At 52.9% G+C, this 57,671-nt stretch carries 46 protein-coding genes, 5 tRNA genes and 4 pseudogenes (1 of these 55 cut by a window edge); 14 read left to right on the forward strand and 41 right to left on the reverse strand.

Going from position 1 to position 57,671, the window contains the following annotated elements; genetic code table 11:
* The coding region (gene galM, locus ACJ9N4_RS01595; protein ID WP_411500204.1) for a galactose-1-epimerase at window positions 1–988 on the forward strand (988 nt) is incomplete at its 5' end.
* 208 nt (window positions 989–1,196) lie between these two features.
* Window positions 1,197–1,949 (forward strand): 2,3-diphosphoglycerate-dependent phosphoglycerate mutase, encoded by a 753-nt coding sequence (gene gpmA / locus ACJ9N4_RS01600; protein WP_182274171.1) that lies wholly within the window; start codon window positions 1,197–1,199, stop codon window positions 1,947–1,949.
* 61 nt (window positions 1,950–2,010) lie between these two features.
* Here gpmA and aroG read toward each other — a convergent pair whose 3' ends face one another.
* On the reverse strand, window positions 2,011–3,063 hold the full coding sequence (aroG, locus tag ACJ9N4_RS01605; protein WP_182274170.1) for a 3-deoxy-7-phosphoheptulonate synthase AroG: 1,053 nt from the start codon (window positions 3,061–3,063) through the stop codon (window positions 2,011–2,013).
* A gap of 186 nt (window positions 3,064–3,249) precedes the next feature.
* Here aroG and zitB point away from each other — a divergent pair, with 186 nt between their 5' ends.
* Entirely contained in the window at window positions 3,250–4,179 is a 930-nt protein-coding gene (zitB, locus tag ACJ9N4_RS01610) for a CDF family zinc transporter ZitB (protein WP_182274169.1), read from the forward strand.
* Here zitB and pnuC read toward each other — a convergent pair.
* The 4 genes from pnuC to fucA form a co-directional block, all read right to left on the reverse strand.
* Window positions 4,176–4,895, reverse strand: coding sequence for a nicotinamide riboside transporter PnuC (gene pnuC, locus ACJ9N4_RS01615; protein ID WP_182274168.1), 720 nt, complete (start codon window positions 4,893–4,895; stop codon window positions 4,176–4,178). The genes zitB and pnuC overlap by 4 nt on opposite strands.
* 22 nt (window positions 4,896–4,917) lie before the next feature.
* On the reverse strand, window positions 4,918–5,961 hold the full coding sequence (nadA, locus tag ACJ9N4_RS01620) for a quinolinate synthase NadA (RefSeq protein WP_182274167.1): 1,044 nt from the start codon (window positions 5,959–5,961) through the stop codon (window positions 4,918–4,920).
* A gap of 288 nt (window positions 5,962–6,249) precedes the next feature.
* Window positions 6,250–7,398, reverse strand: a complete 1,149-nt coding sequence (fucO, locus tag ACJ9N4_RS01625) for a lactaldehyde reductase (RefSeq protein ID WP_182919613.1) — start codon at window positions 7,396–7,398, stop codon at window positions 6,250–6,252.
* Between the two features lie 27 nt (window positions 7,399–7,425).
* Window positions 7,426–8,073, reverse strand: a complete 648-nt coding sequence (gene fucA, locus ACJ9N4_RS01630) for an L-fuculose-phosphate aldolase (protein WP_182919612.1) — start codon at window positions 8,071–8,073, stop codon at window positions 7,426–7,428.
* 552 nt (window positions 8,074–8,625) lie between these two features.
* Between fucA and fucP the strand changes: the two genes are divergently transcribed.
* The 6 genes and pseudogenes from fucP to ACJ9N4_RS01660 form a co-directional block, all read left to right on the forward strand.
* The gene (gene fucP, locus ACJ9N4_RS01635; RefSeq protein WP_196391006.1) at window positions 8,626–9,936 is read left to right on the forward strand and encodes an L-fucose:H+ symporter permease; all 1,311 of its coding nucleotides are present in this window, start codon (window positions 8,626–8,628) and stop codon (window positions 9,934–9,936) included.
* Window positions 9,937–9,967: 31 nt separating this feature from the next.
* Window positions 9,968–11,743: an L-fucose isomerase gene (gene fucI, locus ACJ9N4_RS01640; protein WP_182919610.1), complete on the forward strand. Its 1,776-nt coding sequence runs from the start codon at window positions 9,968–9,970 to the stop codon at window positions 11,741–11,743.
* A gap of 103 nt (window positions 11,744–11,846) precedes the next feature.
* A complete protein-coding gene (fucK, locus tag ACJ9N4_RS01645) occupies window positions 11,847–13,265 on the forward strand; it encodes an L-fuculokinase (protein ID WP_182274162.1) in 1,419 nt (472 codons plus the stop codon).
* Between the two features lies 1 nt (window position 13,266).
* On the forward strand, window positions 13,267–13,689 hold the full coding sequence (fucU, locus tag ACJ9N4_RS01650) for an L-fucose mutarotase (RefSeq protein ID WP_182274161.1): 423 nt from the start codon (window positions 13,267–13,269) through the stop codon (window positions 13,687–13,689).
* 58 nt (window positions 13,690–13,747) lie between these two features.
* Entirely contained in the window at window positions 13,748–14,470 is a 723-nt protein-coding gene (gene fucR / locus ACJ9N4_RS01655) for an L-fucose operon activator (protein WP_182274645.1), read from the forward strand.
* Between the two features lie 322 nt (window positions 14,471–14,792).
* Window positions 14,793–15,161, forward strand: a pseudogene (locus ACJ9N4_RS01660) (GNAT family N-acetyltransferase); the annotation flags it as partial.
* Window positions 15,162–16,046: 885 nt separating this feature from the next.
* On the opposite strand, the gene ACJ9N4_RS01665 reads toward ACJ9N4_RS01660, so the two are convergent.
* The 6 genes and pseudogenes from ACJ9N4_RS01665 to ACJ9N4_RS01690 form a co-directional block, all read right to left on the reverse strand.
* Complete coding sequence (locus tag ACJ9N4_RS01665; protein WP_411500205.1) at window positions 16,047–17,099, reverse strand: tetratricopeptide repeat protein; 1,053 nt, start codon at window positions 17,097–17,099, stop codon at window positions 16,047–16,049.
* Window positions 17,100–17,113: 14 nt separating this feature from the next.
* Window positions 17,114–17,710 (reverse strand): hypothetical protein, encoded by a 597-nt coding sequence (locus ACJ9N4_RS01670; RefSeq protein WP_182920091.1) that lies wholly within the window; start codon window positions 17,708–17,710, stop codon window positions 17,114–17,116.
* 21 nt (window positions 17,711–17,731) lie between these two features.
* Window positions 17,732–17,926 (reverse strand): annotated as a pseudogene (locus ACJ9N4_RS01675) (RHS repeat-associated core domain-containing protein); the annotation flags it as partial.
* A 46-nt stretch (window positions 17,927–17,972) separates the two neighbouring features.
* The gene (locus tag ACJ9N4_RS01680) at window positions 17,973–18,230 is read right to left on the reverse strand and encodes a hypothetical protein (protein ID WP_182919608.1); all 258 of its coding nucleotides are present in this window, start codon (window positions 18,228–18,230) and stop codon (window positions 17,973–17,975) included.
* 13 nt (window positions 18,231–18,243) lie between these two features.
* Entirely contained in the window at window positions 18,244–22,365 is a 4,122-nt protein-coding gene (locus tag ACJ9N4_RS01685; protein WP_411500206.1) for an RHS element core protein, read from the reverse strand.
* Between the two features lie 67 nt (window positions 22,366–22,432).
* Window positions 22,433–24,538, reverse strand: a complete 2,106-nt coding sequence (locus ACJ9N4_RS01690; protein WP_182919607.1) for a type VI secretion system Vgr family protein — start codon at window positions 24,536–24,538, stop codon at window positions 22,433–22,435.
* Window positions 24,539–24,825: 287 nt separating this feature from the next.
* On the opposite strand from ACJ9N4_RS01690, the pseudogene ACJ9N4_RS01695 reads away from it, so the two are divergent.
* From ACJ9N4_RS01695 to ACJ9N4_RS01705, 3 genes and pseudogenes are all read left to right on the forward strand, one after another.
* Window positions 24,826–24,945 (forward strand): annotated as a pseudogene (locus tag ACJ9N4_RS01695) (transcriptional regulator); the annotation flags it as partial.
* A gap of 39 nt (window positions 24,946–24,984) precedes the next feature.
* A complete protein-coding gene (locus tag ACJ9N4_RS01700) occupies window positions 24,985–25,356 on the forward strand; it encodes a hypothetical protein (protein ID WP_182919606.1) in 372 nt (123 codons plus the stop codon).
* 376 nt (window positions 25,357–25,732) lie between these two features.
* A pseudogene (locus ACJ9N4_RS01705) lies at window positions 25,733–26,569 on the forward strand (integrase domain-containing protein).
* A 90-nt stretch (window positions 26,570–26,659) separates the two neighbouring features.
* On the opposite strand, the gene ACJ9N4_RS01710 reads toward ACJ9N4_RS01705, so the two are convergent.
* The 18 genes from ACJ9N4_RS01710 to mngA form a co-directional block, all read right to left on the reverse strand.
* A tRNA-Lys gene (locus ACJ9N4_RS01710) sits at window positions 26,660–26,735 on the reverse strand.
* Between the two features lie 31 nt (window positions 26,736–26,766).
* Window positions 26,767–26,842, reverse strand: a tRNA-Lys gene (locus tag ACJ9N4_RS01715).
* 142 nt (window positions 26,843–26,984) lie between these two features.
* A tRNA-Lys gene (locus ACJ9N4_RS01720) sits at window positions 26,985–27,060 on the reverse strand.
* A gap of 3 nt (window positions 27,061–27,063) precedes the next feature.
* A tRNA-Val gene (locus ACJ9N4_RS01725) sits at window positions 27,064–27,139 on the reverse strand.
* 129 nt (window positions 27,140–27,268) lie between these two features.
* A tRNA-Lys gene (locus tag ACJ9N4_RS01730) sits at window positions 27,269–27,344 on the reverse strand.
* A gap of 161 nt (window positions 27,345–27,505) precedes the next feature.
* Window positions 27,506–28,300, reverse strand: a complete 795-nt coding sequence (cpoB, locus tag ACJ9N4_RS01735; protein ID WP_182274160.1) for a cell division protein CpoB — start codon at window positions 28,298–28,300, stop codon at window positions 27,506–27,508.
* 9 nt (window positions 28,301–28,309) lie between these two features.
* Window positions 28,310–28,831, reverse strand: a complete 522-nt coding sequence (gene pal, locus ACJ9N4_RS01740) for a peptidoglycan-associated lipoprotein Pal (protein ID WP_003858578.1) — start codon at window positions 28,829–28,831, stop codon at window positions 28,310–28,312.
* A 35-nt stretch (window positions 28,832–28,866) separates the two neighbouring features.
* Window positions 28,867–30,159, reverse strand: a complete 1,293-nt coding sequence (gene tolB, locus ACJ9N4_RS01745; RefSeq protein ID WP_196391354.1) for a Tol-Pal system beta propeller repeat protein TolB — start codon at window positions 30,157–30,159, stop codon at window positions 28,867–28,869.
* Between the two features lie 134 nt (window positions 30,160–30,293).
* The gene (tolA, locus tag ACJ9N4_RS01750) at window positions 30,294–31,631 is read right to left on the reverse strand and encodes a cell envelope integrity protein TolA (RefSeq protein ID WP_182919605.1); all 1,338 of its coding nucleotides are present in this window, start codon (window positions 31,629–31,631) and stop codon (window positions 30,294–30,296) included.
* A 28-nt stretch (window positions 31,632–31,659) separates the two neighbouring features.
* A complete protein-coding gene (gene tolR / locus ACJ9N4_RS01755) occupies window positions 31,660–32,088 on the reverse strand; it encodes a colicin uptake protein TolR (protein ID WP_181622709.1) in 429 nt (142 codons plus the stop codon).
* 3 nt (window positions 32,089–32,091) lie between these two features.
* Window positions 32,092–32,784, reverse strand: coding sequence for a Tol-Pal system protein TolQ (tolQ, locus tag ACJ9N4_RS01760; RefSeq protein ID WP_182274158.1), 693 nt, complete (start codon window positions 32,782–32,784; stop codon window positions 32,092–32,094).
* Window positions 32,781–33,185, reverse strand: a complete 405-nt coding sequence (ybgC, locus tag ACJ9N4_RS01765; protein WP_003858593.1) for a tol-pal system-associated acyl-CoA thioesterase — start codon at window positions 33,183–33,185, stop codon at window positions 32,781–32,783. The genes tolQ and ybgC overlap by 4 nt, the downstream gene beginning before the upstream one ends.
* Before the next feature lie 148 nt (window positions 33,186–33,333).
* Complete coding sequence (ybgE, locus tag ACJ9N4_RS01770) at window positions 33,334–33,624, reverse strand: cyd operon protein YbgE (protein ID WP_182274157.1); 291 nt, start codon at window positions 33,622–33,624, stop codon at window positions 33,334–33,336.
* Window positions 33,624–33,737, reverse strand: a complete 114-nt coding sequence (gene cydX, locus ACJ9N4_RS01775) for a cytochrome bd-I oxidase subunit CydX (protein ID WP_006177208.1) — start codon at window positions 33,735–33,737, stop codon at window positions 33,624–33,626. Before cydX ends, ybgE begins: the two co-directional genes overlap by 1 nt.
* Before the next feature lie 14 nt (window positions 33,738–33,751).
* A complete protein-coding gene (cydB, locus tag ACJ9N4_RS01780) occupies window positions 33,752–34,891 on the reverse strand; it encodes a cytochrome d ubiquinol oxidase subunit II (RefSeq protein ID WP_182919604.1) in 1,140 nt (379 codons plus the stop codon).
* Between the two features lie 15 nt (window positions 34,892–34,906).
* Window positions 34,907–36,475, reverse strand: coding sequence for a cytochrome ubiquinol oxidase subunit I (gene cydA / locus ACJ9N4_RS01785; protein ID WP_182274643.1), 1,569 nt, complete (start codon window positions 36,473–36,475; stop codon window positions 34,907–34,909).
* A 685-nt stretch (window positions 36,476–37,160) separates the two neighbouring features.
* Window positions 37,161–39,797: a mannosylglycerate hydrolase gene (mngB, locus tag ACJ9N4_RS01790; protein ID WP_182919603.1), complete on the reverse strand. Its 2,637-nt coding sequence runs from the start codon at window positions 39,795–39,797 to the stop codon at window positions 37,161–37,163.
* 23 nt (window positions 39,798–39,820) lie between these two features.
* The gene (gene mngA, locus ACJ9N4_RS01795; protein WP_182919602.1) at window positions 39,821–41,737 is read right to left on the reverse strand and encodes a PTS 2-O-a-mannosyl-D-glycerate transporter subunit IIABC; all 1,917 of its coding nucleotides are present in this window, start codon (window positions 41,735–41,737) and stop codon (window positions 39,821–39,823) included.
* Window positions 41,738–41,909: 172 nt separating this feature from the next.
* Between mngA and ACJ9N4_RS01800 the strand changes: the two genes are divergently transcribed.
* Window positions 41,910–42,626 carry a GntR family transcriptional regulator gene (locus ACJ9N4_RS01800; protein ID WP_182274154.1) on the forward strand — a complete coding sequence of 239 codons (717 nt, stop codon included), beginning with the start codon at window positions 41,910–41,912 and terminating at the stop codon, window positions 42,624–42,626.
* A gap of 83 nt (window positions 42,627–42,709) precedes the next feature.
* Here the strand turns inward: ACJ9N4_RS01800 and sucD are convergent, their stop codons facing one another.
* From sucD to sdhC, 8 genes are all read right to left on the reverse strand, one after another.
* Entirely contained in the window at window positions 42,710–43,579 is an 870-nt protein-coding gene (sucD, locus tag ACJ9N4_RS01805) for a succinate--CoA ligase subunit alpha (RefSeq protein WP_008501094.1), read from the reverse strand.
* A complete protein-coding gene (sucC, locus tag ACJ9N4_RS01810; protein ID WP_182274153.1) occupies window positions 43,579–44,745 on the reverse strand; it encodes an ADP-forming succinate--CoA ligase subunit beta in 1,167 nt (388 codons plus the stop codon). Before sucC ends, sucD begins: the two co-directional genes overlap by 1 nt.
* A gap of 117 nt (window positions 44,746–44,862) precedes the next feature.
* Window positions 44,863–46,083 (reverse strand): 2-oxoglutarate dehydrogenase complex dihydrolipoyllysine-residue succinyltransferase, encoded by a 1,221-nt coding sequence (odhB, locus tag ACJ9N4_RS01815; RefSeq protein WP_182274152.1) that lies wholly within the window; start codon window positions 46,081–46,083, stop codon window positions 44,863–44,865.
* Between the two features lie 14 nt (window positions 46,084–46,097).
* On the reverse strand, window positions 46,098–48,905 hold the full coding sequence (gene sucA / locus ACJ9N4_RS01820) for a 2-oxoglutarate dehydrogenase E1 component (RefSeq protein WP_182274151.1): 2,808 nt from the start codon (window positions 48,903–48,905) through the stop codon (window positions 46,098–46,100).
* A gap of 264 nt (window positions 48,906–49,169) precedes the next feature.
* Window positions 49,170–49,886, reverse strand: coding sequence for a succinate dehydrogenase iron-sulfur subunit (locus tag ACJ9N4_RS01825; protein ID WP_297119135.1), 717 nt, complete (start codon window positions 49,884–49,886; stop codon window positions 49,170–49,172).
* 15 nt (window positions 49,887–49,901) lie between these two features.
* The gene (gene sdhA, locus ACJ9N4_RS01830) at window positions 49,902–51,668 is read right to left on the reverse strand and encodes a succinate dehydrogenase flavoprotein subunit (protein ID WP_182274149.1); all 1,767 of its coding nucleotides are present in this window, start codon (window positions 51,666–51,668) and stop codon (window positions 49,902–49,904) included.
* A complete protein-coding gene (gene sdhD, locus ACJ9N4_RS01835) occupies window positions 51,668–52,015 on the reverse strand; it encodes a succinate dehydrogenase membrane anchor subunit (protein ID WP_012016623.1) in 348 nt (115 codons plus the stop codon). The genes sdhA and sdhD overlap by 1 nt, the downstream gene beginning before the upstream one ends.
* Window positions 52,009–52,413, reverse strand: coding sequence for a succinate dehydrogenase cytochrome b556 subunit (gene sdhC / locus ACJ9N4_RS01840; RefSeq protein WP_182274148.1), 405 nt, complete (start codon window positions 52,411–52,413; stop codon window positions 52,009–52,011). The genes sdhD and sdhC overlap by 7 nt, the downstream gene beginning before the upstream one ends.
* A 759-nt stretch (window positions 52,414–53,172) precedes the next feature.
* On the opposite strand from sdhC, the gene ACJ9N4_RS01845 reads away from it, so the two are divergent.
* Entirely contained in the window at window positions 53,173–54,456 is a 1,284-nt protein-coding gene (locus ACJ9N4_RS01845) for a citrate synthase (protein ID WP_182274147.1), read from the forward strand.
* A gap of 195 nt (window positions 54,457–54,651) precedes the next feature.
* Here ACJ9N4_RS01845 and nei read toward each other — a convergent pair whose 3' ends face one another.
* The 4 genes in view from nei to pxpB are tightly spaced (at most 22 nt apart) and all read right to left on the reverse strand, a layout consistent with a single transcriptional unit that may run on beyond the window.
* On the reverse strand, window positions 54,652–55,443 hold the full coding sequence (gene nei / locus ACJ9N4_RS01850) for an endonuclease VIII (RefSeq protein ID WP_411500207.1): 792 nt from the start codon (window positions 55,441–55,443) through the stop codon (window positions 54,652–54,654).
* A gap of 22 nt (window positions 55,444–55,465) precedes the next feature.
* On the reverse strand, window positions 55,466–56,203 hold the full coding sequence (gene pxpA, locus ACJ9N4_RS01855; RefSeq protein ID WP_196390996.1) for a 5-oxoprolinase subunit PxpA: 738 nt from the start codon (window positions 56,201–56,203) through the stop codon (window positions 55,466–55,468).
* Complete coding sequence (gene pxpC / locus ACJ9N4_RS01860) at window positions 56,190–57,122, reverse strand: 5-oxoprolinase subunit PxpC (protein ID WP_196390995.1); 933 nt, start codon at window positions 57,120–57,122, stop codon at window positions 56,190–56,192. Before pxpC ends, pxpA begins: the two co-directional genes overlap by 14 nt.
* Window positions 57,116–57,671: the 3' portion of a 5-oxoprolinase subunit PxpB gene (gene pxpB, locus ACJ9N4_RS01865; protein ID WP_196390994.1), read on the reverse strand. 101 nt of this gene lie beyond the right edge of the window; 556 of the gene's 657 nt are visible here — the last part of the coding sequence; its start codon lies beyond the right edge, outside the window — the gene reads right to left on this strand; the stop codon is at window positions 57,116–57,118. The genes pxpC and pxpB overlap by 7 nt, the downstream gene beginning before the upstream one ends.

Raw genomic sequence — 57,671 nt, forward strand, 5'->3', positions numbered from 1 at the left:
AACTCTGCGCAACAGCGCAGGGATGGTGGTGACGCTGATGGACTGGGGTGCAACCCTGCTTTCTGCTCGCGTACCGATGCCTGACGGCAGCGTGCGCGAAACCCTGCTCGGCTGTGCGTCGCCAGAGCAGTACGTCAACCAGGCCGCCTTTCTTGGCGCGTCCGTGGGACGCTATGCTAACCGTATCGCGAAAAGCTGTTTTGAACTCGACGGTGTGCGCTACCCGCTTCTCCCTAGCCAGGGAGAAAATCAGCTACACGGTGGCCCGGAAGGGTTTGATAAGCGTCGCTGGCAGATTGTTCAGCAAAATGACGGTGAGGTGCTGTTCTCGCTGGATTCTCCCGATGGCGATCAGGGATTCCCCGGGGATCTCTCCGTTTTTGCACGTTTTACGCTGACTGACGATAACCGCATTGCCATTGAGTACCGTGCGACAGTCGATAAACCGTGCCCGGTCAACCTGACCAACCACGCTTACTTCAACCTGGACGGTAATCTGTGCGATGTCCGTAACCACAGGCTGCAGATACTGGCGGATGAGTACCTGCCGGTGGATGAAATGGGGATCCCACACCAGGGGCTGAAATCAGTAAACGGTAACAGCTTTGATTTCCGCAATGCGAAAACCATCGCGCAGGATTTTTTGAGCGATGACGATCAGCGCAAGGTGAAAGGCTACGACCACGCTTTCCTGCTGCAGGCAAAAGGCGATGTGAATCAGCCTGCGGCCCAGGTCTGGTCTGCGGATGAGAAGCTGCAAATGACGGTCTACACCACCGCCCCTGCCCTGCAGTTCTATTCGGGTAATTATCTTGGCGGCACAGCGGCACGGGAACATGATGAATACAGCGACTGGCAAGGTCTGGCGCTGGAAAGCGAGTTCCTGCCTGACAGCCCGAACCATCCTGAATGGTCGCAACCGGACTGCATACTGCGTCCGGGTCAAGAGTACGTTAGCGTGACGGAATACCATTTTATTCCTCACTAATCTCCAGCCCTCCCTTCGGAGGGCTTTTTTTATGTCCATCTTGCTGAAAATAGCATCGATTGCAGACAAAATAATAACCCTGGATTCACAAGCATCTTACACTCAGAGACTATTTTCGCTATGGTTAGGGTTAAGCGTTGCCGCTGGCACTGTCACGGCAATATAATGAGAATTGTTATCATTCAATAAAGCTTATGAGGAGTAAGATATGGCTGTAACTAAGCTGGTTCTGGTGCGCCACGGCGAAAGCCAGTGGAACAACGAAAACCGCTTCACCGGTTGGTATGACGTTGATCTGTCCGAGAAAGGCGTAAGCGAAGCGAAAGCAGCAGGTAAACTGCTGAAGGAAGAAGGCTTCAGCTTTGATTTTGCTTACACCTCTGTGCTGAAACGTGCCATCCACACGCTGTGGAACGTACTGGACGAGCTGGATCAGGCCTGGTTGCCGGTTGAGAAATCCTGGAAACTGAACGAACGTCACTACGGTGCGCTGCAGGGTCTGAACAAAGCAGAAACCGCTGAGAAATACGGTGACGAGCAGGTTAAACAGTGGCGTCGCGGCTTCGCGATCACCCCACCAGAACTGACCAAAGACGACGAACGCTTCCCGGGCCACGACCCGCGTTACGCGAAACTGACCGACGCTGAGCTGCCAACAACTGAAAGCCTGGCGCTGACCATCGACCGCGTTGTGCCTTACTGGAACGAAACCATTCTGCCACGTCTGAAAAGCGGTGAGCGCGTGATCATCGCCGCGCACGGTAACTCCCTGCGTGCACTGGTGAAATACCTGGACAACATGGGTGAAGACGAGATCCTCGAACTGAACATCCCAACTGGCGTACCGCTGGTATATGAGTTCGATGAAAACTTCAAACCAATCAAACACTACTACCTGGGTAACGCTGATGAAATCGCTGCTAAAGCGGCGGCAGTAGCGAACCAGGGTAAAGCGAAGTAATTTTCGCAAGACATAAAAAAAGCGTGGAGCAATCCACGCTTTTTTATTTGCGCTGTCAGAATCAGCCGCGACGTGCTTTTACCGCGTTCGCCAGCTGGCGCAGGATGGTGTCGGTATCTTCCCAGCCGATGCATGCATCGGTGACGCTCTTACCGTAAACCAACGGCTCGCTGCCTTCCAGATTCTGGTTACCTTCAACCAGATGGCTTTCAATCATCACCCCAATCACCGCTTTTTCACCCCCGGCGATCTGCTGGCAAACATCTTCACCCACTTCCATCTGCTTTTTAAACTGCTTGCTGGAGTTGGCATGGCTGAAGTCGATCATCACCTGCGGTGACAGACCTGCTTTTTCCAGCCCGACTTTCACTTCAGCCACATGTTTTGCACTGTAGTTCGGCTCTTTACCACCGCGCAGAATAATATGACAGTCGCCGTTACCGCTGGTGTTCACGATGGCAGAGTGGCCCCATTTGGTCACGGACAGGAAGCAGTGCGGTGCCCCGGCAGCATTGATGGCGTCAATGGCTACCTTGATGGTGCCGTCGGTACCGTTTTTAAAACCAACCGGGCAAGAGAGGCCAGACGCCAGCTCGCGGTGAACCTGAGATTCCGTGGTACGCGCACCGATTGCGCCCCAGCTCATCAGGTCGGCCAGGTATTGTGGCGTAATCATATCCAGAAACTCTCCGGCCGCGGGCAGACCGCTGTCGTTGATTTCCAGCAGCAGTTTGCGTGCAATGCGCAGACCGTCGTTAATCTGGAAGCTGTTATCCATGTGCGGATCGTTAATCAGCCCTTTCCAGCCCACCGTGGTACGCGGTTTTTCAAAATAAACGCGCATCACAATTTCCAGCTCGCCTTTTAGCTCTTCACGCAGCGAGATCAATCTGGCTGCGTACTCTTTTGCCGCGGCAGGATCGTGAATAGAGCACGGGCCAATCACCACTAACAGACGATCGTCATTGCCGCGCAGGATCTTGTGGATCGCTTTACGGGCGTGAGACACCGTGTTTGCAGCATTTTCCGTGGCGGGGAATTTTTCAAGGAGTGCGACTGGAGGCAATAACTCATTGATCTCTTTAATGCGTAAATCGTCGTTCTGGTAATTCATCTTCTGTCCGGGCTCTGCCATATTTTGAGTAATGAAAGCAATCCCTTCAATCTATCTCGTCAGCCTGGAAGTGTAAACCGCCTTTTACACCCTCTCCGGCCATTACGCGTAACATAGCGAAAAAGAGGTTTGTGTAACACATTAAAAATTCTACACTTAGCCTAAAAAGAAACGAGGAAAATAGATATGGCGCATTCTCACTCGCACGCCTCCGGGGATGAAAATGCTAAACGCCTGATGCTCGCCTTCGGGGTAACCGCGGTCTTTATGGTTGTCGAAGTGATCGGTGGGATTATCTCTGGCTCATTGGCCTTGCTGGCTGACGCCGGGCACATGCTCACCGATGCCGCAGCCCTGTTCTTCGCTCTGCTGGCCGTTAAGTTCGCCCGTCGCCCGCCCAATGCCCGCCATACGTTTGGCTGGCTCCGGCTTACAACCCTTGCTGCCTTTGTTAACGCGATTGCACTGGTTGTGATCACTATTTTTATTGTCTGGGAGGCCTTCCAGCGTTTCAGGCACCCACAGCCAATTGCCGGGATGACAATGATGGTCATTGCCGTAGCAGGGCTGCTTGCCAATATTCTGGCATTCTGGATTTTGCACCGTGGCAGCGGTGAAAAAAACCTGAACGTCAGGGCGGCGGCGCTGCATGTGCTGGGTGATTTACTCGGTTCTGTCGGGGCAATAGTCGCTGCGCTGGTGATCCTCTATACCGGCTGGACACCCGTCGACCCTATTCTTTCGGTACTGGTATCCTGCCTGGTTCTGCGCAGTGCCTGGCGGTTACTGAAGGAGAGCGTCAATGAGTTACTGGAGGGCGCACCCACTTCAGTGAATATTATCGAGCTAAAACGCAATCTGCGCCGTTCAATCCATGAAGTGAGAAACGTCCACCACGTTCACGTCTGGCTGGTGGGTGAGAAACCTGTCATGACCTTGCACGTTCAGGTCATCCCACCTCATGATCATGATGCGCTGCTTGAACGCATCCATCACTTTCTGGAACATCACTATGAGATTGGCCACGCCACTATCCAGATGGAGTACCAGCCCTGTAACGGACCAGACTGTCATCTGAACGAAGCACAGCCCGGCCATTCACATCACCACCACTAGCTGGAAAGCGCGTGAGAACCCCGCTCACGCGCGCTGTTAATCCACATGCGGCTACCGTTCAGGGCAATGAACGTCAGAAGCAAGTACTCCAGTGACATCGCATAGACCCCCTGCAGGGCAAAGATCACCACGCTAATGACGTTGATGATGACCCACAGCAACCAGTTTTCAACGTATTTACGGGTCATCAGGATCATCGCAGCAATCGACAACACCATCATGGAGGAATCCCAGAACGGGAAGGCATCTGGTTGCAGCACCGGCATCGTGACGTTCAACCCTATACCGGACATGACAGACACCGCGACCCGGGTCAGGAAAGCAAATACCGGGTTGATATAGACAGTCATTAAACCAATGGCGACAACGCAGGCGACAAGCCAGGCGATGGCTTTTGGCAGAGGTAACCAGCGGATCTGCAGCTCTGCCTCCTGCTGACTGTTCTGCCGGGACCATGCGTACCAGCCGTAAATATTCGCCGCGAAGAAGAACAGCTGTAAAAGCAGGCTGGCATATAGCTGGATCTGGAAGAAGATGATGGCAAAGAGCGTGACGTTAATTAACCCGAATGCGTAATTGCTGATCTTCTCAAGGCTTGCCAGCCAGATACAGAGTAACCCGGCCAGCGTGCCAACGGCCTCAATCCATGACAGGTCATAGCCACCCGCACCAATCGGTATATGAACCAGAATGTTCTGTGTGCTAAAAAAATCCATCTTTTCCCCGGGGCCTGTTGAATTAAGTACGTAGTGTAGCCGCAAAATCCAGCATGCGGTTAAGCGGAATTAACGCACCTTCACGCAGGGCGGCATCCACATGGATTTCATGTGCTGCACCACCGGTTTCTAACCCTTCGGCAATCGCTTTCAGGCCATTCATCGCCATCCACGGGCAGTGAGCACAACTGCGGCACGTCGCCCCTTCACCCGCCGTAGGCGCTTCAAGCAGCTCTTTTTCCGGCACGGCCTGCTGCATCTTGTAGAAGATACCGCGATCGGTCGCCACGATAAGCTGCTTATGCGGCAATGTTTTCGCGGCGTTGATTAACTGGCTGGTTGATCCAACGGCATCCGCCATATCGACAATTGATTGTGGCGATTCCGGGTGAACAAGGATGGCCGCTTCCGGGTAGAGCGCCTTCATGCGCGTCAGCGCCTGTGTCTTGAATTCGTCATGCACAATACAGGCACCCTGCCAGCAGAGAACGTCTGCGCCGGTTTGCTTCTGGACATAGCTTCCAAGATGCCGGTCTGGTGCCCAGATGATTTTCTCGCCCAGGCTGTCCAGATGCTCAATCAGCTCAACGGCAATACTGGACGTCACCACCCAGTCTGCACGCGCTTTTACCGCTGCAGATGTATTGGCATAGACCACAACAGTACGGTCAGGATGGGCATCGCAGAAGGCGGTAAACGCGTCAATCGGGCAGCCGAGATCAAGTGAACATTCAGCATTAAGCGTCGGCATCAGAATGGTTTTTTCAGGGCTGAGTATTTTTGCCGTTTCGCCCATAAAACGAACGCCCGCCACCAGTAGCGTGGACGCGGGATGTTTTGCACCAAAGCGTGCCATCTCCAGAGAGTCGGAAATGCACCCCCCGGTCTCTTCCGCCAGTTGCTGGATTTCCGGGTCAGTGTAGTAATGTGCCACCATCACGGCATCTCGCTCCTTGAGAAGACGTTTGATCTTCTCACGGTAGAACTGCTTTTCATCCACGGTTAGTGGGACAGGTTTTGGCGGGAAGGGATAGATTGCAGCTTCTGGATCAAACATCACACTCATTATGGCATCTCGTTTTACTGGCTTAACAATATTGCCTTTCTTTTGCATGACATAGCAAAACCGACGGCAATTGTGTTTTGTATACTAAACAAGATAGCGGATATGAGGTGAAAAGTCACCGGAAATAGGTGCGATGAGCATTTGTCGGGTAGCCGCTTTGCCTGACCTGGAAGGTAAAAAAATAAAATTAAACGTACTGATCGACCGTTGGGGAATGCCTTACGACACTCCCCCTCTGATATTAACGCGGACGGTGCAGAGCACCGTGCTGAACGACCTTACCAGAACCTACCAGGCTGTATGATACAGTTCGATAATATCGTTGAAACTCGCTTCCCGTGGGTTACCGCCGGTACATACATCATTAAACGCCGCCTGTGCCAGCCCCAAAATGTCCTCTTTACGTACCCCTACGTCACGCAGGTGGAGGGGAATACCCACGTCACGATTGAGCGCAAAGACGGCATTAACCGCCGCATTACGTGCATCAACAAGGGTCAGGCCTTCCACCTTCACGCCCATCGCTCGCGCAATTTCGCGGAACTTATCGCCAGTATATTCGGCATTGTAGCGCATGACATGCGGCAACAATATGGCATTCGCCACGCCGTGCGGGGTGTTATAGAATGCCCCCAGCGGGTGCGCCATGCCATGAACCAGCCCCAATCCAACGTTGGAAAAACCCATCCCGGCAACATACTGACCTAGCGCCATTGCCTCTCCGGCATCCCGTTCACCCGCCACTGAATCGCGCAGCGCCCCGGCAATAATCTCAATGGCCTTGATGTGCAACGCATCTGTTAAGGCCCACGCACCACGGGTGGTATAGCCTTCAATCGCATGGGTCAGCGCATCCACACCGGTTGCCGCTTTCAGCGACGGCGGCATTCCGTCCATCATGTCGGCATCGATAAAAGCGACCTGCGGAATGTCATGTGGATCGACGCAAACAAATTTACGCCGCTTCTCTTCATCAGTGATCACATAGTTAATGGTCACTTCCGCCGCCGTTCCCGCCGTGGTGGGAATTGCCAGAACGGGAACGCTGGGTTTACGCGTTGGCGACAGTCCTTCCAGACTGCGAACATCCGCAAACTCCGGGTTATTGCTGATAATACCAATCGCCTTACAGGTATCCTGCGGCGACCCGCCACCGATGGCGATAAGATAATCTGCGCCGCTGTGCTGAAAAACCTCCAGCCCCTCTTTCACGATACCGATCGTCGGATTAGGAAGCACCCCAGAGTAGATATCCCAGACCAGGCCCACCTCGTCCATTTTATCCGTAACCTTCGCTACCACGCCGCACTGCACCAGCGTTTTATCAGTGATAATCAGCGCTTTATGGTAGCCCCTGCGTTTTACTTCATCGCAAAGTGCCGCTACCGCACCCCGGCCAAACCAGGCCGTTTCATTCAGAATCATTCTGTTCGCCATTGCCGTTCTCCTGTTCGCGTTGCGATATCACTCTTCAATACGCAGCCCATAGGTTTTGAATTTTTCCAGCACGATGGCGATAGCCTCATCATCAAGCACCGGCACCGGATCGGTAATCGCCAGCGTACTAAGATAAAGCTGAGCCAGTACCTCAACCTCATGCGCCAGCCACAGCGCCTTTTCCAGATTTTCTTCGCAGGCGATTAAACCGTGATGCTGCAACAACGTCGCTTTGCGGTTCCTGAGGACGACGGCCACATATTCTGACAGCTCGCGCGTGCCAAACGTGGCATACGGCGCACAGGGAATAGAATTGCCCCCGGCGGCGGCAATCATGTAATGAATAGCCGGGATAGCACGATTCAGGATAGACACGGCAGTACAGTGCACCGCATGGTTATGCACCACCGCATTGGCATCCGGGCGCGTCTGGTAGGCAGTCATATGGAAACGCCACTCACTGGACGGCAGTTTTCCCTGCTCATGCTGACCATCGGCATCAATATAAACGATGTGTGACTCGGTCAGTTTTTCATAGGGAATACCCGTTGGTGTGATCAGCATCCCCCCCTGATAGCGCACGCTAACGTTGCCAGCTGTTCCCTGATTCAGACCCAGTCGGGTCATCTCCAGGCAGGTATCAATAATCTGCCGAGCCAGTGTATTTCGTTCCATTTGTTACCTCTCTTGATGATTCAATAACACCAACAGAACAACTCATCTTGTTCTGTTGAATTAATCGCTAATCGTGTATTTGCTCACTATTTTCATATTGAATAATCTTAAAGAAATTTTTGTAACTTTATTTTGTGATCATCATCAATTAATTACAGATAATCACTCTTCATCCGCCTGATTCATTTCATGAAAAATGACCGCTCTTAATAATATTTAACGAAACGGGCATTTTATCTGTTCACCTGTGGAAAATGCCCGTTTTCGCAGCAATAAATTAAATCGGGCATCCTCTTTGTTGTTTTTAATATTTATTTACTCAAACGGGCATTGTTTTTCATAAATTAAAGTGACAGCAATCACATAAAAATACCGCTTTGTCGTTAAGTGTGACCGCCATCATATTAAATGACCTTTTTTACTCGAAAATGAATTCATGAGTTCATTCCGACCGCCAGATTTAGGCGAGTAAGAAAAAAGAACTCTTCTTTTTTTACGGTCTGATAAGCAAGAATGGCCACACTCTGACGCTTCTGAACCAACGAGGATGTTATGGGAAACACAACAATACAAACGCAGAGTTTTCGTACGGAAAATACCGGACAAGCCCAGCGTTACATTATTCCTTTTGCGTTACTTTGCTCACTATTTTTTCTTTGGGCAGTCGCTAATAACCTGAATGACATTTTATTACCCCAGTTTCAGCAAGCCTTTACCCTGACTAACTTTCAGGCAGGTCTGATTCAATCCGCATTTTATTTCGGCTACTTCGTCATTCCTGTGCCAGCAGGAATACTGATGAAAAAGATGAGCTATAAAGCAGGTATTATTACCGGGTTATTCTTATATGCTTTTGGTGCTGCATTATTCTGGCCTGCCGCAGAAGTCATGAACTATACCCTGTTCCTGATCGGTCTTTTTATTATCGCTGCAGGATTAGGCTGTCTTGAAACCGCTGCCAATCCGTTTGTAACCGTATTAGGCCCTGAGAGTGGTGGTCATTTCCGTCTTAATCTGGCACAAACATTTAACTCCTTTGGCGCTATTATCGCTGTCGTATTTGGACAAAGTCTTATTTTGTCTAACGTGCCACATCAATCTCAGGATGTGCTCGATAAAATGACGCCAGAACAACTGAGCACCTATAAGCACAGTCTGGTGCTATCCGTACAAACGCCTTACATGATCATCGTGGCAATTGTATTGCTGGTCGCCCTGCTGATTATGTTGACTAAATTCCCGACCCTACAGAGTGACGATCATACCGACAGCACACAGAGCTCATTCGCCTCATCCCTTTCTCGTCTGGTGCGCATCCGCCACTGGCGCTGGGCGGTGCTGGCACAGTTCTGCTACGTCGGCGCACAAACCGCCTGCTGGAGCTATCTGATTCGCTACGCCATTGAAGAGATCCCTGGCATGACGCCTGGGTTCGCCGCCAACTACCTGACCGGCACCATGGTGTGCTTCTTTATCGGTCGCTTTACCGGTACCTGGCTTATCCGCCGCTTCGCACCGCATAAAGTGCTGGCAGCCTATGCTCTGCTCGCCATGCTGCTATGCCTGATTTCTGCCTTCACAGGCGGCCATTTCGGCCTGCTGGCGCTGACGCTGTGCAGCACGTTCATGTCGATTCAGTACCCGACCATCTTCTCTTTAGGGATCAAGAATCTGGGTCAGGACACCAAATACGGCTCGTCCTTCATCGTCATGACGATTATCGGCGGCGGCATTGTGACGCCCGTCATGGGCTTCGTCAGCGATGCCGCAGGCAATATTCCAGCAGCCGAGCTGGTTCCAGCCGTATGCTTTGCCGTCATCTTCATCTTTGCCCGTTTCCGTTCGCAGACGGCAACAAATTGAACATTTTTCCGAATAACGTGAGGATTCTGTAATGAAAAAAATCAGCTTACCGAAAATTGGTATTCGTCCGGTGATTGATGGTCGTCGTATGGGGGTTCGTGAGTCGCTGGAAGAGCAGACCATGAACATGGCGAAGGCTACCGCCGCGCTGCTCACCGAAAAGCTTCGTCACGCCAGCGGCGCGCAAGTTGAATGCGTCATCGCCGATAGCTGTATTGCCGGGATGGCCGAATCAGCCTCCTGTGAAGAAAAATTCAGCAGCCAGAACGTCGGTGTGACCATCACCGTGACACCATGCTGGTGCTACGGTAGCGAAACGATCGATATGGATCCGATGCGCCCGAAAGCCATCTGGGGCTTTAACGGAACCGAACGTCCGGGTGCCGTTTATCTCGCCGCCGCGCTGGCCGCGCACAGCCAGAAAGGCATTCCAGCCTTCTCTATCTATGGTCATGATGTACAGGACGCTGACGACACCTCAATTCCTGCTGACGTTGAAGAAAAACTGCTGCGCTTTGCGCGTGCTGGTTTAGCCGTCGCCAGCATGAAGGGGAAGAGCTATCTCTCCGTTGGCGGCGTTTCAATGGGGATTGCCGGTTCCATCGTCGACCACAACTTCTTCGAATCCTGGCTGGGCATGAAGGTACAAGCGGTCGATATGACCGAGCTGCGCCGCCGTATTGACCAGAAAATCTACGATGAAACCGAGCTGGAAATGGCGCTGGCGTGGGCGGACCAAAACTTCCGCTACGGCGAAGACCAGAACGCTCAGCAGTATAAGCGCAATGAAGCGCAGAGCCGTGAGGTGCTGAAAGAGAGCCTGCTGATGGCGATGTGTATTCGCGACATGATGCAGGGTAATCAAAAGCTGGCGGAAAAAGGGCTGGTTGAAGAGTCCCTGGGCTACAACGCCATTGCGGCAGGCTTCCAGGGTCAGCGCCACTGGACCGATCAATACCCTAATGGCGATACTGCTGAAGCGCTGCTCAACAGCTCCTTTGACTGGAACGGCGTGCGTGAACCCTTTATCGTCGCAACCGAAAACGACAGTCTCAACGGCGTGGCGATGCTGATGGGCCACCAGTTGACCGGCACCGCGCAGGTGTTCGCCGACGTGCGCACCTACTGGTCTCCGGAAGCGGTAGAACGCGTGACCGGGCAACCACTCAGTGGGCTGGCCGAACACGGTATTATCCACCTGATTAACTCCGGCTCTGCGGCACTGGACGGCTCGTGCAAACAGCGCGGCAGCGATGGTAAACCAACGATGAAGCCACACTGGGAAATCAGCCAGCAGGAGGCTGATGCCTGCCTGGCAGCCACCGAATGGTGCCCGGCGATCCACGAATACTTCCGCGGCGGCGGCTTTTCCTCCCGCTTCCTGACCGAAGGCGGCGTGCCATTCACCATGACCCGCGTGAATATCATTAAAGGCCTTGGTCCGGTGCTGCAGATTGCAGAAGGATGGAGCATAGAATTACCGAAAGAGATGCACGACCAGCTCGACGCCCGTACCAACTCAACCTGGCCGACGACCTGGTTTGCACCGCGGTTGACCGGTAAAGGGCCATTTACCGATGTTTATTCCGTGATGGCTAACTGGGGGGCAAACCACGGCGTACTGACCATCGGCCACGTCGGCTCCGACTTCATCACCCTGTCATCAATGCTACGTATTCCGGTCTGCATGCATAACGTGGAAGAATCGAAGGTTTATCGCCCTTCCTCCTGGGCCGCGCACGGAATGGATAGCGAAGGTCAGGATTACCGCGCCTGCCAAAACTACGGTCCACTGTACAAACGTTAATCCCGACGTCTTTGCCCGGGAGCGCAAGCTTACCGGGCCGACAAAATACCGAATAGTAGGCCGGATAAGCGCAGCGTTATCCGGCAACGTTTCAGGAGTTGTTATGAAACAAGATGTTATTCTGGTTCTCGACTGTGGTGCGACCAACATCCGGGCCATTGCCGTTGACCGTCATGGCAAAATTGTCGCCCGCGCCGCCACGGCAAATGCCAGCGAAATCGCCGTAGAGAATAGCGCCTGGCATCAGTGGTCTCTGGATGCCATTATGCAGCGCTTCGCAGACTGCTGCCGAACGCTGACGACGGAACTGGCAAACTGTCGCATTCGCGGCGTAACGGTGACCACTTTCGGCGTCGACGGCGCACTGGTCGATGAGCGCGGCAAGCTGCTCTACCCGATCATCAGCTGGAAATGTCCACGCACTGCCGAAGTGATGAAAAATATCGACCGATTGCTGTCACCTCAGCGGCTTCAGGACATTTCCGGTGTCGGTGCATTTGGCTTCAACACCCTCTATAAGCTAGTGTGGCTAAAAGAAAATCATCCACAGCTGTTGGAACAGGCACATGCCTGGCTGTTTATTTCTTCGCTGATTAACCACCGCCTGACCGGGGAATTCACCACCGACATGACTATGGCGGGAACCAGCCAGATGCTGGATATTCAGCGGCGTGATTTCAGCGGCGAAATTTTGCAGGCTGCCGGTTTGACGCGCCGACTGTTTCCACGTCTGGTCGAAGCTGGCGAGCTAATCGGGGCGTTACAACCAGAGGCTGCCCGTCTGCTTGGCCTCCCCACCGGGATCCCGGTCATTTCAGCCGGACACGATACCCAGTTTGCCCTATTTGGTGCAGGTGCCAGACAGGATGAACCCGTGCTCTCATCCGGGACGTGGGAGATCCTGATGGTACGCAGCGCGCAGGTCGATACACCGCTGCTCAGCCACTACGCTGGTTCAACGTGCGAGCTGGACAGCCAGCCTGACCTGTATAACCCCGGCATGCAGTGGCTGGCATCAGGTGTGCTCGAATGGGTGCGCAAACTACTGTGGACGGAAGAGACGCCCTGGCAAACGCTGATTGAAGCTGCTCGCCTCATTCCCGAAGGGGCCGAGGGCGTGAAAATGCACTGCGATCTCCTCGCCTGCCAGAATGCAGGCTGGCAGGGCGTCACGCTCAACACCACGCGAGGCCACTTTTATCGTGCTGCTCTGGAAGGTCTCACCAGACAGCTGGCGCAGAATCTGCGTACGCTGGAGGCAATCGGCCACTTCAACACGACCGAACTGCTGCTGGTCGGCGGCGGTAGCCGCAACACGCTGTGGAACCAGATAAAAGCCAATATGCTCGATATTCCCATCAAGGTACTCGACGACGCCGAAACCACAGTGGCTGGCGCAGCTATGTTTGGCTGGTACGGCATTGGCGAATTTACCAGCCCGGAACAGGCCAGAGCGCAGGTGAACTATCAGTACCGCTACTTCTATCCACAAACTGAACCCGAACTGATTGAGGGCGTTTGAGATGCTAAAAACGATTTCACCATTGATTTCCCCAGAACTGCTGAAAGTGTTGGCCGGGATGGGCCACGGCGATGAGATTATTTTTTCTGATGCCCACTTCCCCGCTCACAGCATGGGACCGCAGGTTATTCGCGCTGATGGGCTGAAGGTCAGTGACCTGCTGCAGGCAATCATTCCGCTGTTTGAACTCGACTGCTACGCGCCGCCGCTGGTGATGATGGCCGCAGTAGAGGGTGATTCCCTCGACCCCACCGTCGAAGCTCGCTATCGCGATGCGCTTTCTCTGCAATCCCCTTGCCCGGAGATCATCCGCATTGACCGCTACGCGTTTTACGAACGCGCGCGAAAAACCTTTGCGATCGTTATCACAGGTGAGTGTGCTAAGTACGGGAATATTCTTTTAAAAAAAGGAGTGACGCCATAATCTCATGCTGGTGCGCTCGCCTGACGCGGGCGCGTATCGAATGATGGGGCGAGAAAAGATGAAAGCGGCACGCCAGCAAGCGATAGTAAACCTGCTGATCCAGCATAAAAGCCTGACGACGGAAGCCTTAGCCGCCCAGCTTCACGTCAGCAAAGAGACCATTCGCCGCGATCTCAGCGAACTACAGATTCAGGGGAAAGTTCTGCGCAACCACGGCCGGGCTAAATACATTCATCGGGAAAACCAGGACTGTGGTGACCCTTTCCATATGCGTCTAAAGAGCCACTTTGCACATAAAGCCGATATCGCCAGAGAAGCGCTGGCCTGGATCGATGCCGGGATGGTCATAGCCTTAGACGCCAGTTCGACCTGCTGGTATCTGGCACGGCAGTTGCCGGACATCGATCTTCAGGTTTTTACCAACAGCCACCCAATCTGCCTGGAGTTGGGTAAACGTGAACAGATTCAGCTCATCAGTTCCGGCGGTAAGCTCGAACGTAAATACGGTTGCTACGTCAATCCCTCGCTGATTTCACAGCTCAAGTCGCTGGAGATCGACCTGTTTATTTTTTCCTGCGAAGGGATAGACAGCCACGGAGGGTTGTGGGATTCCAATATGGTCAATGCCAGCTTCAAATCGCTGCTGCTTAAGTACGCATCTCAGTCTTTATTGCTGGTTGATAAAAGTAAGTTTAATCGTTCGGGGGAGGCTCGTTTTGGACATCTGGATGAAGTGACACATATTGTGTCTGATACAAAGCTGTTTAACATAGGGAGTTAAGGGCTCAGACCTGCCGCAGGTTCGAATCATCTATATCGCAGATAGCAAAAAAGCGCCTTTAGGGCGCTTTTTTACATTGGTGGGTCGTGCAGGATTCTGGTTTAAATCCTAATCCTTTGAAAAGAAAGAAAAACACACAACCAACTCGCTTACTGTGGGCCTAAGTATAGGCCCATTTTTGAAAGCTACAAACAATAGTCTGATTCATATGGTTTAACCGCGTAATTTTTAGACGTTGAGAGTATTGCTGACATACATAGGGACATAATGCCAATTTGCCTGCATCAGCATAGCTCAACACAAATTGTCGCCCTACCATCTTCGCACTTTTGTTTGCTGCGACAGTGATGCTAAGGTACTGGCGTATTACTCGCTGGCGTCCAGCACTGTAACCACTAATACCGCACCGGGTCGCTTTCGCCGCAACATGCCTGATCCCATCCCGGTTGTGGTGCTGGGACGTCTGGCGGTGGATCAATCATTGCGAGGGCAGGGTATTGGACGGGCGCTAGTGCGCGATGCCGGGCTGCGGGTGATGCAGGTGGCTGACACTATCGGTATTCGCGGAATGCTGGTTCATGCGCTGCCTGATGAGGCGCGGGCGTTTTACCTGAAAGTGGGTTTTGAGCTGTCGCCGATGGATTCGATGATGCTGATGGTGACGCCGGGAGATCTTAATAAGTGTGGCTAAATCTTCTTTTAACAGTTTCCTGAATGATTATTCATAAGGAAGATGCCATAAGATAGATGTCACAGATAAAAATAAACAGCGAAGCAAGTATCATATTTCCTATTGAGTTTTTTGTTCCCTGGAGTATGATAAAGCAAAATAAATGGAGGTTGTTATGTGCGAAAGTATATTAAGAAACTCCTCTCTTGATAATAATGAGACTATCCTGAGAAATAGCCATCATCTGTCTGTAGAACTACCGTCCCCCCCCAATCCGACACCGAGTTATTCAGGTCGCTAACTCCCGGAGAGATAAAACTGGCGCAGACTGTCTTTCAGAATATTATCGACTATGACAGAGTAAAGATATACTGTCATAGCAGTCAATCCCGAACACAACCCAGAATTATCACTACCACTAAAAATGGGATCGTGCTTTTAAGCGTGAATGAATACCGACCTGATTTTTCTGGTGATTATACAAGTCATCATGATTCTGTAAAATATCCTCATTTGTTTATCTTCGCGATGTCTTTTGTCTGGCAGTATTTCAGATATGATTCTTCTTTTTGTGACCCATATGCATCATCAATCTGGTGTAATTATAAATTAGATGAACCATCATTCATCTTTTACACTATGGAACAACAAGCCTCAATTATTGCCGATTACTGGCTGTTAAACAAATATGGTATGACGGAATATGAGGAGTTGAGTACTTATCGTGAGTATGACAGATTTCAAATAAACCCAAAGATGGGTTTATTGATGGAATATGAGTCCGTACTAAATGCACATATTCGACACTCAAAATTATAACATAGCAGTAAGTATTATAAAGTGTATATAATATTTCTGCCCATTATATCGCAGTATTTCAACGCCAGATAATGCGTCATTAAATTTTTAAAAATCATTTTTTTGTAAGTAAAGCAGCACATATTTATGTGCAAGTTCATTCGCTTTAGCTAATTCGTTAACGCTCATTTTTTTAGAAATTTCAGCTTGCTGTTGTTCCGCTGATAATTTGCCATTGGCAAATGCAACTGCATACCAGGCGTATGATTCAACATAATCCCTCAGCGGTTCTGTGCTATGTGAATATACAATGCCTAAGTTGTTTTGGGCTTCAACACATTCTTGTTGAGCCGAGGATATTAATAATTTCATTGCTTTTATCTCATTATGTTTAAGTCCGCCTTCTCCTCTGAAATATAATATCGAAAGTTCATTCCTGGCTTCGCAGGAACCAGCCTTTTCTGCTTTCTCATACCAAAATACAGCTTGTCTTTTATTTTGTGGGACACCAACTGCATAATTATATATATAGCCTAAATTATTCATAGCTAAAGCATCATTATCTTTTGCTGCTTTTTCAAACCACATTTTTGCAAGTGGATAATTTTGTGCCACCCCCTGCCCATGTAAATAAAGCATGCCAATGTTGACCTGAGCATGCGTATACCCCTGGTTTGCCGATTTTAGATACCATTCTTCTGCATTAACAAATGACTGAGGAACTCCTCTGCCTAATGAATATAAACGGCCCAGATTATATTGAGCTACAGCCAGTCCTTGCACTGCTGCTTTGCGATACCATTCTCCAGCTTTTTCATAACTTTGAGAGATTCCTTTTCCATTATAATACATTAAACCAAGGTTATATTGTGCAATGTTAAAACCTTGCTCTGCTGCTTTGCGGTACCAAATAATTGCCTGTGTATAATCCTGTGCAACCCCCTTGCCATGTTCATATGCTTGTCCCAAATTAGACTGAGCGTGCGAATCCCCGTTTTTTGCAGCGTTAACGAGTTCTGATATTTCATTTGGATAATTTTGTGAATTCGAGTGTTTATCAAGAAATTGCCAAAAATAAACACTGATGAGAGTTATGAAAAATACAGTGGCAATGATTAAAATCGCCATTGGCGTATGTTTTTTATTTTTTATATTTGCCATTTTTTATTTTTATCCTATTCCTGTTTTGTGTTGTCTTTGTTTTTTACAGAATCAAAGGCATTGCCGGAAAATGTATCTGTTACATAATCGCCAACTGGCCCTTTGGGAACGTAAGGGAGTGTCCCCGCAGCTCCTCCAATAACCTCCTCAATGCCTGTATTTGCGGCAGCATCTATACCAGCTTGCGTATCATTCCCCTTACTCAAAAAAGAAAATCCCATCTTCATCAGTGTTTTTTCTATAAAACTTTTTCCAGCTCCGAAAGCTCCTGTCGAGCCACATAGCAATAGCTCAGATTTATCTGGAGTCTTACCATTCATATAATCAGTTGTGGCAACTGCCGCACACGAACTGGCACTACCAGCCATAATTTCTACTAATGAAAGTGTATTTTTACCATATGCTGCTAAGCTTGATACTGGTCCAGTTAACGTTGCTCCGGCTACAACAGGGGTATCTATAGCCCAAAGTTTTACGTAATCAGCACCTGGGTTCCATCCTCCGGCTCCTATAGCATGATCATGAAGGGCAGCCGGGAGATCCTGCTCTGGTACGCTGGCAGCAAGACTCTGAGTTTCTGTGCCCCAATCTACCGACCCTGAGCTTCCCAATAAATCATTTGCAGTGAAACAATCAAGTCCTAATGGATCTATATTTGCAACTGGATTAAGTGGATACGAATATGAGTTTAACCCACCTCTTAATCCAATGGGGTCCTGCGTGATATACCGCCTCTACTTCGGGTTATAGTAACGGTTCCGGTTATAGTATAACCCCGACTCATCATCGTACTGCTGCCCGGGCAGTCGGATAAGTTGCTCCAGATTATCCGGGGCTGCTTCCTGCGGCGAGCATCCCCATTCACCGGACATATTACCGTTCCGTCGGCCTTGCGATAAATTTAATATCAGGGTCTTCATCTGGATAATGAATAAGCCCATAATCTTTTGTATCAACCATAATCCCAGATGAGAAATATCCTCCTCCTATTAGCTCCTCTTTTATGAGCCAGCCTTCATATCCATCTAGAGCAATACTATTCTCATAATCACAGACAACAATCCCATCAACTCCATCAACATTTACGATGTCACCAATTTTTATATTTTTACCGCCATTTACGTATTTCAATGTTCACCTCACATTACTCTAAAAATGGCTCCATTGGCACTATATCTGATGAAATCTCCCACGGTTTAAGTACATAACCTTGTTTCACCCAAAAGCATTTACATGGTTTAGGCGTATTAGACGGGGCTTGATTGGCCTCAAATATATTGTGGTGAGAACCGTATACGCCATGCTCCATTTTATCATCAGGTATTTCATCCAAAGGTCGATATGATAGGGTTTTAACAGGAATAATCCTACCTGAAATTGTTTTACATGGAGGGCACAGTTTTGCCGTATCACATTTAGTCAAACTCTCCGTTTTTGCTTTGGATTGTGGAGCATCACTCGGTGTTGCCAAAACTGCACCACCTGCCACTCCGCTACCTACAACCAACCAGTTAATAGCCACTTCCCCAATAATTGGGAGGAGCATCACAAAGAGCCCCAAAGGATCTGCATCTGTAGTCGGATTCAGCGGGTATGTATACGGATTTAGACCACCTTTCAGCCCTATCGGGTCCTGCGTTATATATCTGCCCTGCAACGGATCAAGATATCTGTGACGATTATAGTACAATCCCGTCTCCTTATCCCACTGTTGCCCCGGCAACCGGATAAGCTGTTGCAGATTATGCGGATTATCCTCCCGCAGTATATTCCCCCATTCATCAGACTCCACGCTCCACGCAACATATCCATTGACATCAATCAGCGCCAGAGGCAGTCCCCGGTGGTCGCAGTGGTACAGATGAATTTTCCTCACTGGCGCGAGTTCCGGCTCCACCTGATTTTTCATCTGCTCCACACTCAGTCCGCATTGCGCCAGCCATGCCTGACTTTGTTCGCTGATGGCCCCGCGTTTCAGTTCGTCTTCCAGATTATCCAGCATCGCCACCAGTTCCGGCGCAAACACCATTCCTGCATCCTGCTGGAGTTTCTCCGCCAGCGTGCGGCGGGCGGTTCTGGTCAGTTCCGTCGTGGCCGTTTCAATGCGGATGAGCGGTGTAAAGCTTCCCGGCTGGTACACCGTCTGGATACGGGTGGCGTTCGTCTGCGTGGTGGTCAGTCTGTCGCCATCCCAGCCATACCACGTCACTTCCGGCTCGGGATCCAGCCACAGATAACTATCCCCGCTTGAGTCACGCTCCGTCCGGCTTTTCCATACCCGTTTACCAATACGGCGGCCCAGCGGATCATAGGTATAGCGACTCTCCGTCAGGGTGTCTCCCTGCTGCATCAGGCGGTAATGTGTAAGCCGGTGCTGGTCATCATAGCTGTAGTGGTGGGTATGGCTGCCGCCATTTCTGACTCGTCGCTCGTCTTTTTCCGTCAGTCTTCCATGTTCATCGTAATGGTAAAAGTAATTCGCATCCTGGGCGATGCGGTTGTCGCGCCAGACCTCCGGCAGCATCGGGTATTTATCCCGCTCCGCTGTCCGGTTACCCGCCGGGTCGGTGAGCGTCCACTGCGTCAGGTCATGATGCGGAGATTTGATATGCGTGCTGACCAGTCGCCCGGCGTCGCTGTACTGATAATCGCGTTGTTCATGCTGGCCACTGATACGGATAAGCTGCCCGACATCGTTCCAGGTGTGGTCGCGGTTAAGCTGTGGTTTGTTAAAATGATAACTCTCCGGCTGCCCGGCGGCAGTGTATGCCGTGGTTCTTTCGTACTGACCAAAGCTGAGCAGCGTTTCACGGTGCAGGCGGTCGCGGGTGAAATCAACCAGCGGTTCGTCGCCGAGCTTCATCCCGGCAATATAGCCGGAACCGTAAGTGAGCCATTCCACCGGCGACAGGTGGTCGGGGGTGGTGATGGTCGCCAGCCCCTTATCACTGTAATCCTGCTTCGTGTCGTGCTGCCACAGCACTTCACCGGTTTCCGGGTGATGCACCGTCTGGCGTTCGCTGATAAGGCGGCCCCGGTTGTCATGACCGTAATGCACGGCGACGCGCCGTCCGTCGCTGAGGTGGCTGATGTCTGTCAGCCAGCCACGTTCGTTGTAGAACCACTGTTCTGCCGGTTCGTCGTTCACGGTTCTGTATGTCAGCCGGTCAGATTCATCGTAATGCCACGCCGTGACAAGGCTTTCATCCTCGCTGCGCACAAGCTGTCCGGTCGCGCTGTAACGGTAACGCTTCACCCTGCCGTCAAAACCGGTTTCCTGCGTCAGCCTGTCCAGCACATCGTAAGTGAATGCCGTATGGCTGCCGTTTTCACTGGTCAGTTGCGTCACCCGGCCTGCGGAGTCGTATTCCATCCGGCGTGTCAGCCCACCCTGTGTGGTGCTGATGGCGTTGCCCCGATTATCGTGGGTGGTTTCGCTGCGGCTGCCGTCAGGAGAAATGACTGCCGTCAGGTCTCCCGCCACATTGTATTCGTAACGGGTTTCCTGCTCTGCGGTATTCCGCTGGCTGACCAGTCTGCCGCGATTATCATAAACCCGGTACAGGCTTAACCCTTCCTCCTGATGCGTCGCCGTGAGCTGCCCGAAACGGTCATATTCATAACGGGTTTCATAACCGGAGCAGTCGGTGAAGGTCAGCAACTGCCCGTAGCGGCTCCACACCATCTGTTTTTTGCTGCCAGTGGCGTCTTCGGTGGCGCAGGGATGTTCACTGCGCGGGTCAGCATAAAAGTAACGGGTTGTACTGCCGTTGCGCGTCGTTTCGGCAGTCAGCCTGCCCAGGTCATCGTATTCCTGCCGGGTTTTCAGCCCGTCCGGGTACAGCGTGCTGGTCAGCTGGCGCTGGCTGTTGTGGTAAAGTTCGGTGCGCCTGCCGTCCGGTGTGATAATTTCTTTCAGCAGGCCGGAGTCGGGACTCAGGCGATATTCCGTTTTACGGCCCGCCGCATCTGTCTGCGCAATAAGCCTGCCTGCGGGGTCATATTCGCTGTGCGTGGCGCTGCCGTCTGCGCGCTCCTGCTTCACCACCCGCTTCAGTCCACCGTCACCTTCAGTGTGCAGCACTTCACGGCGGTTCAGACTGTCGGTGATGGTGATACTGTTTTTTTCGTATGCATAGGCGTAGCTTAAGCCTGCCGGGTTACGCTGCGCCACGACTCGTCCGGTAGCATCGTAGCGATAGCGTATTTCCGGCCTGCCCGCATGATGGTGCGCCACCATTCGGCCCGGGTATTTTTCGTCATAAGTAAAGGCGCGCACGGCTGTGTTGCTGTGGTCATATACCGTCACCAGTTCACCGCGCGGTGAATAGGCATAACGCGCCAGCGGCTGTGCAGGCAGGTCATCCGGGTATTCCGGGTCGCGGGTGAGCCACACTTCCGCCAGGCGAACACCGTCGTCTGCGCCATACTCCGTGGCGGGCAGCACATCAGGAACTGGCGGCTGTTTTGCGGCAGCGGCCTGTTTGCGGTACTGCTCCGCCCGTTGCGCCTGCGTGGTCAGCACCAGCCGGAACCAGCGGCCTGCGCCATCCGTCACGCCGGTGATATTTCCTGCGAACTCACCGGCGGCGGCGCGGTGGAAAACCATTACCCGCCCGAAATTATCCACCAGCGCGGTCAGCACCCGGTACGGCGGCAGTGGGGCGGGCAGTACCTCATCCGGTGCAGGAACGCGTTCAGACCAGCCGAGTATCCACCACGGCCCCTGTAATCTATTGGTGGCGAGGTAAATATGCGGGCTGGTATGCAGCGCTTCCGGCAGCCGTTGCCAGAGAAGATGCAGCGGATTGCTTTCATGCAGTGCCGGTACGCCGCCCCGCGCCAGCCAGAACGATTCACTACGGCTGAAGACCGTTTCACCTGGAAACAGCGGGTCAAAATGAATGCTGCGTCCGCCGTTGTCATTGAGGATGAGTTCGTCATCGCGTATCTGTAAGCGGATATCAAAAGGGGCTTTCCAGCCGGGGCCGAATATGCCCACCGGTGCGGGCGTTTTCGTGCGGTAACTGCTGTAAGAGCGGGAAAGCACAAACGGCAGCGGGCCGGGCAGGGCGAAATCGGTTTCGCCGGGCTGCACCTTCGCGCCCAGCAGCGGGTTGACCGGGTTGCCGGAGGTCATGCCGCCGGGGCATATCGAACAGGCGACGCCGGTGGGCGCGCCAATCATCACCCCCGCCGAACCCTGGATTATCAGGCCACCCTTCAGGGTGCCGTCACCCTGACGCGCCGCCGGTTTTCCGCTCATGTTCCCGTCCTTTTTATCTCTTATTGTTTTTCTCTGAAATATCGTCTTATTACTGGTGTTAAATCACTCAGTACTGCCGCATATCCGGCGGCTGGCTGCTGTCTTCCTCCGGCGCTTTCGGCGGGTCTTCCGCTGCGCCGCAGTTCCAGTTAATCATCAGCGCGTCACCGCTGAGGGTCTGGACGCCCTGGAGGTTAATGGCGGTGCCGTTAAGGAATATTTTGCCGTCCTGCGTCAGCACCAGCCGCGCCTGCCCGCAGCGCAGTTCCAGATGTTCCCCGGCGGAATAGACCGCCACCTTCCCGGCGCTCTCGGTTTTGCTTTTGCCCACCGTGAAGGTGGCGTTTTCCCCGACGCTGACGTTATAGCCTTTGCCGACCAGCAGCGATTTATAGATACCGACCTGCGAGGACTGCGTCAGCGCCACCGAGGTGTTCATCACGCCGCCCACGGTAGTCTGGTACGCCACGCCGACCGTCAGCGCCCGCGCCACGCCCACCGTTTCCGCCTGGTTCTGGCCGACAGTAATGCTCTGATTCTGGCCCACAGTTTCTTTCTGGTTCTGTACCACCGTCTGCACCTGATTCTGCTTCACGGTGATGACCTGGTTGCCGCCGATGGTTTCGCGGTGGTTTGCCGTCACATCAGTGGTACGGTTATTCAGTACATCGGTATCCATATCTTTTTGCGCATGGATATAAACCTGCTCCTGCCCGGTGGCATCTTCAAAGCGCAGCTCATTAAAGCCGTCGCCCTTATACGTTTTCGACCGGATGGTCATCTGCGTCTTCGTTCCCGGCAGGCTGCCCGGTGAACGGTTATCCTGGTGATAGGTGCGCCCCATGATGAGGGGCTGGTCAGGGTCGCCATTGAGGAAGTCCACTATAACCTCCTGACCCACGCGCGGAATGGCGAGATTGCCGAATCCGGCACCTGCCCATGCCTGCGATACCCGCACCCAGCAGGAGCTGTCCTCGTTCCCCGGACAGTAACGGTCCCAGTGAAAGCGCACCCGCACCCGGCCATGTTCGTCGCAGAAAATCTCTTCTCCCGGCGGTCCGGTAACGATGGCGCTCTGCGGGCCGTCCACCTTCGGTTTCAGCAGGGGCTGCGGTCGCCAGGTCCGGTCTGCGGGGATAACCTCAAACTGATTATCCAGCGTGGTGCCCTGTCCCCGGCTGCCTTTCAGCGCCTGTGGTTGTTTGCCCGTCAGAACGGAACTGATAACCTGCCATTGCCGGTTAAGCTCCCTGACCGGATGCCCGGTAAGCGTAAAAATGACGCCCGGCCATAATGTCGGTGAATTGCTGACGCAGGAGGCTGTCTCCGCATTGTTGCGCCAGCCCTCCATCTGATAACGGGCGAAATCCTGCCCGTGCTGTTCATCCTTGAACCGTCCCGGATAATCGAAGACCTCATACTGCGTGCGCTGGCCGTTCAGGTGTTCGCCGTCACACCCGTAATACGCCGGCCATCCCGGCACCTTAAAGGTGTAGTCCTGGGTTTCCACCGAAGAGGGGCGTATCTGCGCCTGGTAACTGAATGTACTGACAGTCAGGGGCAAAAGAGTGGTCGTGGGGTTGGGGTTAAAGGGGATTTCACCCGTGCGGGACAGCCCGGCCATATCATCGCACAACGTTAGTGTCTGCGTGTCGGCAACGTGCCGGTCAAAAAAGAAAATCCCTTCCTCCGACCACAGGCGGGTGAGAAATGCCAGGTCGGTCTCGCCGTACTGCACGCAAAATTCCCGCGCCGGGTGATCTTCATAAAACAGCGATTCCCAGCCTGTGATACCGTTTTCCTCCAGCAGCGTGGTGGAAATGGTCTGAATATCCTGCTGCTGGAAGATACGGAAATTTTGTCGCAGCCCGGCGCGCCACAGGGGAGGGTTGATGGTCAGGCTGTAGCACATCTGCCAGCCGTTGTACTCTTTCATCCCGAAGCGGGTGACAATGCCGCTGATACGGCGCTGTGGTGTATCGCCCTGCCAGACAGTCAGGGTGGCATTCTTTTCCAGTACGTTTTCCGCTGCCTGTCCGAAAGCGTCACTGGCGACTTCAATGTCCAGAGTAAACGGGGATAAATAACGCTGTTTCAGCAGAAAGCTCACCACGGCGAAGGTTTTTGACCCCAGACCATCCACGTCCAGTGTGAAACGTAAACCTGTCGACATAAGTGCCTCCCTGAATCAATAAAACGGGGCATTTCCGCAGGCATCGCAACAGGCGTTATCTGGTCTTCTGACTTATCTGCGAATAACCGGGAAAATGATTAGCATTACTGATAAATAATGTCCCATTTAAAAACGACCCCCTGTCCTGTTTTATGATTTCTGTCAATGAATTATGAATTTCGTTTTTATTTATTTTAAAAATGTATTTTATTTTTACTTAAGTGATGTGAATACATAATCATCCTGGCGCTCCTGAATGTCGCCCTGTCGCACACTTCCTCACTGTGGGGCTGGTGTCTTCCACGCTGGCACACGCGCTCTGGCCCAAAGGGGAGAAGATGATCGCGAACGCGCCGGGCATGACGCCGAAAGAGGACTGGTCCTCGCACTACCGTGATGTAAAGTAAAACCAGCTCTCCCGCTCTTTCGGCGGCTTTGCAGGCGAAGTGCGTCAGCATCTCACGAATAAATCTTTTAAATCCGAAAACAGTTTTTCCTTTTTTTGCACCAGCAGCATTCGCGTAACTTTCTCCCTGCAACAAGCTGCCTTTATGGCAGTCCCTTACGCTTCAGACCTGAAAGAAGCGCCTGATCCATCAGGATGGTCGTCCTCCCTTACGGCGGCTGCCTTTGAAAACCACCGGGTCACGACTCCATCGTGGCTAAGGTCTCACTTCATTCATCGTTACTGCATCACACTGCCGGTTTTTCACCGGAGAAATCTGCACCAGCTCACACACCTGCTGATATTCAGCACCCTTAACATTTACGGGCTGCAGCCTGCATTGCCGTCAGGCTTTGCTGCCGCGTGGCCGTAAAATTGCACCAGCTCTCGTGTTCCACGAGCACAAGGCCCAACTCAGGCGTCACTTTGTCGCGTAAAGCGACAAAGTGACGCCGTTCCACCACGCTTGACGCAAGCCACGGAAAATCTGGTCTGCGCCCTCAATCCCCCACACTGACACGTCGCTTTCAGGCCGCTGTCGGTTCAGAAACGGAGAAAAAGATCGATACCGAGGGGGGCATGATGCCCCGGAGAATTTCCTGCTACGGCAGGCAGCCTGTGCCGCGTACAGCCTGAAGCTCCCTACACCTCAACAACCTGCCTCCCCGGCGTGAAGGTATCGTTCTGGCACAGCCAAAAAGCATACGACGGGGCCATCTTGTGCTTTTTAACAGCAGCAATGGGGAGCTATGGGCAAATTAGGCGGTGAAATGAAGGCGTTGTCGAAAAAGGCGGGCGGTAGTTTTAAAACGGTGGATGACCGCATTCATATTATGCAGCGATTCAGTCGCCATTTACGTACGCTGAATATCCAGATCCAGCGGGTGGAACAGATCAGGGTTCGCCATATTGAATGCTATATTCAGACGCGATTGGCGCAGGAGATCGGTAAACGGACGCTGCAAAACGAAATGGCTGCGCTGCGTGGCGTGCTGCAACAGGCCGGGCGTAAGCAGGTGGCAGAACATGAGCGGCTGACCAATAAATCATTAGGGGTGGCTGGCGCATCCCGCAACGGCACTAACCGGGCCATCATGCCTGAGTATTATCAGCGGGGGCTGGCAGCAACGCTGGAGCTGGCAAGGCTGATGGGGTTACGTTCGCAGGAGACGGTACAATGCTGTCAGTCACTGAACGCGTGGAAAAAGGCGCTGGAGCGCGGCGAAACCAGGCTGACGGTGGTTTTTGGCACCAAAGGCTACCGTCCACGCAAAACGTGTTATTCAGGATGCTATAGCTGTCAAAAAAGCGCTGGATAATGCCCTGTCTGTTGCAGAAGAACGAAATGGCAGTCTGATCGACCAGCCTGACCTCCAGAAAGCCATGAATTACTGGCGCGGGGAGATCGCCAGGGTCGGACTGAGGGGCGATTACACCCCACACTCACTGCGCTATGCGTGGACGCAGGATGCGATCCGCTACTATCTGGCGCAGGGATTCAGCGATAAGGAGGCGCTGGCAATGACGGCGACGGACGCGGGCGGTATGTAGCGCAGGTGTACGGGCGACAGGAAGAAAGTGACTAATACATACAGACGAAAAAAACCGTATACCTTTGACAGTAATACGGTTTCTTTACTTCCCCGGATGTCCTGAAACACCCCAGGAAGGTATGTTGGTGGGTCGTGCAGGATTCGAACCTGCGACCAATTGATTAAAAGTCAACTGCTCTACCAACTGAGCTAACGACCCCTTGCGGGATGTACTTCAAATTTATTCAGGCTGGTGGGTCGTGCAGGATTCGAACCTGCGACCAATTGATTAAAAGTCAACTGCTCTACCAACTGAGCTAACGACCCATCTGGGTGTTGCCTGAATATTCACTCGGAACCAATATAAATTGGTGGGTCGTGCAGGATGACTCGGCTTTGCCTCGCCCTTCGGGCCGTTGCTGAAGCAACGTTATCCTTCACGTTTAACATCTGAGTAAGACATTAAAATTGGTGGGTCGTGCAGGATTCGAACCTGCGACCAATTGATTAAAAGTCAACTGCTCTACCAACTGAGCTAACGACCCGAGTGGTGGGTGATGACGGGCTCGAACCGCCGACCCCCTCCGTGTAAAGGAGATGCTCTACCAACTGAGCTAATCACCCACTCTGTACTGCCGGTAATGCGTTAAGTGGTGGGTCGTTCAGGATGACTCGGCTTTCGCCTCGCCCTACGGGCCGTTGCTAAAGCAACGTTATCCTTCACGTTAAGCTATTACTATCCACCTAACTTATTGGTGGGTCGTGCAGGATTCGAACCTGCGACCAATTGATTAAAAGTCAACTGCTCTACCAACTGAGCTAACGACCCACTTTTACGCTGTTTTCACGTTGTTTGATATCCCGTGGCAACGGCGGCATATATTACTGATTTAAGAATTCTGCGCAACAAAAATTTCGATGAAGATCACTTAACTGCTTACGAATCATGCTGCACGACCAGAAATAACGCGATTTCTGGTCATGCGATAATCATCCCATCGAACTCAGACGTTTTTGCGCCTGTTTAGCACCTTCGGTGCCAGGGAATTTTGTGACGACTTGCTGATAAACCGCTTTGGCTTTCGCAGTGTCACCTTTGTCCTGCATGATCACGCCGACCTTAAACATCGCATCAGGCGCTTTTGGCGATTTTGGGTAATTTTTCACCACAGAGGCAAAATAAAACGCCGCATCGTCCTTCTTACCCTTGTTGTAATTCAACTGACCCAACCAATAGTTCGCATTGGGCAGATAAGTGGAATCAGGGTATTTCTTAACGAAGTTCTGGAACGCAACGAGAGCGTCTTCCTGACGAGATTTATCCTGCACCAGGGCAATAGCTGCGTTGTAATCCGTATTGGCGTCACCGCTCTGTACAGGCGCACCTGTCGAAGCCGAAGCATTGTCTGCCGGAGCAGGTGTTGCTGTCGCCGCACCGCTCTGATCGCCCGCTGCTGGCTGCGCTGCTGCACCGCCGCTGCTCAGGCTATCTATCTGCTGCAAAATTTGCTTCTGACGATCCATAACCTGGTTAAGCTGATATTGGCTTTCCTGAATCTGGCCACGGAGAGAGTCAATATCGTTTTGGTTATCGGAAAGTTGCTGCTGGAGTTGAGTTAAAAGCTGGCTGTGAGCGTTAGAAATACGCTCGAGTTGAGTGACCCGGTCTTCTACCGAGCCTGAGCCGACACTACTGATTGGTGCCTGAGCAAAAGCGGCCCAGGGGGCCGCTATTCCAACCAGTAACGACAGACTCAACAGATGATGTCTGAAGTTACTGCTCATGCAATTCTCTTAGTAAACCAGTACGGCACGACGGTTTTTGGAGTAAGCCGCTTCGTCGTGACCCAGTACTGCAGGTTTTTCTTTACCGTAAGAAACGATGGAGATCTGGTCAGCAGAAACGCCTTTACCCTGCAGGTACATCTTAACGGCGTTAGCACGACGCTCACCCAGGGAGATGTTGTACTCTGGAGTACCACGTTCGTCCGCATGACCTTCTACGGTGACTTTGTAAGATGGGTTGCTACGCAGGAAGTTAGCGTGAGCATCCAGCATCGCAGCGAAGTCAGAACGGATGTCGTATTTATCCAGATCGAAGTAAACGATGTTGTTCTGCTGCAGCTGCTGCATCTGAAGACGCGCTTGCTCTTCAGAAGACATGTTGCCATTGCCGTTAGCGTCCATACCGGTGCCGGCACCCATCATGCCTTCGCCGCTCTGGTCATTGCTTGCGTTCTTGTTAGAAGAACACGCTGCGATTGCCATTACAGGCAGAGCGATCATCAGCCCCTTCAGCACTTTGTTCAGTTGCATTTCTATGATTCCTTTAGTAATCAATTAATTATTATTTACAGATACGGCGACCAGGCAGGTGATTTTACCTGTCCATCAGTTGCCGGAATACGCGCTTTGAAACGCCCATCTGTAGAAACCAGATTCAGCACAGATCCCATCCCCTGAGAAGAGCTGTAGATTACCATCGTGCCGTTAGGTGCCAGACTTGGCGTTTCATCCAGGAACGTTGACGACAGAACCTGCACGCCACCCGCTACCAGATCTTGTTTGGCAATGTGCTGCTGCCCACCGTTGGAGCTAACCATTACCATAAATTTACCGTCGCTGCTCACGTCTGCGTTCTGGTTCTGCGTACCTTCCCAGCTAATACGTTGCGGAGCACCGCCGTTGATATTCACTTTATAGATTTGTGGACGGCCGGCCTGGTCAGAAGTAAATGCCAGGTTCTGGCTGTCCGGGAACCAGCTTGGTTCAGTGTTGTTGCTACGACCATCAGTCACCTGGCGAATTTGACCAGAACCGACATCCATCACGTACAGGTTCAGGCTACCGGTTTTAGACAGGGCAAATGCCAGCTTAGAACCGTCCGGAGAGAACGATGGAGCACCGTTGTGACGTGGGAACGAAGCGACCTGACGAACAGCACCGTTAGCCAGCGTCTGGATAACCAGCGCAGAACGACCGCTTTCGAAGGTAACATAGGCCAGTTTGGAACCATCCGGTGACCAGGCTGGAGACATCAGCGGCTGAGAAGAACGTTTCACCAGGAACTGGTTGTAACCGTCGTAGTCAGACACACGCAGCTCATACGGGAACTGACCGCCGTTGGTCTGCACCACATAAGCGATACGGGTACGGAATGCGCCTTTAATGCTGGTCAGTTTTTCGAATACCGCGTCGCTGGCAGCGTGAGCCGCGTAGCGCAGGTACTGTTTAGTGACCTTGTAAGAGTTCTGTGCCAGAACGGTGCCCGGTGCGCCGCCGGTATCAACCAGCTGCCATGCAACGTTGAAAGAACCGTCTGGGTTAGGGGTAACCTGACCCACCACCACGGCATCAATACCCAGCGCAGACCATGCGGCAGGCTGTACTTCCTGCGCGCTGCCCGGCTGCTGTGGCAGACGAGAACGATCTAATGGGTTGAATTTACCGCTGTTACGCAGGTCAGCTGCAACGATGCCACCCGCATCTTCAGGTGCAGCACCTGGGCCAGCCCACTGGAACGGAACAACACCGATTGGACGCGCCGAGTCCACCCCCTGGGTGATCTCGATACGTACCTCTGCGTGCAGCACAGCTGCCCACAGCATTAAGAAACTAAATGCTACACGTAATGCCTGCTTCATCATATCTCCCTTATCCAGGTAACCTTACCCACGATAATTTAGCAGAATGTTAACAAACTCAAATAGACAAAACTACCAGAACCCTGTGACTAAACCTGGTCTAAATTTCCCCGTTTGCACGGGGAAAATGTAACTTAAGGTTTGAAGTCCAGCGGTGCATTTTTGAATGTTTCATACACAGCCTGAGATGGTGGTTTCGGGAATTTCGTCATTCTGCTGGTTGCAGATAACATCTGCTGACAGAATGCGTCATCCCCACCTTCCGGCTTCACGCTAAGTATGCTGCCGTCAGAACTTATATTTACACGCAAAGTACAGGTCTTGCCTTTATAGGTTTCCCAGTCATACAGATGACCACGAATAGCTGCCTGCACCTGTGAAATATACGAAGCAATCTCGGCCTGTGATGCACCACCCTGCCCTTGTTTACTTCCTTTAGCAGGAGATGCCCCACCAGCGCTACCACTGGTAGTACCTTTCGGCGCATTCTTACCAGCACTCAAGTCGCCAAGTAGATCGTCAACGCCTGCAGCCGCGGCAGCTTTCTCAGCGGCTGCAGCCTTTTTCGCGGCGGCTTTATCAGCGGCAGCTTTCTTATCGGCAGCGGCTTTCTCTGCTGCAGCTTTCTTATCCGCAGCAGCTTTCTCAGCGGCAGCTTTTTTGTCTGCTGCGGCTTTTTCAGCGGCAGCCGCTTTTTCAGCAGCAGCTTTCTCTGCAGCAGCGGCTTTCTTCGCAGCATCAGCAGCTGCTTTCTTCTCAGCTTCCTGAGCAGCTTTCTTCGCGGCTTCTGCTTCAGCTTTCTTCTCAGCATCCGCAGCCGCTTTCTTCGCTGCTTCCGCTTCGGCTTTTTTCTGAGCATCGGCAGCCGCTTTCTTCGCTACTTCTGCTTCAGCTTTCTTCTGAGCGTCGGCAGCGGCTTTCTTCGCTGCTTCCGCTTCCGCTTTCTTCTGAGCATCGGCAGCCGCTTTTTTCGCCGATTCTGCCGCTAATTTAGCCTGGGCATCAGCCTGCGCTTTCGCGTCCGCTGCAGCTTTTGCAGCCGCTTCTTCCGCCTGCTTTTGCTGTTCCTGTGCTTTCTTCGCGGCCTCTTCAGCCTGCTTCTGCTGTTCCGCCTGCTCTTTTGCGGCTTCCTGCGCCTGCAAACGTTCTTTCTCAAGCTGCTTCAGACGCTCTTGCTCGGCGGCCTGCTTTTCACGCAGTTCATCCGCTTGCTGTTGCGCCTGTTTCTCACGCTGCTCTTCAGCTCGTTTTGCACTCGCTTTCTGCTGCTGCTGACGATTATAGTTCTGCACTACCGCACCGGGATCCACCATCACGGCGTCGATGGAAGAACCTCCACCGCCGCCCGCTGATGCATCGATATGCTCGTCGAACGAACTCCAGATCAGTGCTGCAAAAAGAATAACGTGCAGCACTGCGGAGACGATTATCGCTCGCTTAAGCTTGTCGTTCTGTTCGGTTGCCTTTGACACTATCGGTTCCCAAAAACTACGCAGATGATCAAATAGGCTGAGTCATTAAGCCAACTGACTTAACACCCGCACTATGTAGCAAGTTCAGCGCTTTAATAATTTCATCGTATGGTACGTCTTTCGCGCCACCGATTAAGAAGACCGTTTTCGGATTTGACTCCAGGCGTCGTTGCGCTTCAGCAATAACCTGCTCAGGTGGTAGCTGATCCATACGATCTTTCTCTACCACCACGCTGTATTGCCCTACGCCGGAAACCTCAATGATGACTGGAGGGTCGTCATTGGTGCTTACCGCCTGTGATTCTGTCGCATCCGGCAGATCAACTTCCACGCTCTGGGTAATGATGGGCGCTGTCGCCATAAAGATCAGCAGCAGTACCAGCAGTACGTCCAGCAGCGGAACGATATTGATTTCGGACTTGAGCTCGCGACGCCCCCGTCCACGCGTTCTGGCCATGGTTTACCCCTTGTTGCTCTCGGTGCTGGTAAACGCCTGACGGTGCAGAATCGCGGTGAACTCTTCCATAAAGTTGTCGTAGTTCAGTTCCAGTTTGTTCACACGCTGGTTCAGACGGTTGTAAGCCATTACTGCCGGAATTGCAGCAAACAGACCGATTGCCGTTGCAATCAGTGCTTCTGCAATACCCGGTGCCACCATCTGCAACGTCGCCTGCTTCACCGCACCCAGCGCGATAAAGGCGTGCATGATCCCCCATACCGTACCAAACAGACCGATGTATGGGCTGATGGAACCTACGGTACCCAGGAAAGGAATATGCGTTTCAAGATTTTCCAGCTCGCGGTTCATGGAAATGCGCATCGCACGCGATGCACCTTCAACGACCGCTTCCGGCGCATGGCTGTTAGCACGATGCAGACGGGCAAACTCTTTGAAACCGCTGTAGAAAATTTGCTCGGAGCCTGCGAGGTTCTCACGGCGTCCCTGGCTTTCCTGGTACAAACGAGAAAGTTCGATACCTGACCAGAACTTATCTTCAAACGCTTCCGCCTCACGGCCTGCTGCATTGAGGATACGTGTTCTCTGGATGATGATAGCCCAGGATGCGATTGAAAAACCAATCAAAATCAACATGATAAGTTTAACCAGAAGGCTAGCCTTCAGGAACAAATCAAGGATATTCATGTCAGTCACTGCTTAAACTCCGCGACAATAGACTTAGGAAGCGCACGAGGCTTCATTATGGTTGGATCAACACAAACAATCAGTACTTCAGCTGAGTTCAGTACGGTGTTCTCTGCATTGACTATCCGCTGCGTGAAAACCAGTGAGGTTCCGCGCATTGATGTAATTTCAGTTTGGACTTCGAGCATATCGTCGAGTCTGGCAGGCGCAAAATACTCAAGCGTCATCTTGCGTACCACAAAGGCAACTCGCTCAGCCAACAGTACCTGTTGGCTAAAGTGATGATGGCGCAGCATCTCTGTGCGTGCCCGTTCATAAAAAGCAACGTAGCTGGCGTGGTAAACCACACCACCGGCGTCAGTATCTTCGTAATAGACACGAACCGGCCATCGAAACAGCGTTGTATTCACTTTACATCCCGGTAATGCAACAAAAGTTAACTCTTTTAAACTTCGCTACTATACGCGCGGGAAAGATGGTTTGGAATGGGAGAAAGTAAACGGAGAGTAAATTTTTATGGGCTCGGGTAAGCCCATATCATTAACGGACATTTCTTATTCAGAAGAAGAAGAAAATCAAACCGGCGAGAAGAACCAGATCGGCGAGCAGCGGGCAAAAAAGACCCTGCCAGTGAAGTGCTTTCGGACGAAAGCCCACGCCGTGAATGACGCCAGCACACACCGCCCACATAATGAGGAAGCCGTGCCAGATCTCAAGCTCGCTGGTCTTTGCCGCGAAGCGCGACGGGTCCCAGAAGATACAGCCTGCCAGCAGTAATGCCATCACTAAAGAAAGCGCCCTTAACGGGCGCTTATCCATTACCGCGTAAAGCATCGCGATAATTTTCATTAGTGTTTTTCTTCACCCGCTTTGGACGCTTCAACGTGCTCAAGCGCCAGTGCAGTGATGACACCAAAGGCACAGGCAAGAAGCGTCCCTAAAATCCATGCGAAATACCACATATTCAGCTCCTTACTTAGTACATAGAGTGGGTGTTGCTTTCGATATGTTCTTTGGTGATACGACCGAACATTTTCCAGTAACACCAGGTGGTGTAGAGCAGGATAATCGGTACGAATACACAAGCCACATATGTCATCAGGTTCAGCGTCAGCTGGCTGGAGGTTGCATCCCACATGGTCAGGCTAGCATTCATCATGGTGCTGGATGGCATCACGAATGGGAACATAGCAATACCCGCAGTCAGGATGATGCACGCCAGCGTCAGTGAAGAGAACACGAACGCCAGTGCGCCTTTTTCCAGACGAGACGTCAGCACCGTCAGCAGTGGCAGCAATACACCCAGTGCCGGGATAGCCCACAGCGCAGGAGTATTGTTGAAGTTCACCAGCCATGCACCAGCCTGACGAGCCACTTCTTTGGTCAGCGGGTTAGACGGTGCAGCGTGGTTGATAGCAGACGTCACTACGTAACCATCAATACCGTACATCACCCAAACGCCAGCCAGTGCGAAGCAGACCAGCGTTACCAGAGCAGCAACCTGAGCTGTCGTGCGAGAACGCAGGTGCAGTTCACCCACAGTACGCATCTGCAGATAGGTCGCGCCCTGGGTAATGATCATCGCCACACTCACTACGCCTGCCAGCAGACCAAACGGGTTCAGCAGCTGGAAGAAGTTACCGGTGTAGTAAAGACGCATGTAATCGTCGATGTGGAACGGTACGCCCTGCAGCAGGTTACCGAACGCCACGCCAATCACCAGAGGTGGAACGAAGCTACCAATGAAGATGCCCCAGTCCCACATGTTGCGCCAGCGGGTGTCTTCAATCTTGGAACGGTAGTCGAAACCAACCGGACGGAAGAATAAAGACGCCAGCACCAGAATCATCGCCACGTAGAAACCGGAGAACGCAGCCGCGTAGACCATCGGCCAGGCAGCAAACAGTGCGCCGCCTGCGGTGATCAGCCACACCTGGTTACCGTCCCAGTGTGGGGCGATGGAGTTGATCATGATTCGACGCTCGGTGTCATTACGACCGAGGAAACGGGTGAGCATGCCCACCCCCATGTCGAAACCATCCGTGACCGCAAAACCGATCAGCAGGATACCGACCAGCAGCCACCAGATAAAACGCAATACTTCATAATCGATCATTTGATGACTCCTGTCTTAGCGTGCCGGCTGAGTAGTCGCACCGGACTGCTCGTAGTGATAGCGACCGGTTTTCAGGCTGCTTGGGCCAAGGCGCGCGAACTTGAACATCAGGAACAGTTCAGCCACCAGGAACAGGGTGTACAGACCACAAATCAGCAGCATGGAGAAGATCAGATCGCCCGCTGTCAGGGTAGAGTTCGCGACCGCTGTTGGCAGCACCTCACCTATCGCCCACGGCTGACGGCCATATTCCGCCACGAACCAACCGGATTCGATAGCAATCCACGGCAGTGGAATACCGTACAACGCGGTACGCAGCAGCCATTTTTTCTGACCAACGCGGTTACGAATAACAGACCAGAAGGACGCTGCAATGATCAGCAACATCAGGATGCCGCAGCCCACCATGATACGGAAGGCGAAGTACAGCGGCGCAACGCGTGGAATGGAGTCTTTGGTTGCCATCTGAATCTGTGCTTCCGTCGCGTCGGAGACGTTCGGGGTATAGCGTTTCAGCAGCAGACCGTAACCCAGGTCTTTCTTCACGTTATTAAACTGATCGCGAACCGCCTGGTCGGTAGAACCGGCACGCAGTTGTTCCAGCAACGCATAAGCTTTCATACCGTTACGGATACGGCCTTCATGCTGCACCATCAGTTCTTTCAGGCCAGTCACCTGTTTGTCGACGGAGCGAGTAGCAATGATACCGAGCGCGTAAGGGATCTGGATGGAGAAGTGGTTTTGCTGCGCATCCTGATCCGGAATACCGAACAGAGTAAAGGCAGCCGGAGCCGGTTGCGTTTCCCACTCAGCTTCGATAGCCGCCAGCTTGGTTTTCTGCACGTCACCCATTTCGTAACCGGATTCATCACCCAGAACGATAACGGACAGAATCGCTGCCATGCCGAAGCTTGCCGCGATGGCGAAGGAACGTTTAGCGAAAGCGAAGTCACGACCACGCAGCATATAGTAGGAGCTGATGCCCAGAATGAACATCGCACCACACACATAACCAGATGCTACAGTGTGAACGAATTTAACCTGTGCGACCGGGTTCAGTACCAGCTCGGCAAAGCTGACCATCTCCATACGCATGGTTTCGAAGTTGAAATCAGACGCGATCGGGTTCTGCATCCAGCCGTTCGCCACCAGGATCCACAGTGCGGACAGGTTAGAACCTAATGCCACCAGCCAGGTTACCGCCATATGCTGGACTTTACCCAGACGGTCCCAACCGAAGAAGAACAGACCTACAAAGGTGGATTCGAGGAAGAAGGCCATCAGACCTTCAATGGCCAGCGGCGCACCGAAGATATCCCCTACATAGTGGGAATAGTAAGACCAGTTAGTCCCGAACTGGAACTCCATGGTCAAACCGGTTGCCACGCCCAGTGCAAAGTTGATACCAAACAACTTGCCCCAGAACTTGGTCATATCTTTATAAATCTGTTTGCCGGAGAGGACGTAGACCGTTTCCATGATGGCCAGCAGGAACGCCATACCGAGCGTCAGTGGCACAAACAGGAAGTGGTACATCGCGGTCAAGGCAAACTGTAAGCGCGACAGTTCGACTATATCTAACATCATGACTCCTTGCTCATCGCATGAAGACTCCGAGAGTGGACGCCGTTAGATACGACGGATCCACACACATGCCCCAATACAAAATTATCTGCTTCCCTTCTTCGTTGCTTATTCTCTACAGGAGGAAAAAGCAGTGATGAAAAGTTACAAATACGTTAATAAAAAACCCAAATTGATCCCGCAAATATAATACGCTGCAAAACCCTTACAATAAACAGGTTTTTATTGAATCACTTTTACGTTTTTCGACGGTGATCAATTTATAGCAAAACTACCACTTTTCAGCCATTTTGATCGGGGACAATTTAACGTCTTTTGATATCTTTTTCCAAGGATTAAACATTGATTTAAATCAAAAACAATCACCATTGTTAACCATGTTTAATTGCAGTAAGAATGGTGAAAATCATGTTAATGACATGTACATCATGAGGTATTGATGGTTATCAAATGCAGGGAATAATATGAACAGAAGTGATTTTAATTAACGAGAAAGGACAATGCAGTTTCGCATGCAGATAAACATATAATGATAGCCACCTCACAGTATTTTTCCATTGCTTTACTGTAACTCTTCGCAATTACATTTAATTTACCTTTACCAACCACAAAATTAACACCGCTTTGTGACTATTCGATGAAACAAAAGACCGCAATGTCTGCGGTCTTTTGAACGTGTGGAATGTTACCCCTCTATCTGAATACTAAAGGTACGCGACTGCCCCGGGCGAAATGCCCCCACGATGCCTTTTTCGTCATGCCCGCCCTCTTTAGTGCGTTCATTCATGTCGGTTTCGTGGCACCCTTTAATCGTCCGGTTTACCGCTAAAGTGGCATCGTAAGAGGTCGACTCCGATGGATTGAACAGGCGAAGGATAAGGGCTTCGCCGTCTTCTGACTTTTTCAATGCACTCAACATACAACCTGTCGGTGGCAACGTTAACAGGCTGTAGCTCTCCGGCGTCCTGAACGCAGCGCGGTTAAGTTTCATCGCATCCCAGGGGATTTTGTTATAGCAGTGAACCGGGGTAAGCCATGCCTTCGCCTGCTGGGCAACACCGGCATCGTCAGGCGATCCGCTAAAACTATAGAGGCTAAAACGGCAGTCAAGCTGGCCACGAACCTGCGAGTCCGGTACGGGCATCTTGATACCAGATGGTCTTCCAGGCCGCAGGAGTAAATCCTCCTTCCCGAGAACCCCCACTCCGCGCAGAAGCGTCAGGGCAAATGTTTTATGAGCGTCACCGATAACTTCAAATTCCCGCAGTCCCTCAGTGAACAACGCCATTCCATGATGCTTTTCCCGGAGTACGGCGTAGTTGAGGAGATTCCAGACCGGCAGTGGCGCTTCCTTCCATCCCTCTTCCTGCCAGTTCGTCATGGCCTCATCCCACACAGGGCGCGTCAGCGAGCCAAACTGCGTATCGGCTAACACCGCTTCCGTATTAAACGGCGTGGGGATCAATACACGGACGCGATGATCGTCAGCCTGATTATCCAGCCGAACCTCCACATCAATACGCCGGCTGTTATGGCTGAGCGTCACCGCCATTTCAGCAGTGAGAAGACCGTTTTGCTGGCGTGCCGAACGTTCGGTGAGGTTTGCCGGAACCGCCATTCGATGACGGATCAGCACCCTGCTCTGCCAGCCTTCATGAGTAACCTCAACGTCATGCTCGCCTTGCACTGAAGTGAGCCGCCACTCCTCTCGCGACGGAGAATAGTCATACTCATCACCATCATCGGAACTCTCTTCAATTTCCAGCACACGGTCATAGATAAGACCTGACGCTTTATCGTGCAGACGCAGCGTTCCGTCACCGTTCAGGCTTATCTGCCAGAAGGCATTTTCCAGCAATGCCTCTGTTGTTTTCGTTGGCGGAAGCGCGTCACCCGCGATATGCGGTTCGATATACAGCGTGCAGTAGCCCATTGATGGCAGGTTCTGACTGAGCTGGATATCGAACGCCATAAACGGCTCATAATTCCCGTAATGGACGATCTGCCTGTCAATCAGCCCCGGGTCAAGTTCGCGGGCGTGGCGAATGAAATACGGAACGTCGTTGCCTTTATCATCCACCAGGCGGAACTGGCTGGCACGCAGGCGGATCGTCGTGTTAATCACCTCGTCACGCGGCCAGGGCATCAGGTTGAACATCACCAGTTTGTCTGCATCGCTTTGCGGCATGTTGTCGACAATCTTGCGCATATAAAAATGCGTCAGGTTATCGGCCATATCCTCAGCCAGCTCGAAACGCGAGAGGATTTCGCGATGCACCTTGTCGCTACAGCAGCAGCCAATGCTGTCGTGGGCGTGATTTTTCAGGATCTCTTTCCACATTTTTTCCAGCAGGCCGTGGTGGTATTCAAACCCCAGCGTCCAGGCAAGCGTTGCCAGCGGCTCCAGGACATTAACGATTTTGTTCTCTATGCGGGCATGCGCAATTTTAATGTCCATCCGCGTGGAGCCTATCGTCCGGTGCACACGCATGTATTTACCGTCGATAAACTCCCCTTTCAGCGTCGCCAGTTCTTCACGGTGTGCTTCAATATGTTCAAAGACTTCCTCAAACCGGCTCATCACAAATTTACGCTGCGGATAAATTTCACGAAGCTTATCCATCACTGCGAAAATGTTTTGCTGCAGCGGCATCTGGTCGTGACCGTTGGGCAACAATATCTCCTTCGTGACGGAGGCTTTTTCCAGCACCCCGAAGTAACTGTCGAGCCGTTTTCGTAATCCTTCTTCATCCTCCGGTAAGTACTTACCAATCGCGTAACCTAACGGCAGTACCTGTGTCGTGACCTCACTGCCATCCGCACTCTGCCATAAAAACTCCGTTTTATCTGTCCCGTGACGCTCTGAACAACCGCGCCAGAACATGGCTCGCGTAATACCAAAACCGTTATAAATGTGCGGAAGTTGCCCGGACATGCCGAACGAATCCGGCAGGTAGCCAATCTTCATCGGCTCGCCCAATGCCATACAGTCGCGGATGCCATACATCAGGTTGCGAACAATCGACTCGCCAGAAACAATTGTGGTGTCCGTCTGGGTATACCAGGGGCCAATAATCAGTTTCCCGGCCTCAACCAGTGCCTTCACCCGGGGCCGGTTTTCTGGTTTCACCGCGAAGTAATCTTCCAGAACCGCCGTCTGCCCGTCGAGGACGTAGTATTTGTATGCGTCATCCTGCTCAAGACGGGTGAGGATCTCCTCCATATTATTGACAAGGAGAATGCGCGACGCTTCAGTGGTGAAATACCACTCACGGTCCCAGTGCATATGCGGTGTAATATGAACGCGAGATACAGCTTTCATCTTCGTTTCCTGTTTGTGCGTGTTTATGGCATGGCGTCTTCAATGACGTATTTGCCGCGCTTTACCGCCTGACGTCGCCAGAAAAGTAAAATGAGTGTCGAGATGGCGGTCCCCACCAGCGCAGCCCCAAACCAGCCCACTGCCGCCGTGATGCCACCCATTCCGCTATGATGGAGCAAGAAGAGGGAGAAAATGCCCGCTCCCGGCGTGGACAACCCGATGCCCATTGCACCGACAATCGCACCGGTCACCATTGAACCCAATACGAATGAACCAATGACCCGCAGCGGATCTTCAATAGCCATTGGGATCGCCCCTTCGGTAATCCCCGCCAGCCCCAACAACCACGTTGACTTACCGGTTTCGATTTCAAACTGTTTGAAGAGATGTGGAGCCAGCAGGGTTGATGCGGTCACCGTGAAGGCGGACACCATTTTGACGGAGGCAAAAATGGCATACGGCCCATAGACACCGTTCGCCATCGCCCCCAGACAGAATGCATACGCCGCTTTATTGACCGGCCCGCCCAGATCGAATGAACACATAAAGCCGAGAAGCGTCCCCAGCAGCAGCGCGTTAGCCCCCGACAGTCCGTTGAGCCAGGCGGTGAGTGAATTGTTTATCCACGCCACGGGCTCACCGATCACAAACAGCATCAGACTGCCCGCCCCCAGCACGCCAATAACCGGATAGAGGTAATAGGTCAGAAAGCCGTTATAGCGATTATTGAGACGAATATGATTTTTCACCCAGCGCATCAGGTAGCCGGCAATCAACCCGCCGGCGATCGCTCCCAAAAAACCAGAGCCGATCATATTCGCGGCAAGACCGGCGGCGAACCCCGGAGCCAGGGCGGGTTTATCCGCCAGTGAGTAAGCTGTATAGGCGGCGAGCACGGGCACCATCAAAATGCCGAGCATGCCACCGCCGAGTTTGCGGTACATCCACAGCCATGAGTTTTCCTGATCGAACAGATGCTGTAAGCCCAGCATCTGCGCCAGCAGTACCGAGATAGCCAGCACCGTACCTCCCGCCACAATCAGCGGTACAGCAAACGAGATACCGCTCAGTAGCGCCTGCTTAAGCTCTGTTTTGAAGCTCTTTTTATCCCCGTTCTGAGCCTGCACAGGGCGAGTATCCTGAGAAGGCTGCAATGCCAGAGCGCGCTCAATAAGGGCTTCAGCATGGCGAAGCGGTTCCGCTACCGGTACGGAAAGCGTGGGGATCCCCTGGAAGCGTTCGCTCTCTTTAACCGCCACTTCAGCAGCCAGAATACAGGCTTGCGCATGCTGCAATTGCCAGGCCGTTAACCGACCTTCAATACCGTTCGCCCCCTGTTTTTCCACCACCACGTTTACACCCAGCTTACGTCCCGCTTTCTCGAGGTATTCAGCAGCCATATACGTATGGGCAATCCCTGCCGGACAGGCGGTCACACAGACAAGGGTTGGCGCATCCACCAGAGGTGACGCTTCCTCAACCTGTGACGTTTCGTCCAGAGCAGCAAGCAGGGCTTCTGCCGTCGTCGCCGCCATCACGCGTGCCCGGAGTGCGTCATCAGCCAGCCGGGAAGTCAGCTCCGTTAACACCTGTATATGTGTTGAACCCGCTTCAGCAGGTGGAATAGCAAGCAGGAAAATCAATTCAACGTCTTCAGGGCCATCCACGCCTTCCCATTTAAGCGGCGCGTCCAGCGTTGCTACCGCAAAGGCAGCCTCTTTCACCACGGGCGATTTGCCATGTGGTACCGCCAGCCCTTCCCCCAGTGCGGTAGGGCCAAGCGATTCCCGACGGAAGACTTCTGCCAAAAATTCATCACCATCGGTAATTTTTCCCAGCTCCAGCAGTCGCATCGTTAGCTGGCGTATTGCCTCATCACGGCTGCCATAGTGCCCCTTCACACAGACAGCGCCGGGATGGGTCAGGGTCGTCAGGTTCATACGGATCCTCACACTTATGTTGTTTTTATCTGAGGGCGATTGTGACAGACGAAACAATACATTTATGTGATCATTTTCACTAACAATCATAATTTGTATCTAAATTGTATTATTTACAAATGATGGAGTGAAGGCATAATTCCGTGAAAAGGTATTAAGCGGGCAATACAAAATGGGCAATAAACCAATGTACCGGCAGATAGCCGATGCGCTACGCGAGAAAATTCATGCCGGTGAATTAAAGCCTGGCGATGCATTGCCAACGGAATCCAGCCTTCAGGAGGCATTCAGCGTCAGCCGCGTGACGGTAAGACAGGCATTAAAACGGCTTACGGAAGAACAAATCATCGAAAGCATTCAGGGCAGCGGCTCCTATGTAAAAGAAGAGCGTGTCAACTATGACATCTACCAGTTAACGGGTTTTTACGAGAAACTGGCCGACCGAAATGTGGACACCCACAGCGATGTGAAAATTTTTGAAGTGATAAAAGCGGACGCGCGGCTGGCAGGAAAGTTAGACCTTAACCCGGACGATAAAGTCTGGCACGTCAAGCGCGTGCGCTTTATCAAGCAAAAGCCGGTAAACCTCGAAGAAACGTGGATGCCGCTGGCGATGTTCGCCGACCTCACCTGGGAAGTGATGGAGAACTCCAAATATCACTACATTGAACAAGTCAAAAAGATGGTTATCGATCGCAGTGAACAGGAGCTGGTACCGGTGATGCCGTCCGAAGAGGCGATCGCCGCGCTGGCGCTCGATCCGGCAAAACCTATCCTGGAGAAAGTGTCTCGCGGTTTCCTGAAAGACGGCAGAGTTTTTGAATACAGCCGCAACGTTTTCAATACTGACGATTACAAATTCACCCTGGTTGCCCGACGCAGGCAATAAAAAAGGCCACTTTTCAGTGGCCAACCATGTCGAAACGGACATTTTTTTATTTCAACGCTCCCTTTTCAGGGAGCAGAGAGGACTTACTTAATGATGGATTTCAGTGCTTCGCCGATATCCGCCAGGCTGCGAACAGTTTTCACGCCTGCGGCTTCGAGCGCTGCAAATTTCTCATCAGCCGTACCTTTACCCCCGGCGATAATCGCGCCTGCGTGACCCATACGCTTGCCTTTTGGCGCAGTCACACCCGCGATGTAACCCACAACCGGTTTGGTCACGTGCTCTTTGATGTAAGCAGCCGCTTCTTCTTCAGCGCTACCACCGATCTCACCGATCATGACGATCGCTTCGGTCTGTGGATCTTCCTGGAACAGTTTCAGGATATCGATGAAGTTAGAACCTGGGATCGGGTCACCGCCGATGCCCACACAGGTGGACTGGCCGAAACCGTAGTCAGTGGTCTGCTTAACCGCTTCATAGGTCAGGGTACCGGAACGGGAAACGATGCCCACTTTGCCCGGTTTGTGAATGTGGCCCGGCATGATGCCTATTTTGCACTCGCCCGGGGTGATAACGCCTGGGCAGTTCGGGCCGATCATACGCACGCCAGCTTCATCCAGCTTCACCTTCACGGTCAGCATATCCAGCGTCGGGATACCTTCGGTGATGGTGATGATCAGTTTGATGCCTGCATCGATCGCTTCCAGAATGGAGTCTTTGCAGAACGGAGCCGGAACGTAGATAACGGTCGCGGTCGCGCCAGTGGCTTCTACTGCTTCGCGCACGGTGTTGAACACCGGCAGGCCCAGGTGCGTGGTGCCGCCTTTACCTGGCGTCACGCCGCCAACCATCTGCGTACCGTAGGCAATTGCCTGTTCGGAGTGGAAAGTCCCCTGGCTACCGGTGAAGCCCTGGCAGATAACCTTGGTATCTTTATTAATTAAAACTGACATTATTTCCCCTCCACTGCGGCAACAACCTGCTGAGCTGCATCCGTCAGACTTTTCGCTGCAATAATATTCAGGCCGCTGTCAGCCAGTTTTTTCGCGCCGAGTTCAGCGTTGTTACCTTCCAGACGCACAACCACCGGAACGTTAACACCCACTTCTGCTACCGCACCGATGATACCGTCGGCGATCAGGTCACAACGTACGATACCGCCGAAGATGTTAACCAGAACGGCTTTCACGTTGTCATCAGAGAGGATGATTTTGAATGCTTCGGTTACGCGCTCTTTGGTTGCACCACCGCCTACGTCGAGGAAGTTGGCTGGCTCACCACCGTGCAGCTTAACGATGTCCATCGTGCCCATTGCCAGGCCCGCACCGTTAACCATGCAGCCGATGTTGCCATCCAGCGCCACGTAGTTCAGTTCCCACTGTGCAGCCTGCGCTTCACGCGGGTCTTCCTGAGACTGGTCGCGCATTTCGCGCAGATCGGACTGGCGGAACAGTGCGTTGCCGTCAGCGCCCAGTTTACCGTCGAGGCAGATCAGATCGCCCTGAGTGGTGATCACCAGCGGGTTGATTTCGATCAGCGCCAGGTCGCGTTCCAGGAAAATCGTTGCCAGACCCATGAAGATCTTGGTGAACTGCTGAACCAGCTTACCTTCCAGACCCAGTTTGAACGCCAGCTCACGTCCCTGGTAAGGCATTGGGCCTGCCAGCGGATCGATAGCCACTTTATGGATCAGATGAGGGGTTTCTTCCGCCACTTTCTCGATTTCCACGCCGCCTTCAGTAGACGCCATGAACACCACGCGACGGGAGCTACGGTCAACCACCGCGCCCAGGTACAGTTCTTTTGCGATATCAGTCGCCGCTTCAACCAGGATCTGGTTTACCGGCTGGCCATTCGCATCTGTTTGATAGGTTACCAGGCGTTTACCCAGCCAATGTTCAGCAAAAGCACGGATCTCTTCTTTGCTCTTAACAACCTTCACACCGCCCGCTTTACCACGGCCACCAGCGTGAACCTGACATTTAACTACCCAAGGGCCGGAACCGATTTTAGATGCGGCTTCTTCTGCTTCACGTGGGGTAGTACAGGCATAACCCACCGGAGCCGGTAAGCCATACCGGGCAAACAGCTGTTTGGCCTGATATTCATGTAAGTTCATGTGTTCTATCCATCCTTCAGGGTAATCGTTATCTTCAAACCTGTAGACCGACGCGATCTGTGTGCCGGATGGCACTACGCTTATCCGGCCTACAGGGCAGGTGACGCTAAAGTGTTACTACACGTCCAACAGCAGACGTGTTGGATCTTCCAGCAGCTCTTTAATGGCAACCAGGAAGCCCACGGACTCACGGCCGTCGATCAGACGGTGATCGTAAGAGAGTGCCAGGTACATCATTGGCAGGATCTCAACTTTACCGTCTACCGCCATAGGGCGATCTTTGATGGCATGCATGCCGAGGATCGCACTCTGCGGTGGGTTGATGATTGGGGTAGACATCAGTGAACCGAATACGCCGCCGTTGGTAATGGTGAAGTTACCGCCAGTCAGGTCATCTACGGTCAGCTTACCGTCGCGGCCTTTAACAGCCAGCTCTTTGATATTTTTCTCGATGTCAGCCATGCCCAGAGTATCCACATCACGCAGAACCGGGGTCACCAGGCCACGTGGCGTAGAAACCGCCATGCTCACGTCGAAGTAGTTGTGGTAAACCACGTCATCGCCATCGATAGACGCGTTCACTTCCGGGTAGCGTTTCAGCGCTTCAACAACCGCTTTCACGTAGAAGGACATAAAGCCCAGACGGATACCGTGACGTTTTTCAAACGCATCACCGTACTGCTTACGCAGATCCATGATTGGCTTCATGTTTACTTCGTTGAAGGTGGTCAGCATCGCGGTGGAGTTTTTCGCTTCCAGCAGACGCTCAGCCACGCGCTTACGCAGGCGAGTCATTGGCACGCGTTTTTCACTGCGTGCGCCCAGGGCAGGCTGTGCTGCCGGGGCTGCCACCGGGGCTTTGGCTTCGGCTTTCGCCGGTGCTTTCGCCAGGTGTTTCTCGATGTCTTCGCGCGTCAGACGACCACCCACACCGGTGCCTTTAATAGCCGCCGCGTCCAGGTTGTGTTCAGCCAGCAGGCGACGGATCGCCGGGCTCAGCGCGTCGTTGTTCTGCTCTTCCAGAGACGCCTGCTGGCGCTGCGCTGGAGTAGACGCTTTCTCTTCAGATTTAGCGCTGGTCTCTTTACCAGAGCTGTTGCCTTCACGCAGGCGACCCAGGATCTGGCGAGAAGTCACGGTCGTGCCTTCATCTTCCAGCACTGCATCCAGAATGCCATCCGCTGAAGCCGGTACTTCCAGTACCACTTTGTCAGTTTCGATTTCTACCAGCACTTCGTCGCGGGTTACCGCATCGCCTGGTTTTTTGTGCCAGGTGGCGACAGTCGCATCTGCTACGGACTCAGGCAGGTCGGGAACAAGAATATCTACGCTACTCATTATGTATCCTTTAATTAATCGACGTTCAGCGCGTCATTGACCAGATCTTGCTGCTGCTTCTGGTGAACGGACATATACCCTACCGCCGGAGAGGCGGAGGCCGGGCGACCTGCATAACGCAGGGCTGACCCAAATGGAATCACTTCACGGAAATGATGCTGGCTGCAGTACCATGCGCCCTGGTTGAGCGGCTCTTCCTGGCACCAGACAAAATCATGTACGTGAGCATACGGTTTCAGCGCTTCCTGCACCGCCTGGTGCGGGAATGGATAAAGCTGTTCGATACGCACGATGGCGACATCTTTCTGGTCGTTCTTACGGCGCTGTTCCAACAGGTCGTAATAAACCTTACCAGAACACATCACCACACGCTTCACAGCTTGCGGATCCAGTTCGTCAATCTCACCGATGGCTGGCAGGAAGGTGCCATTTGCCAGTTCATCCAGGCTGGACACGGCCAGCGGATGACGCAGCAGAGATTTCGGCGACATCACCACCAACGGACGGCGCATACCGCGCAGCGCCTGGCGACGCAGCATGTGGTAAACCTGAGCCGGCGTGGACGGCACACAGACCTGCATGTTCTGCTCGGCGCAGAGTTGCAGATAACGTTCCAGACGCGCAGAGGAGTGCTCCGGACCCTGCCCTTCATAACCGTGTGGCAGCAGCATCGCCAGGCCACACATACGGCCCCACTTCTGCTCACCGGAAGAGATGAACTGGTCGATAACCACCTGCGCACCGTTGGCGAAGTCACCGAACTGCGCTTCCCAGATGGTCAGGGTGCGTGGTTCTGCGGTGGCGTAGCCATATTCAAATGCCAGTACCGCTTCTTCAGACAGCACGGAGTCCCAGACCTTGAACTGGCCCTGACCGTTATGGACGTGCTGCAGCGGGGTGTAGGTTGAACCGTTAGACTGATTGTGAACCACCGCGTGACGGTGGAAGAAGGTGCCACGGCCCGCATCTTCACCGGACAGACGAACAGGAATGCCTTCGTCAACCAGCGTCGCGTAAGCCAGTGTCTCTGCACCGCCCCAGTCGAACAGCTTCTCACCTGCCGCCATAGCCTGACGGTCAGAATAGATCTTCTGTACGCGAGACTGCATCTCAATGGCGTCTGGTACAGTGCTGATGCGTTTAGCCAGCTCCTGCAGGCGCTTCATCTCAACCTTGTTCGGGTAGCTCTCATCCCACTCGTGGTTGAGGTACGGCGACCAGGTAAAGGAGTGCATATTCATTGGGCGCAGCTCTTTCACTACGCATTCACCCGCATCCAGCGCGTCGCGGTAGAGGTTGACCAGCTCGGTCGCATCTTCCAGCGTGACGACTTTGTCGTTTTCCAGCTTGTCAGCATAGATTTTACGCGGCGTCGGGTGCTTTTTGATTTTCTGGTACATCAGCGGCTGGGTTGCACTTGGCTCATCAGCTTCGTTGTGGCCGTGACGGCGGTAGCAGAACAGGTCGATCAGCACATCGCGTTTAAAGGTGTTACGGAAGTCCAGTGCCAGACGGGTAACAAATGCCACTGCTTCCGGGTCATCCGCATTAACGTGGAAGATCGGTGCCTGCACCATCTTACCGATGTCGGTGCAGTACGGAGTGGAGCGTGCATCCAGTGGGTTAGACGTGGTGAAGCCTACCTGGTTGTTGATCACGATGCGAACGGTACCGCCCACTTCATAACCACGCGCCTTGGACATGTTCAGGGTTTCCTGAACCACGCCCTGGCCAGTGATGGCTGCATCACCGTGAATGGTAATTGGCAGCACTTTATTGCTGCTCGGCTCGTCCAGTCTGTCCAGACGCGCACGTACAGAACCGATAACCACCGGGCTGACGATTTCCAGGTGTGACGGGTTAAACGCCAGCGCCAGGTGAACCAGACCGCCTTCGGTTTCGATATCAGACGAGAAGCCCATGTGGTACTTCACGTCACCGGTGCCAAGGTGTTCTTTATGTTTGCCTGCGAACTCGTCAAACAGATCCTGCGGTTTTTTACCCAGTACGTTGACCAGAACGTTCAGACGACCACGGTGCGCCATGCCGAGAACCACTTCGCGGGTACCGCTGTTGCCAGCATGGCGAATCAGTTCTTTCAGCATTGGTACTAACGCATCACCGCCTTCCAGCGAGAAGCGTTTTGCGCCCGGGAATTTCGCACCCAGATAACGCTCAAGGCCTTCTGCTGCGGTCAATTCATTCAGGAAGCGTTTTTTCTCATCAGCCGAGAACGTCGCGTGGCCAGCCACGGACTCAATGCGCTGTTGGATCCAGCGTTTCTCTTCTGTAGAGGTGATGTGCATGTATTCCGCGCCGATGGAGCCGCAGTAGGTTTGCTTGAGCGCGTTAATCAAATCGCCCAACTTCATCGTGTCTTTGCCGATGGCAAAGGAACCTACGTTAAAGCTTTCCTGGAAATCGGCCTCGGTCAGATCGTGATAAGCCGGATCGAGATCCGCTACACGGTCTTGCTGCCACAGTCCCAGCGGATCGAGATTCGCATGCTGGTGACCACGGAAGCGATAAGCGTTGATAAGCTGCAGGACTTTAACCTGCTTCGCATTGGTGTCAGGGTCGGAAATCGCAGAAGAGTAACGTGAGGCATCCTTCGCCAGACGACGGAAATAATCACGTGTTTTGGAATGGAATTGATCCGGTTTGACTCCCGTGCCAGGCAACTGCTGGAACATGGAACGCCAGTTAGCGTCCACTGAGTCAGGATCGGTTAAGAAGTCTTCATAGAGCTGTTCTATCCAGCTCTGGTTAGCACCAGAGAGGTAAGAAGAGTCCAGCCAGGCTTTCATTGCGCCGTTCTGCATCGTGATCCCTTAAGCATTTTTATGCTTACTTTCGCCGTAGAAACTACCACGTACAACACGTACGTGCCGGGGTTCACCTGCGAGCTCTTATTGGCTCGCGAAGGAACCTTTAAAAACTGTCCTAAGGGATTTTCCCTTACCCTGCCCTCTCCCCACAGAGGCGAGGGGAAAGGCGTCGGCAGTTTTTAAAGATTTCCTACAATCCGTTCCCTCTCCCTGTGGGAGAGGGTTAGGGTGAGGGGAACAGCGCTCCCCTCTCACTACTTACGCACTGCGCTGCAACAGCATCGACTTAATGTGGCCGATGGCGCGCGTCGGGTTCAACCCCTTCGGACACACGCTGACGCAGTTCATGATGCTATGGCAGCGGAATACGCTGAAAGCATCACTTAGCCCTTCAAGGCGGTTATCGGTTTCGGTGTCGCGGCTATCGATCAGGAAACGATAGGCAGCCAGCAGACCGGCCGGGCCGATAAACTTGTCCGGGTTCCACCAGAACGACGGGCAAGACGTTGAACAACATGCACAAAGAATACACTCGTACAGCCCATCGAGTTTTTCACGCTGCTCAGGAGACTGTAAGTGCTCACGAGCGGGTGGATTTTGCCCATTATTCAACAAGTAAGGCTTAATCTTCTCATATTGTGCATAGAATTGCCCCATGTCCACCACCAAATCGCGCACGACCGGCAGGCCTGGCAGAGGACGGATAACAATTTTCTGACCCGGGCGCTGCAGCGCTGAAACTGGCGTGATGCAGGCCAGGCCATTTTTGCCATTCATATTCACGCCGTCGGAGCCACACACCCCTTCACGGCAGGAGCGACGGAATGACAGCGTTGGGTCTTTTTCTTTCAGCTGCATTAATGCATCCAGCAGCATCATGTCACGGCCTTCTTCTGCTTCCAGCGTGTAATCCTGCATACGCGGAGCATCGTCTACATCCGGGTTATAACGATAAACTGAGAATTCGAGTTTCATTGTCCTGTCTCCGCATTAGTAAGTACGAATCTTCGGCGGGAACGCCGGACGCAGTTTCGGTTCCATATTGACGCTACGACGCGTCATGGTTTCCGACTCTGGCAGATACAGGGAATGGCACAGCCAGTTTTCGTCATCCCTTTCCGGGAAGTCGAAGCGGCTATGCGCGCCACGGCTCTCGGTACGGAAGTTTGCCGACACCGCAGTGGCGTAAGCGGTTTCCATCAGGTTATCCAGCTCCAGACACTCAACGCGCTGGGTGTTGAACTCGCTGGAGGTGTCATCCAGACGGGCGTTTTTCAGACGCTCGCGGATAGCCTTCAGCTGCTCCAGGCCTTTCGCCATCGCGTCACCTTCACGGAAGACCGAGAAGTTGTGCTGCATACATTCCTGAAGCGCTTTACGGATTTCCACCGGATCTTCGCCGTTACGGTTGCCGTTCCAGCGGTTGAGGCGTTCGAGAGAAGCATCAATTTCAGCTTCGGTGGCATCCAGCAGGTCGCCTTGCTCGGCAATGGATTCCTGCAGATGCAGACCCACCGCGCGGCCAAACACCACGAGGTCAAGCAGGGAGTTACCGCCCAGACGGTTGGCACCGTGTACGGATACGCAGGCGATTTCGCCCACCGCAAACAGACCCGGGATAACCACATCTTCACCCTGCTCGTTCACGGTCAGTGCCTGGCCGGTTACTTTGGTCGGAATACCGCCCATCATATAGTGGCAGGTTGGGATAACCGGGATCGGCTCTTTGACCGGGTCGACGTGAGCGAAGGTACGGGACAGCTCCAGGATGCCCGGCAGACGGGATTCCAGAACCTCTTTACCCAGGTGGTCGAGTTTCAGCTTAGCGTGTGGCCCCCACGGACCATCGCAGCCGCGACCTTCACGGATTTCGATCATGATAGAACGCGCTACCACGTCACGACCCGCCAGGTCTTTCGCATTCGGGGCATAACGCTCCATGAAGCGCTCGCCGTGTTTGTTCAGCAGATAACCACCTTCACCACGGCAGCCTTCTGTCACCAGTACGCCTGCACCAGCGATACCCGTTGGGTGGAACTGCCACATCTCCATATCCTGCACCGGCACGCCAGCGCGGATAGCCATACCCACGCCGTCACCGGTGTTGATGTGGGCGTTGGTGGTGGACTGATAAATACGGCCTGCACCGCCGGTCGCCAGCACGGTGGCGCGGGCTTTGAAGTAAACCACTTCACCGGTTTCGATACACAGCGCGGTACAACCCACCACTGCGCCATCGGCGTTTTTCACCAGATCCAGCGCGTACCACTCGGAAAAGATGGTGGTGTGGTTTTTCAGGTTCTGCTGATACAGAGTGTGCAGCAGTGCGTGACCAGTACGGTCAGCCGCCGCTGCAGTACGTGCCGCCTGCTCGCCGCCGAAGTTTTTCGACTGGCCGCCAAACGGACGCTGATAAATGGTGCCATTTTCCAGACGGGAGAATGGCAGACCCATATGATCCAGCTCCAGAATCGCTTCCGGGCCGGTCTTACACATATATTCAATGGCGTCCTGGTCACCGATGTAGTCGGAACCTTTTACCGTGTCGTACATGTGCCATTCCCAGTTATCTTCATGGGTATTACCGAGTGCCACGGTGATACCACCCTGCGCAGACACGGTATGGGAACGGGTCGGGAATACTTTAGAGAGCAGCGCACAGGTCTGGCCGCTCTGGGAAATTTGCAGCGCTGCGCGCATACCTGCGCCACCAGCACCAATCACAACAGCATCAAATTCTCTGACTGGCAGTTTCATTACACACCCCACACCACAACGAATCCATAAATAACGTAAACCACCAGTGCAACGACGATAGCCAGCTGCAGAGGAAGGCGAATGGCCAGTGGTTTAACGTAATCGGTCAACACCTGCCACATGCCAATCCAGGCATGAATAAGGATGGAGAACAGAGCCAGCAGGGTGAACACTTTGGTGAAGGCAGATCCGAAGAACCCACTCCAGATTTCCCACGTCAGCTCGCCGCTGGTCGCGAAGAAACCGATCATATAGATGATGTAAAGCGTGAGGACGATGGCAGTAGCGCGGACCAGGATGAAGTCATGTACGCCGTTGCGTCCTAATGCGGAGGCGTTGCTTACCATACGAGAACTCCTGCAAGAAGTGAAAGCACGACTGTTACCACAAATGAAATGTTAGCGGAGCGTTTCCCGGCTTCGAAAGTTTCTTCCAGGTAGCCGAAGTCCATCAGCATATGACGCACACCCACAACAACATGGTACGCCAGCGCCGTCAGAATGCCCCACATGATAAATTTCACGAAGAAGCTGTTCATGATGGCCGAGGCCTGGAGGAATCCTTCAGGAGAAGAGAGGCTAGTCCCCAGTAACCACAGCAGAATGCCGACCGCCACAAACGTAATCACACCAGACACACGGTGCAGAATGGACGCGATTGCTGTTACAGGGAACCGGATCGTTTTGAGATCCAGATTGACAGGTCTTTGTTTTTTCACATTTCTTATCATGAATAACGCCCACATGCTGTTCTTATTATTCCCTTTGGATTTCGCGTTACAGAAAGGCGGCAAGTCCGGGAAACCCGGGAGCATAGATAACTATGTGACCGGGGCGAGCGGGCGCAGCCAACGCACCTGTAACGTGAAAGACTATGGGATTTCCTTCCTCCGGCTGCGATGCGGGTCATACAGCGTTCCTTTTCTATAACTGCGCGTCATGCAAAACATTGCTTCCAGATGCTAAAACGACACGTTACAACGCTGGGTGGCTCGGGATTGCAGGGTGTTCCGGAGACCTGGCGGCAGTATAGGCCGTTCACAAAATCATTACAATTAACCTACATACAGTTTGTCGGGTTTTCTCTGGAACAGTGATCAGGGTCACGATAACAACATCTTTTTAAATTTTAATCATCTGATTTGACAAATGTTAAACAATATTGTTACAAACGTCATCAGAAAAGGCATATAATGCGCAAAAGTTATGAGGTCTCTCTTTCACCTGAGAAATAGTTATGTAACAGTGTGATGGTATTGACCGAAGTTATCAGGACAGTTATTAGTGATATACAGGTTTGAATAATTCGGACTGTAAAAACGCTGGTTTGCTGTAGTTTCACTGATATTTCATCCGTTTACCTGCAAGGCGCCATAGCTCTGTACCCTGGTTTCTCCTCGTGAGCTGAGCGGTAAGCCAAATAACAATCTGGTAACGGTGATTAACAGCTGAATGCAAATCCGCTGAACAGCAGTCTTAAGCATAAGGCGCTAAGGAGACCGTAAATGGCTGATACAAAGGCAACGCTCACCCTAAATGGTGACACTGCTATTGAACTGGATGTGCTAAAAGGCACGCTCGGTCCGGATGTTATTGATATCCGTACGCTGGGTTCCAAAGGGGTGTTCACCTTTGACCCTGGATTCACCTCTACCGCATCTTGCGAATCCAAAATCACCTTCATCGATGGTGACGAAGGTATCCTGCTCCACCGCGGTTTCCCCATCGATCAGTTAGCCACCAATTCCAACTACCTGGAAGTGTGCTACATCCTGCTGAACGGCGAAAAGCCAACGCAGTCGCAGTACGATGAATTCAAAACCACCGTAACTCGCCACACCATGATCCATGAGCAGATCACCCGTCTGTTCCATGCGTTCCGTCGTGATTCCCACCCGATGGCCGTCATGTGTGGTATTACCGGTGCCCTGGCAGCGTTCTACCACGACTCTCTGGACGTGAATAACCCACGCCACCGTGATATCGCGGCGTTCCGTCTGCTGTCCAAAATGCCAACAATGGCGGCGATGTGTTACAAATACTCTATCGGCCAGCCGTTTGTTTACCCACGTAATGACCTCTCCTACGCCGGTAACTTCCTGCGCATGATGTTCTCCACACCATGTGAAGAGTATGTGGTCAACCCGGTACTGGAACGCGCGATGGATCGTATTCTGATCCTGCACGCTGACCACGAACAGAACGCATCGACCTCCACCGTCCGTACCGCAGGCTCTTCAGGCGCGAACCCGTTTGCCTGTATCGCTGCCGGTATCGCGTCCCTGTGGGGACCCGCGCACGGCGGCGCGAACGAAGCTGCGCTGAAGATGCTGGAAGAGATCAGCTCTGTTGAGCACATTCCTGAATTCGTGCGTCGCGCGAAAGACAAAAATGACTCCTTCCGCCTGATGGGCTTCGGTCACCGTGTTTACAAAAACTATGACCCACGCGCCACCGTGATGCGTGAAACCTGCCATGAAGTGCTGAAAGAGCTGGGCACCAAAGATGATCTGCTGGAAGTGGCAATGGAGCTGGAACACATTGCGCTGAACGACCCGTACTTCATCGAGAAGAAACTCTACCCGAACGTAGACTTCTACTCCGGTATCATTCTGAAAGCGATGGGTATTCCGTCTTCCATGTTCACCGTGATCTTCGCTATGGCACGTACCGTAGGCTGGATTGCGCACTGGAACGAAATGCACAGCGAAGGCATGAAAATCGCCCGTCCTCGCCAGCTGTACACCGGCTACGAGCAGCGTGATTTTAAGTCTGATATCAAGCGCTGATGTTAGCAGGGTGCGGCCTGATGCCCTCACCCTAACCCTCTCCCACAGGGAGAGGGAACAAACATTAAAAACGGCAACCCTGGGGTTGCCGTTTTGCTTTTACCTTGTGCGGCCTGATGCCCTCACCCTGACCCTCTCCCACAGGGAGAGGGAACAAACATTAAAAACGGCAACCCTGAGGTTGCCGTTTTGCTTTTACCTCTGGCACCCCGGACACCAGTAAAACGGTCTTGAAGAGAGTGTTGTCTTCTCAATCACACCACCGCACCGCTCGCATACCTCACCATCCCGGTGAAAGACCCTGAACCGGAACAGCGCCCCGTGGTGCTTGTTATCATCCACCACGCCACGCGTATGGTACGACAGACGCGGAATATCCAGCAGCGCGTGGGATAACGCATCGAGTTGTGCATCACTCAGTTGCGATGCTTTATGCTGCGCCGCCAGCCCCACGTCCCAGAGAATTTCTACCCGCAGGTAGTTTCCTAACCCGGCCAGAAATGCCTGATCGAGTAGCAGACCAGAGAACTGCCGGTTACGGAATGCGGCTGATAACAAACGGGCTTTCACATCGCTCGCCGTCAGCCGCATATCCAGTACATCCGGCCCCACGCGCTGCAGAAACGGGTGCGTAAGCAACTGCTCCGGCGTTAACATTTCGATATCTGAAGCGCTATACAGCAGGATAGCTTTATCCGTCGTTTGCAACCTGACGCGCAGCACACGGGTCGTTTGCGGCTGCTCATTAGCGTTAACCACTCGCCACACGCCATAAAGCTGGTTATGGCTGTATAACGTCAGGTTATGGGAAAAGTGCGTGAGCAATGCCTTGCCGCGCGTGTCGATATGAGTCACCGTCTGCCCCACCAGCTGTGATTCAAACGGTTTCAGTTGAGGGAAAGCAAACCAGACATCCGTCAGGGGTTTGCCCTTTATCGCCGCCTCCAGGCTATCCGCTGCGCGGCGGATCTCCGGGCCTTCTGGCATCTTTTCATCCTTATCGTAAATATCAGGCGCTGACGAGGATCCCGTGTTCAGCAAACGCCGCCCGCAAACGACGCGCAAAACGCAGCGCGTGCTCGCCGTCGCCGTGTAAACACACCGTATCCGCCTGTACCTTTGCGGATGTACCGTCAATCGCAATGACCTGACCCGTACGCACCATCTCCAGCGTCTGCGCCAGAGCCTGTTCTTCATCAGTGATGAGTGCCCCGGGCTGAGTGCGGGGGACCAGGCTCCCGTCAGCCTGATACCCCCTGTCGGCAAACACTTCCTGCCGGGTGGCTAACCCCAGACGCTGCCCGGCGCGAATCAACTCACTACCCGCCAGACCAACGAGGATAAGCTGTGGGTCACAGTCCCGCACCGCGCTGGCAATGGCATCTGCCAGAACCGGATCTTTTGCCGCCTGGTTATAGAGCATACCGTGCGGCTTCACATGACGCAGTACGCCCTGCTGAGCACGGACGATCGCCTCCAGCGCACCAGTCTGGTAAAGCGTCTGGGCATAGACTGTCTCAGGGGGTAATACCATTGCCGTTCTGCCAAAATTTTCCCGGTCGGGAAAGCCAGGATGAGCACCTATCGCAACGCCATTTTTAATGGCATTACGCACGCTCGTCAGCATCGTTTGCGCATCACCCGCGTGAAAACCACAGGCGATATTGACCGAGGAAACCAGCGTCATCAGCTCTGCATCGGCGCTGCCGCCTTCACCCAGATCGGCGTTTAAATCAATCTTTACCATCAAGCCTCCACGCCAGCTGTTCCAGGTAGCGCTGTTGATCCTGCCGGGCTTTTAGCGCCTCTTCCAGCGAACATTGCACAAAGTGAATCGGCTGCCCGAGAGGAATTTGCGCCAGATGGTAGCGATCGGCCTCAATAATACAGGCAATACGCGGGTAGCCTCCCGTTGTCTGCGCATCGTTCATCAGCACAATAGGTTGTCCGTTATGGGGTACCTGAATTACGCCAGGCAATAACCCGTGCGACAGCATCTCGCGATCCGTCGTTCTGGTCAGCGGCTGCCCCTGCAAACGGTAACCCATGCGATTACTCTGCGGGCTGATCTGCCACGGTGAGCGCCAGAATGACTCCTGAGAAACCTCGTCGAACTCGTGATATTCCGGCCCCGGCAAGGCGCGAATACGGTTTCCCCAGAGCAGTTGTTTAACTCCCTGAGTGGTCGAGAAATGGCGGGAGGTGGGTTTAATCGCGAGACGATCGCCATCACGAAGCAAGCGCCCTTCAAGCCCACCAATGCCTGCTTTCTGATCGGTACTGGCCGACCCCATCACATCCGGTACATCGATGCCGCCAGCAACCGCAAGGTAGCTGCGCATACCGTGCAGAGGACGCCTGAGGATCAGGCGCTGACCGGCTTTCGCCCGTAAACGCCAGCCAGTCCATACCGCTTTATCATCAAGCGTTGCGTCGCAACCTGCACCGGTCAGGGCAAACCAGGTCTCCTGATTAAATTCGATGACACACTGACCCAGCGTGATCTCCAGCGCCGCCGTGCTGCCGGGATTGCCCACCAGCACATTCGCAACCTCCAGAGCGGGCCTGTCCAGCGCGCCACAATAGCTCACACCTGACTGACGCAGACCAAACCGGCCGGCATCCTGAACGGTGGTGTAAAGCCCCGCACGAATAAGCGTTAACATACCCCCTCCTTCTGCGGGATAAAGCGAAGGGTATCACCAGGACGAAGCAGTATTGGTGAGTCCTGCCCCGGCTCAAATAACGGTGTGGAGGTGTATCCGATAAGCTGCCAGCCACCAGGCGACGCAATCGGGTAGATCCCGGTCTGTTCACCACCAATCGCTACCGTTCCTGCAGGAACACTCAGACGAGGTTCGGCGCGGCGCGGTGTATGCAGCGCCGGAGATAATCCCCCCAGATACGGAAAGCCGGGCTGAAACCCTAAAAACCAGACGACGTAGTTAACCGAGCTATGCAGCTCAACAACCTGCTTTTCCGTTAATCCGCAGTGCTGCGCCACCACCGTGAGATCGGGACCACGTTTGCCGCCGTAGACCACCGGGAGCTCAATCGCCCGGGACGCTGGCTCCAGCGCCTCGCTCTCTTCCCACCAGCACTGCAAACGTTCAATAGCATCCAGCGCCAGCGTATGCGGATTACGCAGAACAACGGTGATGTTATTCATGCCCGGAATCACTTCAACGACCTCCGGCATATCGGCCAGACGCTGC

The organism is Enterobacter sp. LM3 (genome assembly GCF_046622475.1).
Lineage (GTDB): Bacteria > Pseudomonadota > Gammaproteobacteria > Enterobacterales > Enterobacteriaceae > Enterobacter > Enterobacter cloacae_P.

What these genes read in the sequence shown, in the direction of transcription:
- pxpC (WP_196390995.1), bottom strand. Translation starts at nt 57,122, where the DNA reads ATGTTAACGCTTATTCGTGCGGGGCTTTACACCACCGTTCAGGATGCC.
- cpoB (WP_182274160.1), bottom strand. Translation starts at nt 28,300, where the DNA reads ATGAGCAGTAACTTCAGACATCATCTGTTGAGTCTGTCGTTACTGGTT.
- cydX (WP_006177208.1), bottom strand. Translation starts at nt 33,737, where the DNA reads ATGTGGTATTTCGCATGGATTTTAGGGACGCTTCTTGCCTGTGCCTTT.
- nei (WP_411500207.1), bottom strand. Translation starts at nt 55,443, where the DNA reads ATGCCAGAAGGCCCGGAGATCCGCCGCGCAGCGGATAGCCTGGAGGCG.
- fucK (WP_182274162.1), top strand. Translation starts at nt 11,847, where the DNA reads ATGAAACAAGATGTTATTCTGGTTCTCGACTGTGGTGCGACCAACATC.
- aroG (WP_182274170.1), bottom strand. Translation starts at nt 3,063, where the DNA reads ATGAATTACCAGAACGACGATTTACGCATTAAAGAGATCAATGAGTTA.
- fucO (WP_182919613.1), bottom strand. Translation starts at nt 7,398, where the DNA reads ATGGCGAACAGAATGATTCTGAATGAAACGGCCTGGTTTGGCCGGGGT.
- fucA (WP_182919612.1), bottom strand. Translation starts at nt 8,073, where the DNA reads ATGGAACGAAATACACTGGCTCGGCAGATTATTGATACCTGCCTGGAG.
- fucI (WP_182919610.1), top strand. Translation starts at nt 9,968, where the DNA reads ATGAAAAAAATCAGCTTACCGAAAATTGGTATTCGTCCGGTGATTGAT.
- fucP (WP_196391006.1), top strand. Translation starts at nt 8,626, where the DNA reads ATGGGAAACACAACAATACAAACGCAGAGTTTTCGTACGGAAAATACC.
- ACJ9N4_RS01665 (WP_411500205.1), bottom strand. Translation starts at nt 17,099, where the DNA reads ATGGCAAATATAAAAAATAAAAAACATACGCCAATGGCGATTTTAATC.
- mngB (WP_182919603.1), bottom strand. Translation starts at nt 39,797, where the DNA reads ATGAAAGCTGTATCTCGCGTTCATATTACACCGCATATGCACTGGGAC.
- tolB (WP_196391354.1), bottom strand. Translation starts at nt 30,159, where the DNA reads ATGAAGCAGGCATTACGTGTAGCATTTAGTTTCTTAATGCTGTGGGCA.
- mngA (WP_182919602.1), bottom strand. Translation starts at nt 41,737, where the DNA reads ATGAACCTGACGACCCTGACCCATCCCGGCGCTGTCTGTGTGAAGGGG.
- ACJ9N4_RS01690 (WP_182919607.1), bottom strand. Translation starts at nt 24,538, where the DNA reads ATGTCGACAGGTTTACGTTTCACACTGGACGTGGATGGTCTGGGGTCA.
- pnuC (WP_182274168.1), bottom strand. Translation starts at nt 4,895, where the DNA reads ATGGATTTTTTTAGCACACAGAACATTCTGGTTCATATACCGATTGGT.
- gpmA (WP_182274171.1), top strand. Translation starts at nt 1,197, where the DNA reads ATGGCTGTAACTAAGCTGGTTCTGGTGCGCCACGGCGAAAGCCAGTGG.
- sdhA (WP_182274149.1), bottom strand. Translation starts at nt 51,668, where the DNA reads ATGAAACTGCCAGTCAGAGAATTTGATGCTGTTGTGATTGGTGCTGGT.
- sucC (WP_182274153.1), bottom strand. Translation starts at nt 44,745, where the DNA reads ATGAACTTACATGAATATCAGGCCAAACAGCTGTTTGCCCGGTATGGC.
- tolR (WP_181622709.1), bottom strand. Translation starts at nt 32,088, where the DNA reads ATGGCCAGAACGCGTGGACGGGGGCGTCGCGAGCTCAAGTCCGAAATC.
- ACJ9N4_RS01845 (WP_182274147.1), top strand. Translation starts at nt 53,173, where the DNA reads ATGGCTGATACAAAGGCAACGCTCACCCTAAATGGTGACACTGCTATT.
- nadA (WP_182274167.1), bottom strand. Translation starts at nt 5,961, where the DNA reads ATGAGTGTGATGTTTGATCCAGAAGCTGCAATCTATCCCTTCCCGCCA.
- sdhD (WP_012016623.1), bottom strand. Translation starts at nt 52,015, where the DNA reads ATGGTAAGCAACGCCTCCGCATTAGGACGCAACGGCGTACATGACTTC.
- sdhC (WP_182274148.1), bottom strand. Translation starts at nt 52,413, where the DNA reads ATGTGGGCGTTATTCATGATAAGAAATGTGAAAAAACAAAGACCTGTC.
- sucD (WP_008501094.1), bottom strand. Translation starts at nt 43,579, where the DNA reads ATGTCAGTTTTAATTAATAAAGATACCAAGGTTATCTGCCAGGGCTTC.
- pxpA (WP_196390996.1), bottom strand. Translation starts at nt 56,203, where the DNA reads ATGGTAAAGATTGATTTAAACGCCGATCTGGGTGAAGGCGGCAGCGCC.
- fucR (WP_182274645.1), top strand. Translation starts at nt 13,748, where the DNA reads ATGAAAGCGGCACGCCAGCAAGCGATAGTAAACCTGCTGATCCAGCAT.
- zitB (WP_182274169.1), top strand. Translation starts at nt 3,250, where the DNA reads ATGGCGCATTCTCACTCGCACGCCTCCGGGGATGAAAATGCTAAACGC.
- ACJ9N4_RS01800 (WP_182274154.1), top strand. Translation starts at nt 41,910, where the DNA reads ATGGGCAATAAACCAATGTACCGGCAGATAGCCGATGCGCTACGCGAG.
- ACJ9N4_RS01685 (WP_411500206.1), bottom strand. Translation starts at nt 22,365, where the DNA reads ATGAGCGGAAAACCGGCGGCGCGTCAGGGTGACGGCACCCTGAAGGGT.
- ACJ9N4_RS01825 (WP_297119135.1), bottom strand. Translation starts at nt 49,886, where the DNA reads ATGAAACTCGAATTCTCAGTTTATCGTTATAACCCGGATGTAGACGAT.
- pal (WP_003858578.1), bottom strand. Translation starts at nt 28,831, where the DNA reads ATGCAACTGAACAAAGTGCTGAAGGGGCTGATGATCGCTCTGCCTGTA.
- odhB (WP_182274152.1), bottom strand. Translation starts at nt 46,083, where the DNA reads ATGAGTAGCGTAGATATTCTTGTTCCCGACCTGCCTGAGTCCGTAGCA.
- ybgE (WP_182274157.1), bottom strand. Translation starts at nt 33,624, where the DNA reads ATGAAAATTATCGCGATGCTTTACGCGGTAATGGATAAGCGCCCGTTA.
- sucA (WP_182274151.1), bottom strand. Translation starts at nt 48,905, where the DNA reads ATGCAGAACGGCGCAATGAAAGCCTGGCTGGACTCTTCTTACCTCTCT.
- fucU (WP_182274161.1), top strand. Translation starts at nt 13,267, where the DNA reads ATGCTAAAAACGATTTCACCATTGATTTCCCCAGAACTGCTGAAAGTG.
- cydB (WP_182919604.1), bottom strand. Translation starts at nt 34,891, where the DNA reads ATGATCGATTATGAAGTATTGCGTTTTATCTGGTGGCTGCTGGTCGGT.
- cydA (WP_182274643.1), bottom strand. Translation starts at nt 36,475, where the DNA reads ATGTTAGATATAGTCGAACTGTCGCGCTTACAGTTTGCCTTGACCGCG.